Below are 54030 nucleotides of genomic sequence, written 5' to 3'. Positions count from 1 at the left end.
TTCGTGCTCGCCACGTCGTTGGCGGTCTCGTAGACGGGTACTTTGGATGTATCGACGCCAACCCGCGAAAGTTCCCGGAGATAGCCGGTGAGGCGGTCGCGCGTCCCTGCATAAGTTGCCGCCCGGACCTGTTCGGCCGAAACAAGGCCTGTCCTGTTGTCGGCGAAGGGCAGGGCCAGAACGGCGAAGCGGCGATGTCCGAGATCAGTGAGATGGCGGGCCGCCATGCCGGCGCCGGCGATGTTGTCGACACCGATCGCGGCGACCGACCCGTCCTCGGAATCGAGGTCGAGCGCGACGAAGGGAAGCTTGCGCTCGCGTGCCAACTCCACCAGGCGCGAGCCACCTTCGATGCAAAAGACGATGAAGCCGTCGACCAGCGCGCTCTGGATGTTCCAGGCAAGCTGCTCGTTGTTGGCGGCCGACACCAGGGAAATGCCGGCTCCGGTCGCATCGCAAGCTTGCGAGATGCCCGCCATCATGACGCGCGCAAACGGATCGTCGAAGAAATAGGAGAGGGGCTCGGCGGTGGCCACGCCAATGGCGTTGACCTTTCCGGCCCGCAGCAGCCTCCCCTTTGGATCGGGCCCGCCATAACCCATGGCCTCGGCCGCGGCGCGAACTCGTTCGCGGACTTCCTCGCGCACGATCTCGGGGCGGCTGAATACATTGGACGCTGTGCCGTGCGAAACACCGGCGGCCTTGGCGATGTCGGCCAGCCGTACGGGACGTCGATTGCCTGCGATGAGTGACGCCATTTGTGCGTGCCTCCTGACATCCATGTAGCACGTTCCTCCGCCGCATCTAGCACTTTCGTTGGATCGATTCAAATTTTGCTTGACCGGCGATAGCCGGGGTCATATGCTTGAATCGATCCAAATGGCAGACTTGGCCTGCTTGTTTAACCGGAGGGGAGGAGCGCCATGCATCCCGTCAACTATCTGTTCGACCATTTATCGCAACGACTGGAATATCAGGACAGTCGCTAACAAAGCCAGGCGCCGTGGTGAAGCCGGTCCATGGGTTCGCGACCTTCGCTTCTTCGTGGCCCGCAAGCGGGGCTGATCAGCCATCTTTTCGCACCCGTGGTTTGGATCGATTCAAAGACAAGGAGGATGAGTCATGCACCCCATCAGACATCTGTTTGAGGACATCTATCGCAACTACTGGGGCATCGCGCCGGCCACGGAGCGACCGGAGGCGCGGCGCCGGACAAAACCAGCCGCGCGCAATCGCGAACTTTGGGTCCGCCCGGAACGCCGCCGGGATTGACCTGGAGCAATCATTTCAGGGTCGTGGGTGCGCTACGGCCGAAATCGCTATCGCAAGCCAGCCTGCAATGAGCAGGGTGCCGCCGATCGGCGCCGACATCGGAAACAGCCTTGAGCCCCAGAAATCGCGGGCGAGAAGATCACCCGCGAAGAGCAGCAGCCCGGCGAGCAGAACGAGGCTTGCGATGCGCAGCCAGCGGTTTGCTCCGATAAGGCCAATAGCGAGAAAGACCGGCGCATGCATCAGGAGGAATGACGCGGCCGTGCCGGTGAAGGCGCCGCCGCGATGCGCCGCAGCTGCCGAAAGCGCCACCCCCGCCGCGCCGACGAGACCGCCGGCAAGCACGAGGGGCCGGCTGCCGTTTGGATTGGCGAGGTTCATGGTCGGCGTGCTCCTTCTTTTGCAGGCCAGGCAAGCTCAGGGCTTGCCCGCTTCCAGCGCCATATGCCGCGTCCGCCGCGACTGGACGATCCAGTTGTAGGCGGCACCGAGCGCCATCAGCACCGACGTGCCAAGAAACACTGCCGGCATTCCGAAATGGCCGCCGACGAAACCGCCGGCCAGCGGCCCCGCGACCTGCCCGACATACTGTGCCGAGATCGCAAGGCCAAGCACGTTGCCGCCGACGCCGTCGGGGATGTTGTGCCTGATGACACTGGTGATGCAGGGCAGGAGGCCGCCCAGCGCCAGGCCCATCAGGAAACGCAGGCCGATAAGCTGCCAGCTGTTGGTGACAAAAGCCTGCGGGATGAGCAACAGCGCCGAGACAGCCAGCGCTCCCACGACAACGTTCCAGTGCCCGATCCGGTCTGCGAGCTTGCCGAGCCAGGACGCCGACAAGATGGTGCCGAGGGCGGCCGCCGACATTACCACGCCGGCGACGAGCGTCACCCGGTTCTGGTCCTCGATGAGCTGCTGCACATAGACGGTGATGATCGGCTCGATCGACATCGTGGCGAAGGCGAGCAGCATGCCGGTGGTCAGCATGGCCACGACCGGGCGCTTGTCCGGGATCTGCGACCAGCCGCTTTTCGGTTTTGTCGCCGACGCGGCTTTGGCAGCCCTCGGGCTCGGGCGCGGACTCTCCTTGATGAGGAAGGTCGTCGCCAGGAGGGCGAGGAAGATCACCCCGCCCGACAAGAGGAAGGTGGCGCGAATCCCGATCACCGGCGGCAGCACGCCGCCGAGCAGCGGGCCGACCAGCGAGCCCGCCGTGATGCCCGCCGACAGGACGCCAAGCGCCCAGCCGGAGCGCTCCTTCGGCGTCTGCATGGCCACCAATATGGTTGAACCCGAGGAATAGCCGCCGGCGAAGCCGATCAGCAGGCGCAGCAGCACCAACTGCCAGACCGTCTCGACCATGCCCGTCAGCGACATGCAGATCGCCATGCCGAAGGAGGCGCGCACCAGCATCACCTTGCGGCCGTAGCGGTCGCCCAGGCGTCCCCACAACGGCGCGACCATCGCCGCGGCGAAGAAGGTGGCGCCATAGGCGATGCCGGACCATTGTACGATGGCGGCATGACCCTGTGCGCCGAGCTGTTCGACGTAGAGCGGCAAGAAGGGCAGGAGCAGGGTCATGGCGATGAGTGTGCTGAACGACCCCGCGAAACAGACGGCGAGATTGCGCCGCCAATGGATGTTGTAGCCGCTTTGCCGCGTGTCTTTCTGCGTCATGTCCTGCCTGCCCGGTATCAGTGCTTGTTGCGGATACCATTTTGGGATACCAATCTGGTATCCGTCATGAACTTCAAGCCGGTCGCTGTCAATGCGGCTTCGGAAAGGGTGCGCGATGTCGCAGATGCAGAATGTCGAACGGCAGCTTCGCGAGATGATCCTGGCGCTCGAGATCGGGCCGGGAGAGCGGCTGACCGAACGCTGGATCGAAGGCCGTTTCGGCGCCTCGCGCACGCCGGTCAGGGCGGCACTTCTGCGGCTGGAGACCGAGGGGCTGGTCGGCAGGGACGGGCGCGGCTGGACGGTCTCGCCAATCAACCTGGCCGAGCTCGAGCAGATTGCGGTCTATCGCGAGGCGGTCGAGGTCGCGGCGCTGCGGCTGACATGCGGGCAAGCGGACAAGAGCGCCATCGATGTCATCGAGGCGATGCTCGATTCCTGCGACGAAAACACCCCGCGCGAGGAATGGCATCGTATCGGCATGGATTTTCACATCGAACTGGCGCGGCTCTCCGGCAACGAATTCCTGTTCCGGGCGGTTCGTGACGCCATGACGCGCCTGTCGCGCGCCCGCTGGCTGGAAGTGCGTGACGAAACGGCCCTTGGCCGTGCCTGGCTCGAGCATCGCGCCATCCTAGCCGCTACACGCCTTGCTCAGGCCGATGAAGCCGCGCGGCTCCTGTCGGCCCACATCGTCGGCAGCCGCGACCGGCTGGTGACGTCGCTTGCCAACGACCGACGTGGCCTTCGCGCGAGGGGATTTGCCGTCGTCGCCGCTTAGTACGGCCTATGCGCGGCAGCCCGCTCGCCGGAAAACGGGCGGCATCCGACGCGAAGCGCACTTTCAGCCTCGCTTCATGCAAGCCGATGGCGTAAGAGCGGCGATGGAAAACAATCGCTTTGAAACACCCGTGACCGTCAAATCCGTCACGGCGGGAAGCACTCAGCTCTTGCGTTCGGCAAGGGAGGCTTCCGATTACCTCCTCAACAGTTGGCCGGGCAAGCGCAGCGCCAAGCATCGTGCGGCGCTGCAGGCCTGCCACGACGCACTCGCCGGCGACAAGCCGGCGATGAATGCCCGACGCGCTTTCATCGCCGCGGCGCGGGAGGTGGATGTTTTCATCAGCGACAAGGCGCCAGCCTGACATAGGCTGATACCGACAATTCGGATTGAGGCACGGCCCGCATTCGCGGGCCGCATGCCGTTATTCCTCGGTTTCGTTCTCCGTCTCGGTCTCAGGCTTCGAACGCTCGCGCGCGGCAACCTTGGCCGCCAGTTTTTCAGCCTTCTTGGCCGCCTTCTGGCGGTCGCGCTCCTTGCGTTCCTGATCGTAGTTTGGTGCTCGCGCCATATCGGCTCCTTTTGTCACTGCCTTGCGGCCCTGGACCTGCCTAGGAGCATTAGCCGTCAAACACAACAGCCGAAGCGACAATGCGTGGACGCTGGTGTCGAAGAGATGCGGGGCTTGCCAGATGGGCGCCACAATGATGTAGGAAACCCGGGGCGCCAATGAATTGAGAGCTGCCTGTTTGTTTTGATCAAGTGACCGATGGCCACAATTTCGCGGACCGCAGCAAAAGTTTTTTATTATGCGCGAAACGTCGCGCGCGACGTGGCTCCGCAAGCGCTGTTTCGCGCCAGGCTGGCCGGCCGTCTCGAAAGGGCCCGGCTTTCCGGTGGGGCGGCGCGCCAGCGGTTGAATTACTACAACAAGCTGCAGGAAGGTTTCGCGCCAAGCGCCAATGCCAAGCGCATCAGCAAGCTGCCCTTCACGCCGACCATGTACTATTATGACCTGAAGGAATTCGCCCGCTACTTCGATCCGGATTTGCTCATCGACCTGGAATACGGCGACGTCAGGCGTGTGCCGAAGGTGCCGACGATCGTCAAGGATCGGCCGATTCGTGACGACGACAAGAATGCGATCATCATGAAGCTGGACAAGTTTCGCCACTTCCACATGCCGGCTGACGCCATCTCGTTCGCCGACAAGCTGCCGGCCGTGGTCTGGCGCGGCGATCTCAACAATCCGATCAGGACAAGATTCCTGAAAGCGGTGCGCGACCTGCCGTTCTGTGATGTCGGTTCGCACAAGCCGAACGCGCCTGCGGAATACGCCAAGCCTTTTCTCAGCATCAGCCAGCACCAGCGCTATCGCTACATCGTCTCGCTCGAGGGTAATGATGTGGCGACCAACCTCAAATGGATCATGAACTCGAAGTCGCTTTGCCTGATGCCGCCGCCAACCTACGAGACATGGTTTGCCGAACGACAGCTCGAAGCCAATGTCCACTATGTGCCGCTAGAGGCAGACTTCTCCAATCTTGCCGAAAACGTCGCCTATTTCGAGCGGCACCCGGCCAAGGCAGAGCGCATCATCGCCGCCGCGAACGCCTATTGCCGGACATTCGACGAGGAGCGGACCGAACAGGCGATCTCCCTGCTGGTACTCTACAAATACTTCGTGCTCTCTGGCCAGATCAAACCTGATGCCGAGGTGTGGCGCTACATAACGGGCTAATGCATGTCGCCCGGAAGTGTCCTCGGTTCCGGGATAACGACATGCATAAAATCAGAAGCTTACAGCAGGTCGGGCGAATCCTATTCGCCGCGACATGCTGTAGTTGCCGCGGCATCCCCGGCGCGTCTCGTCGAGGCCGGCCATCACGTGTCCGGGCACTGCCGGAATGCGTGCACTAACGATGCGCAACGCTGCGGGAATCATCCCGGCTGTTGTCTGTTTAGTGGCGCTTGTTTTAGACTACGAGAGCGATGGCCACCATACAACGGACGACGGCAAGGGTCTTCTACTACGCGCGAAACGTCATGCGCGATATCGCACCCCAGGCGATCTTCGACGACGGTTGGCGGGCCGCCTGGAACAGGCCAGGCTCTCGAATGAAGCCGTGCGCCGACGGCTGAATCACTACAACAAGCTGCAGAACGATTTTACGCCAAGCCCGGATGCCGTGCGCATCGACAAGATGCCTTTTGAACCGAGCATGTATTATTACGACCTGAAGGAATTTGCCCGCTATTTCGATCCGTCATTGCTCATCGACCTGAAGTTCGGCGACGTCAAAGGCGTGCCCAAGCTGCCGACGCTCGTCAAGGATCGGCCGATCAGCGTCGACAACGGCAACGCTGTCGTTATGAAGTTCAACAAGTTTCGCCACTTCCACATGCCCGTCGACACCGTCGCCTTCGCCGACAAACGCCCGGTCGTGGTCTGGCGCGGCGACCTCAACAAATCCGATCAGGACACGGTTCCTGGATGTCGCGCGCGGCTTGCCGTTCTGCGACGTCGGTTCGCACAAGCGCAGTGCACCGGCTGAGTACAGCAAGCCTTTCCTCAGCATCAGCCAGCATCTGCGCTATCGCTACATCGTCTCGTTGGAGGGCAATGACGTGGCGACCAACCTCAAATGGATCATGAATTCCAACTCGCTCTGTCTGATGCCGCCGCCGACCTACGAAACATGGTTTGGCGAGAGCCAGCTCGAGGCCGGTGTCCACTATGCGCCGCTCGACCCGGACTTCTCCGATCTCCGTGAAAAGATAGATTATTTCGAGCAGCATCCGGCCGCGGCGGAGCGCATCATCGCCGCGGCCAATGCCTATTGCCGCAAATTTTCCAATGAACGGGACGAGCAGGCGATCTCCCTGCTCGTCCTCTACAAATATTTCGTGCTCAGCGGCCAGATCGAACCCGATCCCGAGCTCTGGCGGTTCATCGGGACCTAGCTCTTGTGCTCGGCCCGACGCCGCTGATCAGATGTCGCTGCGGTCGAGAACCATGTCGGCGGGGCCGAAGCGATCCTTCGCCGTCAGTTGCTGGTGCCAGTAGGGGTAGAGCAGGGGCGGTCGGCTAACGGCGTCGAGGCGCTGGCGTTCCTCGGTGCCGAGCTCCAGGGCGGCGGCCGCGAGATTGTCCTTCAGCTGGACGTCGTTGCGGGCGCCGATCACCAGCGACGAGACGGCAGGGCGGCCGAGCAGCCAGGCAAGCGCCACCTGCGCCGCCGACACACCACGATCCTTGCCGATGTCGACCAGCAGATCGACGATCCGCCACAGCCGGTCCTCGTCGCGGATCGGCGGCTCGGACCAGCCGGCGAGCTGGCGGGCGGTCGGGCTGTCGCGGCGGTATTTGCCCGACAGCAGGCCGCCGGCGAGCGGGCTCCAGACCAGCACGCCCAGCCCCTGGTCGACCGAGATCGGCAGCAGCTCGTACTCGGCTTCGCGCGCTTCCAGCGTGTAGTGGATCTGCTGGGTGACGAAGCGTTGCTGGTGGCGGCTGTCGCTGATGGAAAGCGCCTTCATCACCTGCCAGCCGGAATAGTTGGAGCAGCCGATGTAGCGCACCTTGCCCTGGCTGACCAAAGTGTCGAGCGCGGCAACGGTTTCCTCGAGCGGGGTGAGGCCGTCCCACTGGTGGACGAAATAGATGTCGATGACATCGGTCTTCAACCGCTTCAGGCTTCTCTCGCATTCGCGGATAAGATGGTGGCGCGACAGGCCTTCGTCGTTCGGGCCCTTGCCGATCCGCATCCGCGCCTTGGACGCGATCAGCACATCGTTCTTGCGCTTGCCGCCGAGCGCTTCGCCTATGATCTCTTCAGACAGGCCGTTCGAATAGACGTTGGCGGTATCGATGAGATTGATGCCGGCGTCAATGCACATATCGATCATCCGCTTGGCTTCGGCGAGATCGCTGTTGCCGACCGCGGCGAAGGGCCCGGAGCCGCCGAAGGTCATGGTGCCAAGCGTCAGTGTCGAAACCTTCAGGCCCGAACGGCCAAGGGTGCGGTATTCCATGTCAGATCCTCACGATTTTGTTGAAGAGGCGTGCCGCCAAGGGGCAGGCCTGGAACGCGACCGCGGATTTGTAGGACAATTCGGTCGGCTTGTCGCCGTAGAATGACATTGGATCGATCACACATCGCCGAATCCGCCGTGGCAGCAATCGCGCCCGGGCTGCAATAAAACCGTCACCGCCGGCCTATATTGAAGTCGGCTCAGGTGTTTCCATTCTTGGCCGCTGGCCAGAAATTGGGGCGCCAGTGGTAACCGACAGGGCTTGCAAGCGGAGCAGCTGATATGACCGAGCTAAAAAAGAATTCCCCTGCCAAGGACTGGCTCGAAGCCGAGCTCGCCGACACGCTTGACGAAGATTATGAGCTCGAAATGTCGGAGCCGGCGCTATCGATGGAGATCGCCAAGATCTACAAGAACTCGCATCCGCCTTCGATCGATCGCATGCAATATTTTCGCGACCTGATCAGCTTGCAGTCCGAATTGATCAAGCTGCAATCCTGGGTCGCCTATCACAAGAAGAAACTGGTGGTGATTTTCGAGGGCCGTGACTCCGCCGGCAAGGGCGGCGTCATCAAGCGCATCACCCAGCGGCTCAACCCCCGCATCTGCCGCGTCGTGGCGCTTCCGGCGCCGACTGAACGCGAGAAGTCGCAATGGTATTTCCAGCGCTATGTCCCGCATTTGCCGGCAGGCGGCGAGATCGTGTTGCTCGACCGCTCCTGGTACAACCGCTCCGGCGTCGAACGGGTAATGGGTTTTGCCAACCCCGAGCAGGTGGAGGAGTTCTTCCATGACGTGCCGGAGTTCGAGCGCATGCTGGTGCGCTCGGGCATCACCGTGGTCAAATACTGGTTCTCGATCACCGACGAAGAACAGCAGATGCGCTTCCTGATGCGCATCCATGATCCGATGAAGCAGTGGAAGCTGTCGCCGATGGACCTGCAGTCACGTGTGCGCTGGGAACAGTACACCAAGGCCAAGGAGGAGACTTTCGCCCGCACCAACATCCCCGAAGCGCCCTGGTTCATCGTCGAGGGCAACGACAAGAAGCGCGCGCGCCTGAACTGCATCGATCATCTGCTGAAGCAGCTGCCGTACGAAGACGTGCCGCACGAGGAGATCACGCTGCCGGAGCGCGTCTTCAACCCCGAATACGAACGCCAGGTCCTGCCGCGCGAACTTTACGTGCCGGAGAAATATTGAGAAACCTTTCCTTCTCCCCGTTTCACGGGGAGAAGGTGCCCGAAGGGCGGATGAGAGGGGCGCAGGGCTAACTGGTTAGACCGCCGTTCGCAGGACCACGCCAGCATCATCTTCGTTCGGCAGCACCGCCCCTCATTGTCCTGCCGGACCTTTCTCCTGGTATAGTGACGGGGAGAAAGGAGCTGCGCCAAAAGGGCTCGGCCTAAGTCCTGTTGATGACCACGTGTGTGGCAAGTGCCGTTGCCGCCTGTTCGGTGCACTGATAACCAAGGTTGGGCATGTCGAGGCCGGCAAAAAGGTTTTCGCCCTTGCCCAGCAGCACCGGTGAGATTGCCAGGTGCATCTCGTCGATCAGCCGCTCCTGGAGATATTGCCGGATGGTGGAGACGCCGCCGCCGACCCGCACGTCCTTGCCGCTGGCCGCTGATTTTGCCTGCTCTAGCGCCGAATGGATCCCGCCGGTGACGAAATGGAAAATCGTTCCGCCTTCCATCGTGATGGGCGCCCGCTCGTGGTGGGTCAGCACGAACACCGGCACATGATAGGGCGGATTGTCGCCCCACCAGCCCTTCCACTTGTCGTCAGGCCATTCACCCCGGATCGGGCCGAACATATTGCGGCCGAGGATCCAGGCGCCGAGGTTCTCGAAGCTGCGCGCCGCAAAGTCCTCGTCGACGCCTGTCTCGCCGCCTTCCTCGCCAAACATCTTGCGGAAGGTGCGGGTGCTGAAAGCCCATTTATGCAGGGCCATTCCGCCGACGCCGAGCGGATTTTCCAGACTCTGATCAGGCCCGGCGCCGTAGCCGTCGAGGGACAGGCTGAAAGCATTGACGCGAAGCTTGGACATGAAGACCTCCTCGGAAACCAGTTGTATTTTGCAAGTGGTTTTCTTCTAGCAAACTGATTGTGAATTGCAAGCGGTATTTTTCGGATCGAAAGACATCTATCCAGACCTTTGCACCAAGCGATGTCCAGACTGTTGTGTAGCGGTCGGCACGGACGGCCAGTGGCGGCCGTCGAGTCAGCCGCGATATCAACTCATTCGCCTGTAAATTTCATGAAACGGATGTGGTGCCCGCATTGACGAGGCCCGACCCCGACAGGGAACCGGGTCATGGAGGCGTTAGCCATACCTCTTGGCCGAGGTGCGGGCTGCCGGCCGCCTCCGGCCGCGCGGTTATTTTAGCTGCAGCTGCCGGTTTTTATCAGCGGGAATTCGAAGGAACCGCCGACCGCTCGAAAGAGTGGTGACATCTACTGAAAGGCCTTGCCCGGGACCTTGAGACTACCCTTTCAGCATTTCCGCCACTTCGGGAGCGAAATAGGTCAGGATGCCGTCGCAGCCGGCACGCTTGAAGGCGAGCAGCGATTCCAGCATCGCCTTCTCGCCGTCGATCCAGCCATTAGCGCCGGCCGCCTTGATCATCGAATATTCGCCCGACACCTGATAGGCGAAGGTCGGCATCTGGAATTCGTCCTTCAGCCGGCGGATGATGTCGAGATAGGGCAGGCCGGGCTTCACCATCAGCATGTCGGCGCCCTCGGCGATGTCCTGTTCGGCCTCGCGCACCGCCTCGTCCGAATTGGCGTGGTCGATATAATAGGTCTTCTTGTCGCCCTTGAGCAGGCCGGCGGTGCCGACTGCTTCGCGATAGGGGCCGTAGAAGGCCGAGGCGAATTTGGTGGCGTAGGACATGATCGCCACGTCCTGAAAACCGTTGGCGTCGAGCGCGTCGCGGATGGCACCGACACGGCCGTCCATCATGTCTGATGGCGCGATGATGTCGGCGCCGGCAGCCGCCTGGATGACGGCCGCCGCCGCGACCTGTTCCACGGTTTCGTCATTGACGATGATGCCGTCGCGCAGAATGCCGTCATGGCCATGGCTGGTGAACGGATCGAGCGCCGCGTCTGTGATGATGCCGATCTCGGGCACCGCCTCCTTTATCGCGCGGGTGGCGCGGTTGATGATGTTTTCCGGGTCGAGGATGTGCGAGCCGGTCTGGTCGCGCAGGCCGAGATCGATATTGGGGAAGGTGGCAAGAGCCGGGATGCCGAGCTTGGCCGCGCGTTCGGCCTCCTTGACGGCAAGGTCGACCGACAGGCGGAAGACGCCGGGCATGGCAGCGATCGGTTCGCGGACATTCCTACCCTCGACGACGAAGATTGGCCAGATCAGGTCGTCGACCGAAAGCCTGTTCTCCTGCACGAGCCGGCGCGACCAGTCGGCCTTGCGCATGCGGCGCAGGCGGCGGCTGCCGGTGACGTCGTCGACGCTGCGCGCGCCGGCAGGTTTTGCTGGGGTGAATTTGTTCATGGCCAAAACTCCGGATCGGCGGCTTTTAGCACGAGCCCTTGGTGCTGACCAATGCGACACGTTTGTGCCAGGGGTCAAAGCTGCCACGGCGCTGTCCCACCGCGCTGTCTCACCACGCCTATTGGTCAGGCTGCCCATTGCCCGAAAGGATCTGTGCCGCGCCTCCGATTGCCACGCGAAACGCCTCGTCGAAGCTGACACCGCGCACCTGCCAACGACAGGTCTTGCCCTGATCGGCCAGTCGCCAATCGGCGATCCAGCCTAGCTCCTCATCGCTCCATACGATGCTGCCGGCGAGCGCTCGGTCGCCACCTGCCTGTTTGGCCAGCCGATCCAACTTTGCCATGTCAGCCGCGCGCAACGCTTCTTCGCCCAGGTCGCCAAGCTCCGCAGCCTTCGGAAAGACGACATGTATCAGCGTTGGACCGGCGGCATTGATGAAGGATTCGCGCATCGTTTCGCCGTGGCCTTCCTCAGCGCTCAGCACGAAATGCCGAGTGCCCTGTTCAGTCGTGAGGAAGACGGCGAGTGTCGGCCGCTCGCCAAGCCAGGGCCTGCTGCCAAGCGATGCCAGCACCTTGTCGATCACATCAGGCTTGTAGAGGCAGGTGAGGTCATGCGGCCGGTCATGCGTGCCTTGCTCGTCATGGATCGGAATACCCTCCAGCCGGTCATGGTAGCGAAAGCTGTCGACAAAGCTGCCGGCCTTGTCGCGCAACGCGTCCATTTCGCGTCTGGCAAGCAGCCGCTGATCGCCCGAAACACGGACGAGGACCTTGTCGAGGCAAGTCTTGAAGCCGAGCTGGCGGTTTTCTTCACCCTGGCCGGTGACGATGGTCTGCGATTGGTAAAGATCGCCAAGGTCGGTTGCCCTGGCGGGAACATTGGTTGCCCACAACGCAGACAGGCAACTCAGAACAAGGACAAGGCGCAAAAACTGCGGCATGGCTCACTATCCGGCTCTTGGCCTGCCGTAATGGCCGCCAAGGTCTAGCATCGGCCGCCACTTGCCGCCAAGACCGCGGCGGACAGACTGCTGCCATTGACGCACCCATGCGCCGCCTTTAGCACTTCAGTCCCGCAGGCGCGGGGAAGGATTCTCTGGCGATGGATTTTGGTGGAGGCGACGAAATTCGCTTCGAAAGGTTGGGCAGGGCCGGCGTCGTCACCCTGACGCGGCCGCAGGCGCTCAATGCCGTCACCCATCGCATGGTCAAGGCGCTGGGCGAGGCCCTGCGCTCCTGGGAGCGGGACGACGGCGTGGATGTCGTCGTGGTCAAGGCAGAGGGCAGGGCGTTTTCGGCCGGCGGGGATATCCTGCACATCTATGAAGCCGGCCGGGCTGGAAAGCCGCCGGTCGAGTTCTTCGCCGACGAGTATCGGCTCAACGCCTACATCGCCCGTTTCAAGAAACCTTATGTGGCGCTCATCGACGGCATCGTCATGGGCGGTGGGGTCGGCATTTCCTTCCACGGTTCACACCGGGTGATGACCGAGAATGCCCAGTTCGCCATGCCGGAGGTCGGCATCGGCTTTTTCCCCGATGTCGGCGCCAGTCATCTGCTGCCCGACCTTGGCGGTTCATTCGGCATGTACCTGGCGCTGACCGGTAACCGCATCCGCTATGGCGATGCGCTGTGGTCGGGGCTGGCCACCCACACCATCAAGGCCGAGGACCAGCCGAGCTTCCTCGACCGGCTGGCGCTGACGGGCGATCCGGAATCGGTGCTGCGCGGTTTCTTTGTTCCGGCCAAGCGGGAGACCGACAGGCCTATCCTGGAGGCGATCTCCCGCCATTTCGCCCAACCCTCGCTGCCGGACCTCATCGACAGCCTGGATCGCGCGGGCAAGGACGAATTCGCGGCCAAGACGCTGGCGACGATCCGCATGCGCTCGCCGACCAGCCTTCGCGTCGCCTGGCGGCAGATCAGCGCCGGGCAGACATTGTCGATGGACGACTGCATGAGGATGGAGTTCCGCATCCTGAACCGCATGCTGGCTGGCCACGATTTCTACGAGGGCATCCGCGCCGCTATCATCGACAAGGGCTCCAAGCCGCAATGGCGGCCGGCAAAGATCGATGCCGTCAGCGAGGCGGAAGTCGAGGCCTATTTCGCTCCGCTCGGCGATCGGGAGCTTGGGCTGTGAGCGAAGTGACATCGAGACGCGTCGTCCTGCAGCCCTCGACGGTCGAGGTGATCTTCGCCTGGTTCCAGCGCGTCATCGCGGGCTACTGCCTGATGTTCGGCATCCTGTACTGGATCAAGCTGATCGGATTCTATCCGGGCTCGCTGTGGCGCTTCGACCTTATGCCGGTGCATTGGCAGGTGGCGGCGGTGATGCTCGCCGTGTTCTTTCCCTTCGCCGCGGCCGGGCTGTGGATGCTGGCGTCCTGGGGCCCGGTGATCTGGTTCATATGCGCGGTCACCGAGACGGTCATGTATGCTGGTTTTCCCGAGCTTTTCGGCCATCGTCTCCTGATCGTCGTCTCGCATGCCTGCGTGGCGCTGCTCTACATCGTCTTTCGCGTCGTCATCTACCTGCAGAAACGACCGGCACGGCACTAAGCCCTTGTACGGGTTGACGACCTGGCGACCGCTCGAATCCGCCCCGGCGATCATTGCCTAAATCTTTAGGTTAATCATCCTTGCCCGGGTGACCGTTCGTTAAGCGTCTTCCGAAACCTCTTACCGGTAAGCTCTTGTTAGCCCTAGCGTTTAAGTCGAATTTTATGAGTATTCGATAGTGTCGCGATCAAGGTGAAAGACAAAAAATCACCAGGGCGACAAACGAGAGGCAAAGACAATGATCAATTCGCGTCCGGCGGCCAAGACCGCCAACGTTTCCGACGATCGCCGCGAGGCTATCCGTTCCCTGTACATGGAATCGCTGCAGCTGGTCGAGCGTCTGCACCGCCGTCTGCTTGATGTGATCAAGGACGAATTCGACCGCAACGGCCGTTCCGACATCAATGCCATCCAGGCGCTGCTGCTCTTCAACATCGGCAATTCCGAACTGACCGCCGGCGAGCTGCGTTCGCGTGGCTACTATCTCGGCTCGAACGTCTCCTACAATCTGAAGAAGCTGGTCGATCTCGGCTTCATCAACCACCAGCGCTCACGCATCGATCGCCGTTCGGTCCGCGTCTCGCTGACGCCGAAAGGCAATGAAGTGGCTGATGTGGTCGCCGGTCTCTATGAGCGTCATGTCGGCTCGATCGAACAGGTCGGAGGCATCAACACCGACGAGTTCAAGCAGATGAACCGCGCCCTGCAGCGGCTCGACCGCTTCTGGAACGACACCATCGCCTACCGGATGTAAGACCATCCAGGAAACGGAGCCGCGCCGCAGAAGCGTGGCCATAACAGCGACCTCCAGTCAGGGCCGGTGCCGAAAAGCACCGGTCTTTTCTTTCTTGCGTCCGGCCAAAGCAAATTACGGGCCAAGGCCACGTTGCCGCCATATTCCAGTGGAACCGAGAGTGGCAGTGATGCTGTGGTGAAGACCATGCGTCCATCCGCAGCCGCATCGCGCCTCTTGCTTTTGTCGCCAATGTAATACGGACCATGGTTGGCTAATTGTTAAGATTGCCGATTTTAGAGTGCGGGCGAGATCGCGCGATAATCGACGCAGCAAAGTGATCGAACGCTACAAGAATGTCTGGAACGTCCATGAGAACCAGCCGCCGCTTTTTCCTTTCCGGAGCCTCCGCGCTCGCCGCCGCCATGGTGGCCGGCCGTGCCAGTGCGCAGGATGTGATCGGGGATATCCTGAAATCCTCGGCCCGCGGCAATTGGGATGATCAGTTCGATGCCCGCGCCAGCGAAGGCGGCAAGGTGGCCTCGACGCTGCCGATCTTCAGCCTGCAGACCGTTGCCTTCACTGAGCAGGCGGTCGCGCAGTATCAGAACATCGTCTCCCAGGGCGGCTGGACGGACGTTCCCGCGACCAAGAAACTGCAACTCGGCGTCGATGACCCGGACGTGGTGCCGTTGCGCAAGCGCCTGATGATGGCGGGCGACCTGTCGCAGAGCGCCGGCATTTCGACGGCTTTCGATTCCTATGTCGACTCGGCGGTCAAGCGCTTTCAGTTGCGCCATGGTCTGCCGGCTGACGGCTCGATGGGCAAGTATACCTACGCCGCGATGAACGTTTCGGCGCAAATTCGGCTCGGCCAGCTGCAGACCAATCTGCAGCGGCTGAAAGACAAGGCCGGCACGCTGGGCAGCCGCTATGTGCTGGTCGATATTCCTGCCGCACAGATCGAAGCGGTCGAGAACGACCGCGTCGTGCTTCGCCACACCGCGATCGTCGGCAAGATCGATCGCCAGACGCCGATCGTCAATTCCAAGATCAACGAGATCATCGTCAATCCGTACTGGAACGCACCGGTCTCGATCGTGCGCAAGGACATCATTCCGCTGATGCGGAAGGATCCCGATTATCTCAAGAACAGCCATATCCGCCTGTTCGCGCCCGATGGCAGCGAAGTCGACCCGATGAATGTGGACTGGTCGACCGACGATGCCGCCAAGTACCGTTTCCGTCAGGATCCCGGTTCGGAAAACGCCATGGCGTCGGTCAAGATCAATTTCCCGAGCCCTGACGGCGTCTACATGCACGACACGCCGCAGCAGAGCCTGTTCGGCAAGATGATGCGCTTCGATTCCTCGGGCTGCGTGCGCGTCCAGAACGTGCGTGATCTCGTCACGTGGATCCTGCGCGACACGCCCGGCTGGGATCGCCAGCATTTCGAGGCGGCTATCAAGACCGGCCAGAACACGCCGATCCAGGTCACCAACCCGGTGCCGGTGCATTTCCTCTATCTCTCGGCGTGGTCGACAGGACCCGGCGTCGTCCAGTTCCGCGACGACGTCTACGCGCTCGACGGTGCCAGCGAACTGCAGATCACGTCTTCGCTATAACGAGCTGATATTTTTGCAAAAAAGCCGCTCTCAGGGCGGCTTTTTTATTGCGGACGCCGCCATTTCCAGCCGCTCGACCGGCTGGACGAAGCTCCGGCTATTGCGCATGGTCGGCAGACAGCCGGAATCGTGCCATGGACGTCGCCATCTTCATTCTCGTTGTGCTCGTCTTCGTGGCGCTGTCCGGCGCGCTCGTCCGGCTGGTTCGGGTGCCGTTGCCGGTGCTGCAGATCGCCATCGGCGCGGCCCTGGCCTGGCCCGCCGGGGGCCTGCATGTCGAGATCGATCCGGAACTTTTCCTGCTGGTGTTCATCCCGCCGCTTCTGTTCGGTGACGCCTTCGCGGCGCCCAAGCGCGAACTCGTCGCCTTGCGCGGACCCATACTCGATCTTGCCATCGGCCTGGTCTTCTTCACCATTGTCGGCTTCGGCTATGCCTTGCACTGGCTGGTGCCGAGCATTCCGCTCGTCGTCGCTTTCGCGCTGGCCGCCGTGCTGTCGCCGACCGACGCCGTGGCGGTGTCCTCGATCGTCGACAGGAATATGGTTCCGGCCCGGCTGATGCACATATTGGAGGGCGAGTCGTTGCTCAACGACGCGTCGGGCCTAGTCATGTTCCGCTTTGCGGTGGCGGCGGCATTGACCGGCAGCTTCTCTTTCGCGGGAGCTTCGCTCAGCTTCCTCTACGCCGTCGCCGCTGGCATCCTGGCCGGTGTCGCGGCCCTGTACATCGCCGCCAAGGCGCTGCAACTGCTCAGCCGCATCGGCGGCGTGCCGGCCGAGGCGCAGGTTCTCGTGATGATCCTGCTGCCTTTCATCGCCTATCTCGGCGCCGAACATGTCGGAGCCTCGGGCATCCTGGCGGCGGTCACCGCCGGTCTGCTGACCGGGGTCAGCGGCATGTACCGTTTCCTCGGCGTGTCGGCGCGCATGCAGATTCTGTCGCTCTGGGCGACTCTCACTTTCGTCTTCAATGGCGCTCTGTTCATTCTGCTCGGCCTGCAGCTTCCCGACATCATCCGCAAGGTCCCGCCAGAGTTGTCCAGCCGGCATTGGCTGATCGAGCCGGTGGCGACGGTGCTGATCCTGACGCTCTGCCTGATCGGGCTGCGCTTCCTGTGGATCTGGGTCGGGGACATCGCCCAAGCGATCGCGGCGCGTGTGGGCAAGCGCAAGGCCGAGCCGTTCGGATTTCGCGTCCGGCTTGCCGGCTCCGTGGCCGGCGTGCGCGGCGCCATCACATTGGCGGGCATCCTGTCATTGCCGCTGGCTTTGCAGGATGGCTCGCCCTTTCCGGCACGCGATGTCGTGATCTTCCTCGCCGCCGGCGTCATCATCTGCTCGCTCGTCATTGCCAGCTTTGCCTTGCCCAGGATCGCGCGGGGACTGGTCGAGCCGGGCGAGAATCCGGCCGCAGCGGAGGAGCGCCGGGCGCGCGTCGGCGCCGCCAGTGCGGCGATCGTCAGGATCGAGAGCATCGCCAACGAGGCAGGCGAGGGCGAGGCGGTCGAGGCCCGGCTGGCCGTCGCCGACAGCATCGTGGCCGGCTACCGGCGGCGCATAGCGGCTTCCGACGAAGCCGACGAGGCCCGCGCCGAGGCCCGTGAGGCCGGCAGGCTGGAGCTCGAACTCAGGGCGGCGGGCATCGAAGCCGAGCGATCCGCGCTACGCGACATGTTCCGCAGCCAAGAGATCAATGATCACACGATGCGCGCCCTGTTTTCCGAAATCACATTGACCGAGGCCTTGCTGAAGCAGCGGCGGGACAGGAAATAGCGGTCCGCCCGATCCTTTGCCGCAAACCGGCCAGCAAATTTCGCGCCGCAAACGTGGCGAGCCCAAAACAACTGTGTTAATGGCCGGCGAACGCATGCATGTCGCCCAGAACCGCCAAGTGGTTTGGGACGACTGCATCCACGAATTTGCCCTTCCAACCCCCGGGGAACTCAGGCCATGGCAACAGCAGCGGCGGCGTCCAACAAGCTCGAATCCTTTTTCGAAACCACTTTGGAAGATGCCGATCCGGAGATATTCGGCGCCATCCGCAACGAACTCGGTCGCCAGCGTCACGAGATCGAGCTGATCGCCTCGGAGAACATCGTCTCCCGCGCCGTGCTCGAGGCGCAGGGGTCGATCATGACCAACAAATATGCCGAGGGCTATCCGGGCAAGCGCTACTATGGCGGCTGTCAGTTCGTCGACGTGGCCGAGGAACTGGCCATCGAGCGCGCGAAAAAGCTGTTCGGCTGCAACTTCGCCAACGTCCAGCCGAATTCCGGCAGCCAGATGAACCAGGCGGTGTTCCTGGCGCTGCTGCAGCCCGGCGACACCTTCATGGGTCTCGACCTCAATTCCGGCGGCCATCTCACCCACGGCTCGCCGGTCAACATGAGCGGCAAATGGTTCAAGGTCGTCTCCTATGGCGTACGCAAGGACGACCACCTGCTGGACATGGACGCCATCGAGAAGACCGCGCACGAGACTAAGCCGAAGCTGATCCTGGCCGGCGGCACAGCCTATTCGCGCATCTGGGACTGGAAGCGCTTTCGCGAGATCGCGGACGCGGTCGGCGCCTATCTGATGGTCGACATGGCGCACATTGCTGGCCTCGTTGCTGGCGGCGTGCATCCCTCGCCCTTGCCGCACGCCCATGTGGTGACGACCACCACCCACAAGTCGCTGCGCGGCCCGCGCGGCGGCATGATCCTGTGCAATGACGAGGACATCGCCAAGAAGATGAACTCGGCGGTGTTCCCCGGCCTGCAGGGCGGTCCGCTGATGCATGTCATTGCCGCCAAGGCAGTGGCCTTCGGCGAAGCGCTGAAGCCGAGCTTCAAGGTCTATGCCGAAAGCGTTGCCGCCAACGCCAAGGCGCTGGCTTCCAGCCTCAAGGAAACGGGCCTCGACATCGTCTCCGGCGGCACTGACAACCACCTGATGCTGGTCGACCTCAGGCCCAAGAACGCCACCGGCAAACGCGCCGAAGCGGCCCTTGGCCGCGCCAACATCACCTGCAACAAGAACGGCATCCCCTTCGACCCGGAAAAGCCCTTCGTCACTTCGGGCGTGCGGCTGGGCACGCCGGCCGGCACCACGCGCGGCTTCGGCCAGGCCGAATTCCGTGAGATCGGCAAGCTGATCGCCGAGGTGCTGGATGGGCTTAAGGTCGCCAATTCCGACGAAGGCAATGCCGCCGTCGAGGCGGCGGTCAAGGCCAAGGTCGTTGCATTGACCGATCGATTCCCGCTCTATCCCTATCTCGGTTGACCATCCTTATCCCGGTTGACCATCCTATCTCGGTTGACCGGGCGCGACGCGTCATCTTTTATCCACCGGCGGTGCGTCACCCCTGATCGGGTGACGCATGGAACTGGAGAATTGATGATGCGCGATTTTTGTCTTGCCTCACTTGGCGCCTTCGGTTGGCTGGCTGCTTGCGGGTCCGTTTTGGCGCAGACGCAGCCCGCTCCGGACATGCCCGCCACCAGCAGTTTCGGCCGATGGACGACCATGGTCGATACGCTCGACACCGGCCAGGATGCGCACAAGACCTGCGCGGCCTCCACGGCGTTCTTCGACGCGGGTGGCAATTCGGGCACGCTGACATTGTCGATCTCGACCGGCGACGTCATGCCGCCCGATGCTTATCCGGCCATCATGATCACCATCGACAACCGGACCCTGCCGGCCGACAAGAAGATCGCGGCCATCTTCGGCGATCCGGGCGTCAAGGTTTCCGCGACGGTTTACTCCAACGATGCCGTCAATGGCCGTCCCAGCTGGACGATCGACAACCAGGCCAAGACAAGTCTGGCGTTGCTGCGGGCCATGCGAAAAGTCACATCGCTCGACGTCACCTTCGGCAAGCAGGCCGTCGCCAGCATTCCGATGGACGGTTTCACAAAGGCCTATCGCAATCTCGGCACATCTTGCGGCTTCCCAACCAAGGATGTTGCGCCTTAACGGCTTGGCTGGAGCAAGGGGGGCCATGGACATTCTCTGGAAAGGCGTGGTCGGCGGGCTGGTGACAGCCCTGATCGTCTGGGCGTCCAAGCGGGGCAATGTCTTGCCCGGGATCCTGCCGCTGGCGCCGACCTTTGCCGTCATCGCGTTGCTCGCTGTCGGCGCCAAGGGCGATCCAGGCGGATTCCGCGATGTCTGCCTTGCCGGAATGAAGACGATTCCGGCCTATCTCGCCTTCCTCGGCGCCTGCTGGCTGTTCATCGACAAGGTCGACTATCGCTTGGCTGTTGCCGGCGGCATCGCAGTCTGGCTGCTTGCCGCGCTGGCAATCTTCCTCGCGCCTCGCTATCTCTGAGGCGCGGCAGGCCGTCGAAGAAACGGAACTGCTTCAATCCGGACCGGAAAGGCTCTAAGCCTTTTCACCTCACCAGATTCGCGAACCCAAGGCTCTCCATGCGCTGTCCCTATTGCCAGTCCGAAGATACGCAGGTGAAGGATTCGCGCCCCGCCGAGGACGGCGCGGCGATCCGCCGGCGGCGTGTCTGCCCCGATTGCGGCGGCCGTTTCACCACGTTCGAACGCGTGCAGTTGCGCGACCTCGTCGTGGTCAAGAAATCAGGGCGAAAAGTGCCGTTCGACCGCGACAAGCTGTTGCGCTCGGTCGAGATCGCGGTGCGCAAGCGCAACGTTGACCCCGAGCGCATCGATCGCGCCGTGACCGGCATTGTCCGCCAACTCGAAAGTTCCGGCGAAACGGAAGTGGCTTCCGGCGAGGTCGGCCGGCTGGTCATGGATGCACTGAAGTCGCTCGACGATGTCGCCTATGTGCGCTTCGCCTCGGTCTATCGCAATTTCCGCGAGGCCAAGGATTTCCACGAACTGCTCGGCGAGCTGAAGGGGGACGACGAAAAGAGCGAAGAGGACGCCGGCTGAGCATGGCAGCACCGCAACGCAACGAGGCCGAGCAAGCGGCCCTGGACCGCCGTTTCATGGCCGCTGCCTTGCGGCTGTCGCGCAAGAACGCCGGTCGCACCTCGACCAATCCATCCGTCGGCACCATCATCGTGCGTGACGACGGCTCAGGCCCGATGATCGTGGGTACCGGCGTCACCGCGATTGGGGGCCGGCCGCACGCCGAGACCGAGGCGCTGGCGGAGGCCGGCGAACTCGCGCGGGGCGCCACCGCCTATGTCACGCTCGAGCCTTGCGCCCATCACGGCCGCACGCCGCCTTGCGCCAACGCGCTGGTCAACGCCGGCATCGCGCGTGTCGTGGGCGCTGCCAGCGATCCGGATCCGCGGGTCTCCGGCAAGGGCTATGCCATCCTGCGTGACGCCGGTGTCCAAGTGGTGGAAAAGGTCTTGGCCACCGAAGCTGCCGAACAGATGGCGGGCTATTTGATTCGCTCTCTGAGAAAACGCCCGGAAGTTATCCTGAAGCTTGCGCTTTCCAGCGACGGCAAGATCGGCATGGAAGGCGCCGGCCAGGTCGCGATAACAGGCGACATGGCGCGCCGCGAAGTCTACCTGATGCGCGCCGAGGCGGACGCCATCCTGGTTGGCATCGGCACGGCGCTGGAAGATGATCCGGCGCTGACGGTGCGTTTGCCCGGGCTGGAGAACCGTTCACCCGCACGCATCGTGCTCGACCGCCAGGCTAGGCTGCCGGAGGGCTCGAAGCTGGTGTCCGGTGTCGATCGCGTACCGCTTTATGTCGCGGCTTGCCTGGAGGCCGATCCGCAGCGCCGGGCGGCACTCGAACGCGCCGGCGTGCGCTTCATCGGCACGGAGACGCACGAGGGCGGCGTCGCATTACCCGAACTGCTCGAGGATCTGGCGGCGCTCGGCATGGCAAGTGTGCTGGTCGAGGGCGGTGCCAAGGTGGCGAGCGCTTTCCTAGCCGACGGGCTGGTCGACCGCATCGTGCTTTTCCAGGGACCGGAAGCGATCGGCGAAGACGGCATTGCATCGCCTGTCGATGCCGACCATATCCCGGCGGGTTTTCGCAAGCTGCGCGAGATGCGGTTCGGCGAAGACGGTTACGCCGAATGGATCAGGGATTTTCAGGGATAGCGATCGATGTTTACCGGGATTGTCACCGATATCGGCACCGTGGCCGCCGTCAAGCCGCTGCGGGAAGGGGTGGGGCTGCGCATCGACACAGCCTATGATCCCGGGACCATCGCCATTGGCGCCTCGATCTCCTGCGGCGGCGTCTGCCTGACGGTCACGGCGTTGCCCGACAGCGGCTCGAATGCGCGCTGGTTCGAGGTCGAGGCCTGGGAGGAGGCGCTCAGGCTGACGACGGCGGCGGGTTGGAAATCAGGCACCAGGATCAATCTGGAGCGGGCGCTGAAGATCGGCGACGAGCTCGGCGGCCACATCGTTTCGGGCCATGTCGACGGCACCGCCGAGATCGTCGAGCGCAGGGATGAGGGCGATGCGGTGCGCTTCACGCTGGACGCGCCGCGCCATCTGGCGAAATTCATCGCGCCGAAAGGCTCCGTCGCGCTCGACGGCACCTCGCTCACCGTCAACAGCGTCTCGGGCACTCGCTTCGACGTGCTGTTGATCCATCATTCGCTGACCGTCACTACCTGGGGCGGGCGCAAGGCCGGCGATCGCGTCAATCTCGAGATCGACACCATGGCGCGCTACGCGGCGCGGCTGGCGGAGGCGGCGAAAGAGGGGCTTTGATAGCCTGCGGAACAGGCCGGCCCACGGCAATCTGATACGCCTCGGGCAATCTTCCGCTTGCGATCAAACCGGCTTCGGCCTAAGTCACCGGCGACCCCGGAGACATCTATGGCTGGCACATCCCAACACGGCAAGGCGTTCATTCGTCCCAAGACGAAGGCCCACCTTCTTGTTATTGAGGCGCGCTTTCACGACGACCTTGCCGACGCGCTGCTCGACGGCGCGACAAGCGCGCTCGATGAAGCGGGCGCGACTTACGACGTCGTCACTGTTCCCGGTTCGCTCGAAATTCCCGCGGTGATCACCTTCGCGCTCGACGGCATGGCCGAAGGCGGGACCGGCTATGACGGTTTTGTCGCGCTCGGCACCATTATCCGTGGCGACACCTATCATTTCGACATCGTCGCCAATGAATCCAGCCGTGCGCTCATGGACCTGTCCGTGCAGGACTCGGTCTGCATCGGCAACGGCATCCTGACCACCGAGAACGATGCACAGGCGTGGACGCGGGCCAAACGCTCGGAAGGCGACAAGGGCGGCTTTGCCGCGCGTGCGGCGCTGACCATGATCGCGCTGAAGGAACAATTGGGAGCGCGATCGTGAGCGAACCCGCTTCGCCAGGACAGCCCGCGGTGCGCCACGCCAACAAGCGCGGTGCTGCCCGTCTAGCCGCCGTGCAGGCGCTCTACCAGATGGATGTCGCCGGCAGTGGCGTGTTCGAGATCACCGCCGAGTACGAGGCGTTCCGCCTCGGCAAGGAAGTCGACGGCGCGCTCTATCGCGAGGCGGACGCGCAATGGTTTCGCGCTATCCTGACAGGCGTCGTAGAGAACCAGAAGACCATTGATCCAATTATCCGCCAGGCGCTGACCGACGACTGGCCGCTGTCGCGCCTCGATTCCACGCTGCGTGCCATTCTGCGCGCGGGCGTCTATGAGCTGATGAAGCGCGAGGACGTGCCTGTCGCGGTCATCGTCACCGAATATGTCGATATCGCCAAGGCCTTCTACGAGGAGGACGAGCCGAAGCTGGTCAACGCCGTGCTCGACCGTGTGTCGCGCCGTGTGCGTGGCGAGGGCCGCGGCAAGGACGCATCATGACGGCCATTGCCGTCGAGGCGGGCAAGGAGGCGCGGCGCACCGCGCTTATCCTAGCTGCCTCGCAGGCGATCATCGGTTCGGCCGCCCCCATCGCCATTTCCATGGGCGCGCTGGCCGGGCAATATCTGCTCGGCGCCGACAAATCCCTGGCGACGGCGCCGATCACCGGCTTCAATCTCGGCGTGGCGCTCGGCGCCTTGCCCGCGGCGGCCATCATCCGATGGCTCGGCCAGCGGGGCGGCTTCATGATCGGAACCGTCGTCACCGCGCTCGGCGGGCTGGTCGCCACCCTGGCATTGTTCCACGGCAGCTTCTGGCTGTTCGCGTTCGCGCTGCTTGTCATCGGCGTCGGCGGCGCCTTCGTCCAGCAGTTCCGCTTTGCCGCGGCCGACAACGCGCCGCCGGCGTTCAAGGCGCGCGCCATCTCCTTCGTGCTCGCCGGTGGCATCATCACCGCCATTCTCGGGCCGCAGATCGTCATCTTCACCCGCGAATTGTTTGCGCCTGTCATGTTTGCCGGTTCTTTCGCCTCGATCCTGCCGCTGGCGGCGGTCGGCGCCATCGTCCTTTCGTTCCTGCGCTTGCCGGCGAGGACCGCGAGCAAGGTGGACGTTGCCGACGGCGATGCCAGACCCCTTTTCGAAATCGTCACAAAGCCGCGTTTCGTAGCGGCGCTCTTCTGCGCCGTCGGCAGTTACGCGCTGATGAGCTTCGTCATGACCGGCGCGCCGCTCGCCATGGTTGGCTGCGGCCTGTCCGAGGACGATGCGACGCTGGGCATCTCCTGGCATGTCATGGCGATGTTCGGGCCAAGCTTCTTCACCGGCTCGCTGATCCATCGCTTCGGCGCCGAGCGCGTTGTCGCCACCGGCCTGCTGTTGCTGACCGGCTGTGCCGTCGTTGCCTTGTCGGGCCTGGCGCTGTGGCAATTCTGGACGGCGCTGATCCTGCTCGGCCTCGGCTGGAATTTCGCTTTCATCGGCGCCACCGCCATGGTGGCGGCCAGCTACAACCCGTCCGAAAAGGGCAAGGTGCAGGGCTTCCACGACTTTGTCCTGTTCGGCTCCGTCGCCTGCGCGTCGCTGATGTCGGGCATGGTCTACAACGCCTGGGGCTGGACGATGCTCAACTGGATGATCTTTCCTGTCGCCGCACTTTGCTTCGTGGCACTCGGCGCGCTGAAGATAACGAGCTTGCGGCCGGCCTGACGCCAATTTGAAAGTTATGCGTCCGGCGGCAGGACCTGAAGCACCCGCGCTATGAACATATGGAACTCAGCCATATAATTGCGCAGGAAGTCTTTGGTGGATTCAACCGTCACCTCGCCCTCATCCGTGATCAGCCCCGGCGTGAACTGGATATAGGCTTCGGGCGCATTCATCTGCGGCGAGTTGCAGAAACTCAGAACGCTGCGCAGGCTCTGTTGGGCGACGGCGGTCGCGATGGCGCCCGGCGATGTTCCGATGACGGCGGACGGTTTGCGCGCGAATGAATTCTTGCCGTAGGGGCGACTGGCCCAGTCGATTGCGTTCTTCAGTCCGCCGGGGATCGAGCGGTTGTACTCCGGGGTGACGAACAGCACGGCCTGGACGGAGGCGATCGCCTTTTTGAAAGCCTGGGCGGCCGGTGGGAAATTGGCGTCGTAATCGTAACTGTAGAGCGGCAGATCCTTGAAGCCGATTTCCGTCATTTCGAGCTCGGGAGGGGCAAGTTGAACGAGCGCCTTCGCGAGCTTGCGGTTGATGGATTCCCGGGCAAGGCTGCCGATGAGATAACCGACCTTGTGTATGGCCATGACACGCTCTCCCTGTTTGCCGCCCACCCCTCGCGGCATTATTCACCGGAAGGCGGCCGATCGCCAGCCCGCCGTTGCCGCCGCGCCGAAATCGGCGCGTTTGGAACAAAAATATTGCGCTGATCCGCCTTCTTATGAAACCGTATGCCCCGACTGGCCGTTGAAGCCATGCTCATATGCGCCCGCCGCATTCCGGTTCACAGCAAGGGGTTTTCACAATGTTTTCAGTCAAGGTTCTGGCCAGCGCGGCAATGGCGCTCGCCATCACGGTGGCTTCCGCGAGCGCTCAGGTCGTCGTCTCCTCGAAGATCGACACCGAGGGTGGCGTGCTCGGCAACATTATCCAGCTCGTCCTCAACACCAACAACATCAAGACCACGGATCGCATCCAGCTCGGCGGCACGCCGGTGGTGCGCAAGGCGATCACCGCCGGCGAGATCGACATCTATCCCGAATACACCGGCAATGCCGCCTTCTTCTTCGAGAAGGCCGATGATCCCGTGTGGAAGGACGCCGCCAAGGCTTATGAGACGGCCAAGAAGCTCGACTACGACGCCAACAAGATCGTCTGGCTGTCACCGGCGCCGGCCAACAACACCTGGGCGATCGCCCTGCGCAAGGAAGTGACTGACGAGAACAAGCTCGTCACGCTGTCGGACTTCGGCAAATACGTCTCCGGCGGCGGCAAGGTGGTGCTGGCGGCCTCCGCCGAGTTCGTCAATTCGGCGGCAGCCCTTCCGGCCTTCCAGACCACCTATGGCTTCACGCTGAAGCCTGACCAGCTGATCACCCTCTCGGGTGGCGACACGGCAGCGACCATCGCGGCGGCCGCCAACCAGACCAGCGGCGCCAATGCCGCCATGGTCTACGGCACCGATGGCGGCATCGCGCCATCGGGCCTCGTCGTGTTGACCGACGACAAGGGCGTGCAGCCCGTCTACCAGCCGGCGCCGATCATCCGCGAATCCGTGCTGAAGGAGCACCCGGAGATCGAGACGCTGCTGAAGCCGGTGTTCGCCAAGCTCGATCTCGTCACGCTGCAGGAGCTCAATGGACGCGTGCAGGTCGGCGGCGAGCCGGTCAAGGGCGTTGCCGAGGACTTTTTGAAGAAGAACGGGTTCTTGAAATAGCTTTGCGTCGATAAGTGACGTCAGTGCGAGGCGCGTCATGACCATCCGCTTCGACAAACTCGGCGTGGTCATCGCCGCGCTCGCTGCTTACGCCGTGTTTCTCGCACCATTCGCCACCTTCCGCGCCAACCGCATCGTTCCCGGTCAGGCGCGCTCGATTCTCGAAGCTCTGCCGGCAATGACCGGTCCGCTGCTTTCGGCGATCCTCGTACTGGCCGCCCTTGTCGCCCTGTTCAGGACGCCGCTCATCTTGCGCCTTGCAGCCAGCGTCGTGGCGCTTGCCGCGCTGACGCTGCTCATCGGTGTCGCCGGCACATTCCTCACTCCGGCCGGCAATACCTTTGCCCGGGTCTCGCCGGCCTCCGGCTTCTGGATTCTCATCTTCGCCTTCACGCTTTTGCTCGCCGACGTGCTGACCAGGCTCAACCTGTCGCCCTGGCCGCGCGTCGGCGTGCTTGTCGTCGCGGCGCTGGCCATCGGTTTGCTGCTGATTTCGGGACGCTGGGACAGCCTCTCGATCCTCAAGGAGTATTCCAACCGCGCCGACAGCTTTTGGGCCGAAGGCTCCAAACATGTGACCCTGGCGCTCGGCTCATTGCTTGCCGCCGTGATCGTCGGCCTGCCGCTCGGCATCCTGTGCCATCGTGTCGAAAGCCTGCGGGCCGGCGTCCTCAACGTCTTGAACATCATCCAGACCATTCCTTCGATCGCGCTGTTCGGCCTGCTGATCGCGCCGCTTGGCTGGGTCGCAACCCATGTGCCGGGAGCCGCCGCGCTCGGCATCAGGGGCATCGGCACGGCACCCGCCTTCGTCGCGCTGTTTCTCTATTCGCTGCTGCCAGTGGTGGCCAACACCGTGGTCGGCCTTGCCGGCGTGCCGCGTGCCGCCAACGACGCGGCGCGGGGCATGGGCATGACCGATCGCCAGCGCCTGTTCGGTGTCGAGTTTCCGCTGGCCTTTCCGGTGATCCTGACGGGCATCCGCATTGTCCTGGTGCAGAACATCGGCCTTGCCACCATCGCCGCGTTGATCGGCGGCGGCGGTTTTGGCGTGTTCGTGTTCCAGGGCGTCGGCCAGACGGCGATGGACCTGGTGCTGCTCGGCGCGGTGCCGACCGTGGCGCTCGCCTTCGCCGCCGCCATCATCCTCGACGCGGTAATCGAAATGACCGCCACCAAGCGCAGGGTTGAAACGGCATGATCGAGATCGAAGGCATCACCAAGCGCTATGACGCGACGACAGTCGTCGACAACGTCTCGATGGTCATCGAGCCGCGCACGGTTTGCGTCATTGTCGGCACTTCGGGTTCCGGCAAGACGACGCTGCTGCGCATGATCAACCGGCTGGTCGAACCAACCGCCGGCGTCGTCAAGCTCGACGGCGCCGACAATCGATCGGTGCCCGGTTACGAACTGCGGCGCAGCATCGGCTACGCAATCCAGGGCCACGGCCTGTTTCCGCATCGTACCGTGGCGCAGAACATCGCCACCGTGCCGGTGCTACTTGGCTGGGACAAGGCCCGCATCAAGGCCCGCGTCGATGAACTGATGACGCTCTACCAGCTTGACCCCCGGGAATTCGGGCCGCGCTATCCGCACGAACTGTCCGGGGGCCAGCAGCAGCGCGTCGGCGTGGCCCGCGCGCTTGCCGCCGAGCCCAACGTTCTTTTGATGGATGAGCCGTTCGGCGCGCTCGACCCGATCATCCGCACCAAGGCGCAAGAGGATTTGCTGGCGATCCAGAAGCGCTTCGGCACCACCATCATCCTCGTTACCCATGACATGGAAGAGGCCGTGCACATGGGCGACAGGATCGCGGTCATGGATGCCGGCAAGCTCGTGCAATATGCAGGGCCGGCGGAGATCCTGGCGAAGCCGGCCAACGCTTTTGTCGAGACGCTGGTCGGCGCCAGCGAAAGGCCATTCAGGCTGCTGTCGCTGGGCCGGGTGCGCGATGCGGTGGAGCAGGGCGCCGCCGAAGGCGAGGCGATCCCCGGCGACGCCAGCCAGCGTGACGCGCTCGCGGAACTTCTCTGGTCCGGCAGACCGGCGCTGCCGGTAAAGGGCACCGACGGCAAGCCGATCGGCCGCGTCACCGTGGATGGCCTGGTCAAGCGGGCGGCGAGGCCGTCATGAAAGCCTGGCTGCCTCTGCTGCTCAGGCTTGCGCTTGTGGTGTTGCTTGTTGCCTTCACCACCAGCCCGGGTTGGTTCGAGCCGTTGCTGAAGCCGCTGACCGAAAACAACGCTCCCGTCATCTACAATCAAGGCAGCCTGCTGACGCTGACGCTGCTGCATCTGCGCACCGTGTTGATCGCGACCGTCGCGGCCACCATCGTCGCTGTGGCGCTCGCTATCCTGGTCACCCGGCCCGCCGGCGCCGAATTCCTGCCGCTGTCGCGCAGCCTGGTCAACATCGGCCAGACCTTTCCGCCGGTGGCGGTGCTGGCGCTCGCCGTGCCGGCGGTGGGCTTCGGCGAGAAGCCGACGCTGATCGCGCTGTTTCTCTATGGTCTGCTGCCGATCTTCGAGAACGCGCTCACCGGACTGACGACGTTGCCGGCCAATGTCGTCGAGGCTGCGCGTGGCGCCGGCATGACCGGCTGGCAAAGGCTCACCAAGGTCGAACTGCCGCTCAGCGCGCCGATCATCCTTGGCGGTATCAGGCTGTCGGTGGTGATCAGCCTGGCCACGGCCACCATCGGCTCGACGGTGGCGGCCAGGACGCTCGGCGAGGTGATCATCGCCGGCTTGCTGTCGAACAATCTGGCCTTCATCCTGCAGGGCGGTCTGATCGTGGCGGCGCTTGCCGTGCTGATCTATGACGGACTGTCGGCCGTCGAGCGCTACGCGGCGCGGCGCATGGGCAGAGAGGCGGACTGACCCGTGCCCGATGGTCGGGACGATTTCAATCGATCTAACCGCCGAGAGATCGCGACGGACACTCGCCAGCATCGACTTTTGGGCGAAAGCCGGGCAAAAATCGAACCATATCTTGACGTTCGCAGCCCTGTTTCGCATACACCGATGCGAAGAGGGGGATTCCATGCACGGGATTCCGTCTTTGTCTCAACGGCCCAGGGAGGGGTTCTTTTGGGCCAACAATCGAGGAAAACCCGGCAATGACCATAATTTCCGCCGTCATCGCCTGCGGCTTGCTTTCTGTCCTTTACGCCATATGGGCGACACGTTCGGTCCTTGCGGCCGATCAGGGCAATGCACGCATGCAGGAAATTTCCGCAGCCATTCGCGAAGGCGCGCAAGCCTATCTGGCACGCCAGTACACCACCATCGCCATCGTCGGCGTCGTCGTGCTCCTCCTCGCCTGGTGGCTGCTGTCGATCACCGCCGCCATCGGCTTCCTGATCGGTGCCGTTCTGTCGGGCGCCGCCGGCTTCATCGGCATGCATGTTTCGGTGCGGGCCAATGTGCGTACCGCGCAAGCGGCTTCCAACAGCCTTGCCGCCGGTCTCGACATCGCCTTCAAGTCGGGCGCCATCACCGGCATGCTGGTTGCGGGCCTGGCCCTGCTTGGCGTTTCGATCTACTACCTCATCCTCACCCATTTCCTCGGCCTCCAGCCCAATGACCGCATCGTCATCGACTCGCTGGTCTCGCTCGGCTTCGGCGCTTCGCTGATCTCGATCTTCGCCCGTCTCGGCGGCGGCATTTTCACCAAGGGCGCCGATGTCGGCGGCGATCTGGTCGGCAAGGTCGAAGCCGGTATTCCGGAGGATGATCCGCGCAATCCGGCCACCATCGCCGACAATGTCGGCGACAATGTCGGCGACTGCGCCGGCATGGCCGCCGACCTGTTCGAGACCTATGCGGTGACGGTCGTCGCCACCATGGTTCTCGCCGCCATCTTCTTCGGCGGCACCGCTGTCCTCGGTGCGACAATGCTGTATCCGCTCGCCATCTGCGGCGCCTGCATCCTCACCTCGATCGTCGGCACCTTCTTCGTCAAGCTCGGCTCCAACGGCTCGATCATGGGCGCGCTCTACAAGGGCTTGATCGTGACCGGCCTTCTATCGGTCGTTGGCCTCGGCGTCGCCACCTCGGCCACGCTCGGCTGGGGCGAGGTCGGCACCGTTGCCGGCATGACCATCACCGGCAAGAACCTGTTCATCTGCGGCCTCATCGGCCTTGTGGTGACCGGGTTGATCGTGGTGATCACCGAATACTACACCGGCACCAACAAGCGCCCGGTCAACTCGATCGCCCAGGCATCGGTGACCGGCCACGGCACCAACGTCATCCAGGGGCTGGCAGTCTCGCTGGAAGCGACGGCGCTTCCGGCAATCGTCATCGTCGGCGGCATCATCGCCACCTACCAGCTCGGCGGTTTGTTCGGCACCGCGATTGCCGTCACCACCATGCTCGGCCTCGCCGGCATGATCGTGGCGCTCGACGCCTTCGGCCCGGTCACCGACAATGCCGGCGGCATTGCCGAAATGGCCGGCCTGCCCAAGGAAGTGCGTCACTCCACCGACGCGCTCGACGCGGTCGGCAACACCACCAAGGCGGTGACCAAGGGCTACGCCATCGGTTCGGCCGGTCTCGGCGCGCTGGTGCTGTTCGCGGCCTATTCGAACGACCTGAAGTTCTTTGCCGCCAATGGCGACAAATATCCCTACTTCCAGGGCATGGGCGAAATCTCCTTCGATCTCTCCAATCCTTACGTGGTCGCCGGCCTGATCTTCGGCGGCCTCATTCCCTACCTGTTCGGCGGTATCGCCATGACGGCGGTCGGCCGCGCGGCGGGCGCCATCGTCGAGGAGGTGCGCAAGCAGTTCCGCGAGGATCCGGGCATCATGGCCGGCACCTCGAAGCCGAACTACGCGCGTGCGGTCGATCTCCTGACCAAGGCGGCGATCCGGGAGATGATCATCCCGTCGCTGCTGCCGGTGCTGGCGCCGCTCGTCGTCTATTTCGGCGTGCTGTTGATCTCGGGCTCGAAGGCGTCCGCCTTCGCCGCGCTCGGCGCCTCGCTCCTTGGCGTCATCGTCAATGGCCTGTTCGTCGCGATCTCGATGACTTCGGGCGGTGGCGCCTGGGACAACGCAAAGAAGTCGTTCGAGGACGGTTTCACCGACAAGAACGGCGTCAAGCACCTGAAGGGTTCCGAGGCGCACAAGGCTTCGGTGACCGGCGATACAGTCGGCGATCCCTACAAGGACACCGCCGGCCCTGCGGTCAACCCGGCGATCAAGATCACCAACATCGTGGCACTCTTGCTGCTGGCCGTGCTCGCGCACGGCTGAACGGCAACGATTGAATCTGAAAATCCGCGGGAGCGATCCCGCGGATTTTTCATTTGATGGGTTGCTGCGACCAGGAACGGGATTTCGTGTCTCGCCGGTTGTCACAAAATTTCAGCATTTCATCCTGTCACGGTCTGCCGGTCGGGTGTCCCCGTCGTCGTCCAGCCATCCGGCATCGCACGGTCGTCACTGCTCATGTCCAAGCTCCCCAGCTTGGCGGTTTGATACGGGTTTACCCCACCACTGGCGAGCCGGACCGGCCAAACAAAAACCCGTGGGATCGCTCCCACGGGTTTTCGGTCGCCTGAGACATTTCTGTTCCCCAAAGTCAGGGAAGCAGGATCTAGGGAAGCAGGAATCTAAGGATCAGGGGGTGCCGCCGGGAATGCTGGGCGCCAGCTTGCTCGCGCCGTTGATGATCTGGCTGAGGAAGTTCTGGTCCTTGCCGCCGGTCGGCGTGGTGCGCGAAATGAAGTCGAAAATCTTACCGTCCTTCAAGCCGTATTTGGCGATCTGGGTGACGCGGCTGTCCGGGCCGAAATAGACCGCCAGCACCTTCTGGTCGACCAGCCTCGGCTTGTCGAAGGCGACGTAGCGCTTGCGCGTCTGCGAGATATAGTAAAACGCCTCGTTGTCGAAAGTCGCCGTGGTTGACGGCGTGCCGAGCGCCAGAAGCACCTGCTCGCGGCTGGAACCGACCGGCACAGAATCGATCGCCTGCTGATCGAGGACGTAGCCTTGCGTGAACGTCTCGCTCGGACTGAGGTCGCCGATCATCTTATTGGTGTGGCATGCAGACAGCGCCGCTACGATAGCCAGCAGCGAGATCGCACCGGCAGGCCTGAAAGTGAAAGTCGACTTGAAATTCAGCGCGCGCAACAACAATTCTCCATTCCATCGCCGCAACTTGCGCTGGGCCGCAAAACCGGTAAACCAGCTTGCTTGCCGATGCAACAAGGCCAATTCAACAAACGGTCCCCGGAGACCATCCCCATGTTCCAGCGCCTTTTTGGCCGCGAACGCCACGCCAACCGCACCATCACCGACGCGCTCTACGCACAAATCGTGGCGGCGGCGCGGCAGACTGTTTTTTATTCCCACTGGAATGTGCCTGACACGCCGCTTGGCCGTTTCGAGATGCTTTCGCTGCACATGTTCCTGGTCCAGCACCGCTTGCGCGGCGAGGACGGCGTGGCGCAGGAGATCGCGCAGGTGCTGATCGACGAGTTCTTCCTCGACGTCGATCATTCGCTGCGGGAACTGGGCATTGGCGACGTCGGCGTGCCAAAACGCATGAAGAAACTGGCGAAGATGTTCTATGGCCGCACCGCCGCCTATGATGATGCGCTGGAACGAAACGATCATGATAGTCTGACCGCGGCACTTACCCGTAATGTCCGTCCCGACGCCGGCGCTTGGCCGGAAGCGTCGCGTTTGGCCGGGTATGTCGCCGACGCCAGCCGGCAGCTGAGTGCGCAGCCGACCGAATCGATCGTTGGCGGCACTGTGGCATTTCCAGGGGCCAACGGAGGCTAATCGATGAAACACGCGGATATGCAGAGTCCGGTATCCTTTTTCGCCAATGTCGCCCGGCTGCCGCAAAAGGGGCTGCCCGTGGTGATCGAGGCCGACCCCGCGCAGCGCGCCGCACTCGCCGAGGCGCACGGGCTGCTGTCGGTCGAAGCCTATCGCGCCGAACTGCTCGTTACGTCGTGGAAGCGCAATGGCGTTAAGGTCAGCGGCCGTGTCGAGGCAGACATCACCCAGGCCTGCATCGTCACGCTCGACCCCGTCCAGGCGCGTATCGACGAACCGGTCGAGGCTCTGCTCTTGCCTGAGGACTCCAAGCTCGGACGGCAGGGATTCGAAAGCGCCGGCGAGATTCTGCTCGACGCCGACGGGCCCGACAGTCCCGAGACATTTTCAGGCGACACCATCGATGTCGGGGCGCTTGCCGAACAGTTCTTCGGATTGGCGATCGACCCCTATCCGCGCAAGCCCGGCGCCTCGCTTGGTGCCGGTGACGACACCGGATCGGCCGAGAATGAATTTCAGCAAAAACTGCGATCCTTGCTGGGAAAATCCTGAAAACCTCGCCCGCGACGGAAAAGTCGGTTGTGCGGCAGCCTAAAACCGCTATTTTCGCCGAACCTTTGCGACCGCTAAAGCGACTTGCCGCCTAACCGTGAGATGAATACCGCGTGATCAGGATTTCCATCGATGCCATGGGCGGCGATCACGGACCAACCGTGGTCATTCCAGCGCTCATGACGGTCGCGACCCGCCGTCCCGACATCCGCTTCGTCATCTATGGACGTGAGGAACTGGTGCGCCCGGAACTCGCCAAGTTTCCCAAATTGGCTGAGGTCAGCGAGTTCTTCCACTGCGAGATCGCGGTCAGGATGGACGACAAACCGAGCCAGGCGCTGCGCCATGGCCGCTGGAAATCGTCTATGTGGAAAGCGGTCGAGGCCGTCAAGTCGGGCGCCGCGGATGCATGCATCTCCGCCGGCAATACCGGCGCGCTGATGGCGATGTCGAAATTCTGCCTGCGCACCATGGCCACCATCGAACGTCCGGCGATTGCGGCATTGTGGCCGACATTGCGTGGCGAGAGCGTGGTTCTGGACGTGGGCGCCACCATTGGGGCCGACGCGCACCAGCTCATCGATTTTGCCATTCTCGGCACCGGCATGGCGCGTTGCGTATTCGGCGTCGCCAGGCCCACGGTCGGGCTGCTCAATGTCGGCGTGGAAGAGATCAAGGGCCAGGAGGAGGTCAAGGAAGCGGGGCGCATGTTGCGCGAAGCCAACATGGCCTCGATGAACTACCATGGCTTTGTCGAAGGCGACGACATCGGCAAGGGCACGGTCGACGTTGTGGTGACGGAAGGCTTCGCCGGCAACATCGCGCTGAAGACGGCGGAAGGCACCGCGCGCCAGATAGGTGGCTATCTGCGCGCCGCGATGAGCCGCACCCTGATGGCCAAGATCGGCTATGTCTTCGCCAAGGGCGCCTTCGACCGCCTGCGCGAAAAGATGGATGTCGGCCGCTCGAATGGCGGCGTGTTCCTGGGGCTGAACGGCATCGTCGTCAAAAGCCATGGCGGCGCCGATTCGGACGGTTTCGCCGCGGCGATCGAACTCGGCTACGACATGGTGCGCAACAATCTGCTCGACCGCATCGAGGCCGACCTCGATCTGTTTCATGCGCGCAACCCGCATGCCCTGACATCTAGGAAATCCGACGTCGTTACCGACGCAAAGGAATAGGAAAGAATTTTGATCAGATCAGTTGTGCGCGGCACGGGCGCCGCGCTGCCCCGCCGCATCATGAAGAATGCCGATTTTGAAGGCATGGTCGAGACGTCCGACGAGTGGATCGCCCAGCGCACCGGCATCCGCCAGCGCCATATCGCGGCTGACGACGAGACGACGGCTTCCCTTGGCGAGGCCGCGGCGCGCGCCGCGCTTGCCGATGCCGGATTGACCCCGGACGATATCGATCTGATCGTGCTGGCGACCTCGACGCCCAACAACACGTTCCCCGCCACCGCCGTCGAGATCCAGAACCGGCTCGGCATGCAGCACGGTTTTGCCTTCGACATGCAGGCGGTATGTTCAGGCTTCGTCTATGCGGTGACGACAGCCGACCTCTATATCCGCGGCGGCTTGGCAAAGCGCGTGCTGGTGATCGGCTCGGAAACCTTTTCGCGCATCCTCGACTGGAGCGATCGCTCGACCTGTGTGCTGTTTGGCGACGGCGCCGGTGCGGTCGTTCTGGAGGCAGGCGAGGGGGCCGGCACGATCGCCGACCGGGGCGTCCTGGCGGCCAGCCTGCGTTCCGACGGCGCGCACAAGGAGAAGCTTTTCGTCGACGGCGGGCCGTCGACGACGGGAACAGTCGGCCATCTGCGCATGGAAGGCCGCGAGGTCTTCAAGCACGCGGTCGGCATGATCACCGATGTCATTGAGACGACCTTCTCGGCCGCTGGTATTACCGCCGACGATCTTGACTGGTTCGTGCCCCACCAAGCCAATAAACGGATTATTGACGCTTCAGCAAAAAAGCTTGGGATAGCCGAGCAAAAGGTGGTGGTCACCGTCGATTTGCACGGTAACACCTCGGCTGCTTCCGTACCGCTGGCGCTGTCGGTGGCCGTCGCCGACGGCCGCATCAAGAAGGGTGACCTGGTGCTCCTGGAGGCGATGGGCGGCGGCTTCACCTGGGGCGCCGTTCTGGTTCGCTGGTAAGTGGAGAACGGTCCGGTTTCGGTCCTTGACCTTGCCGGATCAATTACTTAGGCTCTGCCGTTGTTGTGCCGATTTTACGCTTGAACTGATGGGACGGTCGCATGGGGGGAAAAACACTTACGCGCGCCGACCTGGCCGAGGCCGTCTACCGGAAGGTCGGTTTGTCGCGCACTGAATCCGCCGAACTCGTCGAGGCGGTACTGGACGAAATATGTGAAGCGATCGTGCGCGGCGAGACGGTTAAGCTGTCGTCCTTCGCGACGTTTCATGTCCGCTCCAAGAATGAGCGCATCGGGCGCAATCCAAAGACCGGCGAGGAAGTACCGATCCTGCCGCGCCGGGTGATGACCTTCAAATCGTCCAACGTGTTGAAGAACCGCATTTTGCGTTCTCACCAGAACAGCAAGGCCAAGGGCGGTAAATAGCCTCCATTGCACGGTTGAAAAACCGACCCGCCGAAACAGCGGGCTTGAATATTGCTTCACAAACCGCTGAAATAAGGCCCGATTCGGCAGCATGGCCGGATTGGTGTTCTGGCGTATGATCGATTCCGCGCTGGCGGAACAAGCTCTTCCTCGTTGAGCGTGATCTCGTCTGAAGACCGTTCCGGGCCACGCTCCAGCGTGAGGATTTCGCCCATGGACAAGAGCCCTGACGCCTTCCGCACCATCAGCGAGGTCGCGGAAGACCTCGACCTGCCGCAGCATGTGCTGCGTTTCTGGGAGACGCGCTTCAACCAGATCAAGCCGATGAAGCGCGGCGGCGGCCGTCGCTATTACCGGCCGCAGGATGTCGAACTGATCAAGGGCATCCGCCATATGCTGTATGACCAGGGCTACACCATCAAGGGCGTGCAGAAGCTGCTGCGCGAAAACGGCAATCATTTCCTGGTCGCTATCGGCAATGGCGACATGGCCGCCGTCGAGGCGATTTCGCAACGCAAGCAGGCCGACCAGGTGCCGCTGACGCCGGCATCCCAGCCGCGCGGCGGAGATGACGAACTGGTTGGCCAGCCAAGGGTCAAGCCCAGCCGCCGCTTTTTCGGCCTGGGCAAGAGCGACGAGGAAGGTCCGGTTGCGCCGGACGCGTCGAAACTCTCGCGTGACAATCGCGCGCTGCTGCAGGAGGCGTTGTTCGACCTCCTGGAATGCAAGCGCCTGCTTGACCAGGTGCGCTGACCGGGGGGCCAGTGCCTTCGACGCCTCGAAAACCGGAACCGGCGGTCGGGTGAGGCGTTAAGTTTCCTTCTGCAAGACAAGGAAACGCATGATGGCATCATATTCAACCCTGTCGGACATCGACCTCGAAAAGCAGGTCGCGGCTCTCTCGAGGGAACTCGCGGCGTTGCGCAAGGCAGTGTCAAAGCGGGGTGGCGCTTATTATGAAGACGGCCGTGATGCTGCTCTTAATACATATTCGGATCTTGCGGAGCGCCTGCGCGATGCCATGCCGGCAATCCGCAAACAGGGCAGAGTGATTGAGAAATCGGCACGCGACCATCCGGCGGCCGCCGTCGCGGTCGGCCTTGTCGTGCTCGGCCTGGCCGCCAGCCTGCTGTTCAGCCGGCGCTGACTGCTACCCCGGCACAAGGGGAACTCGCCTATCCACGGATGCCATTCCCTTGTTGTCGCTAGCTGGACTGGCGCTGCTCCGGCGAGAGTTCGAGTACCGGTCGTCCGGCTCGGCATTGCTGACCAGGAGAAGACCAGCCTTGAACAAGAACCAAGGCCGGTCTTCTCGTTGGCGGTCTGCTTAGGCCTTGTTGCCCATCTTCTTCATGTGGTGATGGTGATAGCGGTGATGGTAACGATGATGGTAGTGGTGACGATGGTGATGATGCTTTGCCATTGGGGCCGCGTCCGCGCTCGTCGCGCCGACTACCGGCACCGCGAAAGCGATTGCTGCTGCAAGCCCGAGGGCCGAGAGGAGGGACTTCTTCATTGGATCGTTTCCTTTTTTCGCAGGCAGGTATCAATCGGGCCGATATCCCGACCGCCGCGAATGGAATTACGCTCCTGAATTTTTTCCTCAGTATTTCCCGATTGTAGAATCTTTTTTCTGGACTGTTTCCAAGGAAACCGGCTTCCTGCTCGATAATCGCCAGGGCCGAAAGCCGGCTGTTTTGGCCTACATCGGCGGGATCACACCATTGTTGCCCACCACGACGCGGCTGGCGCTGAGCGTGCCGTCAGCCTCGCGCTGCCCGGTAACGAAAACGGTCGCGCTTGGCTTGAGATCGGTCGGCGCGGCCGGCGCGAAGGTCACGACAGGCGTGCCGTCGGGTATGGAGATATTCTTCGTCCGCCCATTGTCGTAGGTTAGCGTCACGGCCCGCCCGTTTATGTCGGTGACGTCGGCGACGGTTCCGTTTGTCATGCGGCTGTTCGGCTCCAGGTCCCAGGGGCGGTCACCCTCGCCAGTGCTTTTCAAGGCCGCGGGAAAGACCACCACTTCGAGCGCGCCGCTGCCGCCGTCAGCCTTGGAGACAGAGGCGATGCCGAGGAAATCGCCCTGCTTGATGTCCTTTACCGATGCGCTTGCGACGCCTGAAAGCTTCCAGCCGTCTTTCAGTTTAATGGCGGAAGTATCGCCCTGACGAGTTTTCACGGTCAGCAGCGACGGCTCGAAGCTGACCACGGTGCCGCGCACGCGCAATGTGTCCGCGGCCTGCGCGCTGGGCACAGCGACGCCGGAAAGCATCGAAATCGTGCCGAGCACGAGGAGGGGTGTCTTGAGGTTCATGGGTGTCCTTTTGGCAAAGACTGGCTGGAAAGGGATGGTTTCACGCCAGCGACATCGAGATAACGAACGGGTGGGGCGAAACTGCCGGGCAAAAGCCGCTCGGGCGTTCAAAACAACTTGATCGGGACAGGGCTAGGCAGCGCTTGGCAAATCGCCGGCGAGAGGGCATCTTCCTGCTCGTCTCAGGCAACATCCATTTTGATCAAACGCTTTCAGCCAACGGAGTTGCCAATGCCCAAAAATGCAAAAAGCCACGCCCTCTCCGAACCATTAGCAAACGAGATCGGGCCAGATTACAACACCCTCAGGGCAATGCGGGAAACGCGCGGATACAGCCTCGAAGCGCTTTCGCTGACCTGCGGCCTCTCGGTCGACGAGATCGAGGACATCGAGAGCGGCCGGGCGGCCGACCCGGCGAAGCTGCGTCGTATCGCGTCCGCGCTTCGTTTGCCCCAGGACGCTTCCCTTGCTTCCGCCGCACCGACGCTGGCCGCACAAGGCCGGCCTCAGGCATAGATCGGCGACCGGCATGCGCAAGAAACCCGCCAAGGCCTGCTTGGCGGGTTTCTTGTTGACGCCATGGCGTTCTCCGGCAGGCCGGGCTTGCCGATTTGCAAGTCACGCGTGTTTTATACGTTCGGCATCCAAATTCGCGCCGATCGCATCTGCGTTGCATCGGGTCTGAACCGTGAGTTTTTCGATATGAGCCTGGACTCCGTTGGTGCTTTCTTCGCGGCTCACGCGCCTGATATCGAGGTCATTGTCACGCAATCGAGTTCGGCGACGGTGACGATGGCGGCGGAAGCGCATGGCGTCCTGCCGGCGCAGATCGCCAAAACGATCTGCCTTCGCGTCGGCGAGCGTACCATGCTGATCGTGACCAGCGGCATCGCCAGGCTGGATAATCGCAAGTTCAAGGACCAGTTCGGCGGCAAGCCACGCATGCTGGACGCACAAGAGGTTGTCGCGGCCACGAGCCATCCGGTGGGCGGTGTCTGCCCATTCGGCCTGCCGGCGCCGCTGCCGGTCTATTGCGACGTCTCGCTGCGCGAATTCGCTGAGGTCGTACCCGCCGCCGGCGCCACCAACGCGGCGGTGCGCATTGGGCCACAGCGCATGGTTGAGCTCGTCGGCGCGGAGTGGGTGGATGTGTGCCAGGCCTAGCGCCGGATCCAATCCAGAGCTGAGCCGCGCAGAATGGGCAGTTCGAGAATGAGGGGATGCGGCAGAGGCGGACTTTTGGGGGCAAGTCCTGCTTTAAAATGGTCGGAGTGGCCGGATTCGAACCGACGACCCCTTGACCCCCAGTCAAGTGCGCTACCGGGCTGCGCTACACTCCGGACCGGTCGCGATGTATCTTGATAACCCGGCTCGGGTCAACCGATTTCCGCGATAATTATCTTGCCGCGATCGCGGGCTCGAATGAGACCTACGATACCGGGCGTAACAGCCGCTGATGGCGGTATTCCAGGGTGATGGCGCCCCTGACTAGGCCGAGCGGCAGATACATATGGCGCCAATGGTCGATGTCGATGAAGGTGCCGGGCCCGATATTGCCGATGAAGGCGACATAGGCGCATAGCAGGTAGGCTGCCACGGCCGGTCGCGCAGCAGGATGCGGAATCCGGCCGCCGTAAGCGAAATCCTCAGGCCGAACAGAGCCCAGATGGCGATCAACCGGCCATGTAGATTTGGTAAGGCGCCGGCTCGCCGAGTGACGAAGCCCGACAGAAGAGGAGGGTCAGCGCACGCGGCGGATCATGGCTGATCGCGCTCAATAGGCGTTTTCCGTATTGAGCAGGCGGATCGGTGTCAGGAACAGGATCCGCAGATCGAACAGCAGCGACCAGTTCTCGATGTAATAGAGGTCGTATTCGGTCCGCATGCGGATCTTCTCATTGGTGTCCATCTCGCCGCGCCAGCCATTGATCTGCGCCCAGCCGGTGACCCCTGGCTTGACCTTGTGGCGCGCGAAATAGCCATCGACCACCTCGTTGTAGAGAAGGTTGTGCGACTGCGCGGCAATGGCGTGCGGGCGCGGACCGATGAGCGACAGCGAGCCGAGCAGAGAGTTGAAGAACTGCGGCAGCTCGTCGATCGAGGTCTTGCGGATGAAGCGGCCGACACGGGTGACGCGCGGATCGTTCTTGGTCACCGTCTGCTTGGCGGTCGGATCCGACCGGTCGGTATACATGGAGCGGAACTTGTAGACCTCGATGATCTCGTTGTTGAAGCCATGCCGCTTCTGCTTGAACAGCACCGGTCCCTTGCTGTCGAGCTTGATGGCGATCGCCGTGGTCAGCATCACAGGCGAGAACGCGACGATGCCAATGACGCTGAAGATGATGTCGAAAGCGCGCTTGGCGACCGAGTCCCAGTCGTTGATCGGCTTGTCGAAAATGTCGAGCATCGGCACCGAGCCGATGTAGGAATAGGCGCGCGGACGGAACTGCAGCGCATTGGAATGGGCCGACAGTCGGATGTCGACCGGCAGCACCCAAAGTTTCTTCAGCAATTGCAGGACGCGCGATTCGGCGGTCAGCGGCAACGACACGATCAACATGTCGATCCGGGCGATGCGGGCGAATTCGATCAGTTCCGAAATGGTGCCGAGCTTGGGATAGCCGGCGACGAGGGCTGGCGAACGCTTGTCGTTGCGATCATCGAAGATGCCGCAGATGCGGATGTCGTTGTAGGGCTGCTTTTCCACCGAGCGGATGAGCACTTCCGCCGCCTTGCCGCCACCGACGATGACGGCGCGCCGTTCCATACTGCCATCGCGCGCCCAGCGCCGGATCAGCTTCGACATCATCAGCCTGAGACCGAAAAGGCAGACGAAGGCAACGACGAACCACGTGCCGAACAGCAGGCGCGAATAGTCTTGTGACATCTTCATGGTGAACGCCGTCAACGCCATCAGGGCGAAGGTGCCGGCCCAGACCAGCAGGATGCGCCCAAAATTGGTGATCGGCCGCATCAGGGACACCACCTGGTAGCAATCGGTGACATCGAGCAGCACCACTGCGAGGAACGACGCGGCGGCTATCGTCAGCGGATATTGCCAGGCGAGGTAATTGAAGAAACCGACATAGTAGAAATAGACGCAGAGCCCCGAGAGCAGCAGCACCGCGAATTCGACCATGCGCAACACGCCGCTGACCATGATCGGCGACATCGTGTCGCGCCGGTATTGCGACGCGACCTGCCGGGCAACGTCGTTCATGCCGCCGGGCTTGTCGCCATCGGCAGGGCCGTCGAATTGACGCACCGCTTCTGATGAAAAGCGATGCGCGGGGTCGATCTCGTTCATGGAACAGTCCGCAAGCTTCCCAAGAGTGATTAGCAAAAGAGAGCTAAGAAACCCTTGAAACAACCTGTGGCTTTGGATGAGCCTGAACTACCTTTCGAGCGCGGCGAAGTCATTGGCCTCGCCGCGGCAAGTATCTCCAGCACGGCGACGACCCGCGCTTCCGTCAGGCCGCGCACGTGCCGGAAAATTGCTCCGACGGGTGAGCGAAAGCGGTGGACGATCCTGAGTTGCCCGTCACGCTGTTCAGAACAGGCGTTCGCGGACGTACACGGTATCGCCCGGCAGCAGCGGATCGGAGGTGACCACGCGGCCCGTTATCACCTTGCCGTTGATGTCGCGGGTGATGTCGACGCTCTCCTGGTTGGCGCGTGGCGTGAAGCCTCCGGCGATGGCGATGGCCTTCTGCACAGTCAGGCCGGGCACATAGGAATACTGGCCGGCGGCGCCCACCTCACCCATGACGAAGATCGGCCGGTAACGATCGATCTCCACCGAGACGTCAGGGTCGCGCAGGTAGCCCTGCCGCAGTTTATCGGCGATCTCCTTTTCCATCTGCTGCGCGGTGTGGCCACGTGCCGGTATGGCGCCGACGAGCGGGAAGGAGATGTAGCCGGACTGGTCGACGCTGTAGCTATTGGTCAGGCCCTCCTGCTCGAACACGGTGACGCGGACGCGATCGCCGGCGCCGAGGCGATAGGGCTGGTCGAGGACCTCGTGAAAGGCGGCCGGCGTCGGCCGGTAGCTGGAGCAGCCCGCGAGCAATGATACGGCAAGCAGTGCGCGAAAAAGGGAAGCAGTGCTTTGCATGGCCGGACAGGTACCTTCGACTGGCCGCTGCGGCGTCGCAGCAAACATCTGGGATCGGGTCCGTTATCATCCTGTTAGGGTTAATGGCCGGTAAAGGAGCGCGCCAATGGCGATCAAGCAGACAAGGTTTTGCGATTTTATCGATTTTTTGCCGTCGCCCGCCGGTAAATCTAATGAAGCTTACCGTGATCTTAACGGCTGAGTTACCATAGTTATTTACGGTGCATCCGACCAGTTTCGGAGTAGGGATGCATGTCCGTTCAATCCGCGGCCGCAGACGTCGATGTTGATCTCAGGCAGTCCTTCGCTAGCCTGGGCCGGAACTGGCTGCGGATTCTGGTCTTCGTTCTCGTGGTAACGGGACTTGCCTTCGCGGCCGTGTCGTTCGCGACCCGGCATTACAAGGCCCAGACGCAGGTGGAGATCGCCCCGCGCGGATCGGACTACACGCGGCCCGCCAGCAGCAACCCGGACAGCGACAAGCCGATCCTCGACGAGCAAGGCATTGCCACCCAGGTCCAGATAATTTCGTCCAACGAAATCCTCAAACAGGTCGCCCAGAAACTCGGCCTGTCGCGATTGCACGAATTCGACGAGACGATCGACATGTCGGCATTGAACCGGCTGCTGGTCCTGGTCGGGTTGAAGAACGACCCCATGGATGTTCCTGCCGATGAACGTGTTCTGAAGAAAATGCGCGAGAAGCTCAACGTCTACCGCGTTGAAAAGAACGGCATAATTGCCATCGAGTTCTCTTCGGAGGATCCGAAGCTTGCCGCCGCCATCCCCGATGCCATTGCCGCCGCCTATATTGCGGGGCAGGGCGCGGCCAAGAGCGAATCGAACACCGCCGCTGCGGACTTCCTGGCACCCGAGATCGCCGACCTGTCCAAGCAGGTCAGGGATGCCGAAGCCAAGGTCGCGGCTTACCGCGCCCAGTCGGACCTCCTGATGGGCGGCAACAATTCCACGCTGGCCACCCAGCAATTGGCCGAGCTGTCGACCGAGTTGTCGCGAGTGCGGGCCAGCCGCGCCTCGGCCGAAGGCACAGCCGAGAGCGTGCGCAAGGCACTGCAGAGCGGCGGATCGCTGGATTCACTGCCGGAAGTGCTGTCTTCCGACCTGATCCAGCATTTGCGCGGGCGGCAGGTCGAATTGCGCGCCAACATCGCCGATCTGTCGACGACGCTGCTCGACAATCATCCGCGTATTCGCGCGGCCAAATCACAACTGGCCGATCTCGACGCCCAGATCCGCAGCGAAGCCCAGAAGATCATGAAGGGCCTGGCGATGCAGGCCGATGCCGCCAAGGCGCGCGAAAACCAGCTCGTCGCCGACGTCGACACGCTCAAAGCTGCTTCGGCACAGGCCGGCGAGCAGCAGGTCGGTCTCGACGCGCTACAGCGCGATGCCGCCGCCAAGCGCCAGCAGCTCGAACTTTACCTGACCAATTATCGCGAGGCGGCGTCGCGTCGGGATCGCAACTATGTTCCGGTCGACGCTCGCGTCGCGTCGCCGGCTTTGGTTCCCTCCGAGCCCTACTTCCCCAAGGTCTGGCCGATCGTTGGCGTAGCCGCCGCGGCTTCCCTTCTGCTGGCGGCGGTGTTCACGCTGCTGCGGGAGATATTCTTCGGCCGGGCCATGCGCCCGGCAAGGGGTGCCCGGCTTGAACCGATCGACGAGGTGGCGATGCCGCCAGCCGCTTATCAGGACCCATCCACCCGCTCGGAGCCGGCAGTCGCCCACGAGTTCGCCAATCGCGCGGTCGAGGCATCATGGCCCGAAACGGTCACGGAAACACCGGCGCAGCCGCGGCCCGCCGCCGAGGTCGAGACCGTGGAGGTCCGGCGGCTGCGCTCCGTGCTCGGCGAGATCGACGTCGAAAAGGCCGCCGAGAAGCTCATCGCCAGCGGCGCCGCGCGCGCCATATTCGTTTCCCCCGAGGGCGACGAGGCGGCGGCGTCGGCGGTCCTGGTGGCGCGCGAGGTTTCCGACGCCGGGTTGCGTGTCCTGCTGCTCGACCTCACGGCCTCGGGAGCTGCGTCGCGGCCGATGCTGGACAGCGGGCTTTTCCCCGGCATCACCAATCTGCTGGCGTCGCAGGCGCAGTTCAGCGACGTGATCCATGCCGACCTCTATTCAGACTGCCATGTCATTCCCGTCGGCACCGCCGATCCGGTCCGTGCCATGCGCGCCGCCGACCGGCTGCCGATCATCATGCAGTCGCTGACGACAGCCTATGACCTGGTGGTGGTCGAATGCGGGCCGGCCGATGCGCAAGGTATCGGCCGTCTGGACGGCGAGGCCACCGAGGTGTTCCTGTCCATGCTGGAGCCTGACGACGAGGTGACGCAAGCCGCGGTCAAGCTGATCGAGAGCGGCTATCCCGATCTGACGCTGGTGACGCCGCTCGGGCACGAGCCGCCAGGCAATCCGGTGCCGGGGCGGCGTTCAGCGGCCTGAAACAGCCACTCAAAGGCACCTGGCCTATCCCAGTTCCAGCGTCGTCACGCCGAATATCCTGTTGGCGTCGAGCCTTGTTGGCGCGCCTTTGTACATGCGCGTGGTGGTGAAGGTCGGTGAGAAGCCTGCCGCCTCGAGCGCCGCGACCAAGTCCACCTTGCTGGCCGGAGCGTCGATGTGAAGGTCTCCTCCTTCGCAGGCGCCCGCCAGGTGTTCGAGCAGGTCCAGTGCGGTCCGCGTATCGTCGGCGAAGAGCGGGCCGATCTTGAAGCCGCTGCGGCAGGATCGCGCTACCGCATAGCCGGCCGCGCCCCGTGGCGTGATCGCTGCCAGCGCGCGATGCGGTGGCTGCAGCCACCGCTGCAGGAAAGAATGGCGGGACGCGGGAAAGCAGAGTGCGTCATATCTCATGATGTCGGGCACCAACTGCGTGGTCACCATGCATCGACCACATCGAGGCTGATCTCGATCTGCGCGTCAGGGCAGGCCCAGCACTCCGCGAGGCTCTCAAATTCTGACGGCTAGTGTTCGTCGTCGATGGAAAGGGGGCCGCCTGTCTGGCTGCCGCGAAGTGTGCTTTGCGCGCAACGCCGGCTATGCCTCCGCCGTGACCACCGCCATGGTGTGCTGCGCGCCGAACATGCCGGCTTCCTGCAGGCCTTGCTACATTTCGGTCAATGGCCGCTACCAGAGCCTGGCCCGCATACGCACCATGCTGTCGGGCGTGACGACGCCGCTCGCCAATGCCGGCAAGATGCTCGTCACTGTCTGACGTGCCGCCTGACCGGGCAGGGCTCAGCGCTTGGCCCGTGGCTCCAGCATCAGCCACTTGATGATGCCCATCGCCGGCAGCACCCAGAGCAGGCCGCTGAGCAGGAAGAACAGGAATTGCACCAGCGCGCCCGATTCCGACAGGCGGGCGACCGCGAAGATCGAGGCGACCAGTGCGTAGATGATGACCAGCGCTAATAGCAGGAACATTCCGATCAGTTTTTTCAGTCGAATGGGCATGGCTGGCCTCGTTGATGGCTATCGCTTAGGCCGAACGCGAGGCACGCGCAACCCGCGACACCGGGCGCGACGGCGTGCCGCGCTGCGCGGTCTTGCCAGCAGGAGTGCGATGGTTCACCAATCCGCGACATTCAAACTGCCGGGATATATCCATGGCCGCCATCACTGCCGCCGCGCCCTATCAGGCCCGCGACCGCGACCTCTATAACCGGGCACTCGTACGCGGCTGGCTGTACGTCGTGCTCCTGGTGCTGTTCGCGCTGGTGCTGGTTGGCGGCGCCACGCGGTTGACTGAATCCGGCCTGTCGATCACCGAATGGCAGCCGATCCATGGCGTCATCCCGCCGCTCAACGGCGCCGAGTGGCAGGAGGAATTCCAGCGCTATCAGCAGATCCCGCAATATACCGAGCTCAACAAGGGAATGACCGTCGAAGCGTTCAAGTCGATCTTCTGGTGGGAATGGGCACATCGCCTGCTGGCGCGCAGCGTCGGCCTGGTCTTCGCCCTGCCGCTGCTGGTCTTCTGGGCGGCGCGCCGTATCGAGCGCGGCCTTGGGCCGAAACTGGTCGGCATTCTGTTTCTCGGCGGGCTGCAGGGGGCCATCGGCTGGTGGATGGTGGCCTCCGGCCTTGTCGACCGGGTGTCGGTGAGCCAGTACAGGCTGGCGACGCATCTCACGCTGGCGGCACTGATCTTCACCGCGACCATGGTAGTCGCGCGTGGCCTGGCGCCGCATTCCGAGCCCGCGGCCGATCGCTCGACGCAGCGTCTGGCCGGCTTCATCGTGCTTCTGGCGCTGATCCAGATTTATCTCGGCGGCTTGGTCGCCGGTCTCGACGCCGGCATGAGCTACAACACGTGGCCGCTGATGGACGGCAGGATCATTCCAGGCGATCTGCTCGTCCTCGAGCCGGCGTGGCGCAACTTCTTCGAGAACCCGAAAACGGTGCAGTTCTTTCACCGGCTGGGTGCCTATACGGTCTTTGCCGTCGCGCTCTGGCACATGATCGCCACGCGTCGGCGGCTGCCCGGCTCAACGCATGCGCGACGCGCGACACTGTTGTTTGTTCTGGTGCTGGTCCAGGCTTCGATCGGTATCGGTACGCTGTTGATGCAGGTGCCCCTGCATATGGCCCTGACCCATCAGGCCTTTGCGCTCGTCGTGCTGGGCTTTGCCGCCGCGCATTGGCGCGGCACCAAGGGCGCTTATCCCTTGCCCAACGAGGTTGCCGTCGGACGCTGAGTGCGGCCAGTCACATCCAGAATTCATTCGACTGCGTCGCCCTGAGCATGACAAATCCTTGGTGAGGAGCCAGGACAGGTCCGTAACCGATCATGGTCAACAAGCGCTCGCTTCGGCTCTTCCCCGGGATCAGAAACGCGCCCGCACTGCCCGGATCGCCGCGGCGATCGACAGTTCGCGGTTCTCCTCGACCGCATTGTCGTCCTCATGATGCCAGGACGCGGACAGACAACCATAGGCGATGGCATGGTCCAGTATTGCCGCCGGTGATTGCCCCAGCGTCCGGGAAAAGACCTCGGCCATATGCGCGATCCGCTCCGGGGCGAGGCAAAGTGCATCGCGGTCGAGCGGATTGTAGAACATGTTGGCGGCGTCGAAACCGGGATCACCGAGCACGCCCTTCGGATCGATCACCAGCCAGCCGCGCGGTCCTCGCAGGATGTTTTCGTGATGCAGATCGCCATGCAGCGGCCTGATGTCATGCGGATTGGCCAGCAGTCGTTCCGCGATGGCGCCGGCCTCGACATAGAGGCTGTCACCACCGATGCCACGATCGGTTGCGGCTTTCTTGAAGAGGCTGGCGAACCGCTCCCTGAGCGGCTGAAGCTCGGACGGGTAGGGGTGATCAGATGGCGAAAACAATTTCGCCATCACATCCGCCGCGATGGCGGTCGCTGCATTGTCGCCTTGTTCGACGAGAACCTGCGACAGAAGTGTGTCCCCGCCATATTCGAGCAGCATGGAATGCCCGTCACGGCCGAGAAGCCGCACCGCGCCTTCGCCGCGCCGCCAGGTAAGGAAATGCTCGCCGCGCAACTCGTCGGCAACGTCGTCGAACGGCTTCAGTGCCTTCACAATGGCTGGTGAGCTGTCCTCGAGCCGCACCTTCCAGATGCGGCTCGAAAAGGTCTCGGCAATGAGTTCGGGTTCGCTGACTTTCCAGCGCGGTGGAAAGGCCGGCGCGTTCATCACAGACCGAGCATCAGGTCCATGTTCTGGACGGCTGCACCGGAAGCACCCTTGCCGAGATTGTCGTAGACCGCCAGCAGCAGCGCCTGAGCTCTGCTGTCGTTGGCAAAGACATAGACCTTCATGCGGTTGGTGCCGTTGTAGACCTCCGGATCGATGTCAGGCACGCGCTCCAGATGCGCATAGGGCGCCACCTCGACCACACCGCCCTTGATCGCGGCGAAATGGTCCGCAATGGCGGCGTGAAGTTCGGCACCCGTCGGTACGCGGTCGAGGCCACCGAGTTGCAACGGCACAACCGTGATCATGCCTTGCGCGAAATTGCCCACCGCCGGCTGCATGATCGGATCGTGCGACAGCTTCGCATAAGCCTTCAATTCCGGCACGTGCTTGTGCTGCAGGGTCAGGCCATAGGGCAGGTACTCCGAGGCGTCCTCGCCCTTGGCGACGTAGTCCTCGATCATCGGGCGCCCGCCGCCCGAATAACCCGTAATGCCGTTGACCGAGATCGGGAAATTGGCCGGCAGCAGGCCTGCCGTGACCAATGGCCTGAGCGTCGCGATCGGCCCCTGCGGCCAGCAGCCGGGATTGGCGACGCGCTTGGCCGTGGCGATCTTCTTCGCCTGCTCCTTGTCCAATTCGGCGAAGCCATATTCCCAGCCTTCGGCCACGCGATGCGCCGTCGACGCATCGATGACCTTGGTGGTGTCGTTGGCGATCAGCGAGACGCTTTCCTTGGCCGCATCGTCGGGCAAGCACAGGATCGCGATATCGGCGGCGTTGAGGAATTCGGCGCGCGCGGCCGTTTCCTTGCGGCGCTCGACCGGAATGGAAATGATCTCCAGATCGCCGCGCTCGGCAAGCAGCGCCCGGATCTGGAGGCCCGTGGTGCCGTGCTCGCCGTCGATGAAGATTTTCGGTTTCATTGCCTGATCAAATTCCCTGATATCTCAAAACTATATGCCGTTGCCATGATTGACCGCGGCGCCATTGTGGTCGCCGCTGTTCAACTCATCGAGCCGGGCCTTTCGTTCCGCCAGCAGGCCGAGATACTGCATGGCCACCATCGAACCGGCGATCGCCGTTATATCGGCGTGATCATAGGCCGGCGCAACCTCCACGACATCGGCACCGACAATATCGACCTGGTTGAGCTGACGCAGCGTCGACAGGATCTTCGCTGACGACGGCCCCCCCGAAACCGGTGTGCCGGTTCCCGGCGCATAGGCCGGATCGAGGCAGTCGATGTCGAAGGTCAGATAGGTCTTCCTGCCCCCGGTGCGATCAACGATGGCATAGGCGATGTCGGAGGCGCGCATTTCCTCGATTTCATGACCGTGCAGGATCTTGATGCCGAACGTGTCGGGCGCATGGGTGCGGATGCCGATCTGGATCGAGCGGTCGGGATCGATGATGCCTTTCTTGACCGCGCGGCCGACGAAGGACCCATGATCGATGCGCTTGCCGTCATCGGGCCATGTGTCCTGGTGGGCGTCGAACTGCACCAAGGCGAGCGGCCCGTGGATGGCGGCGTGCGCCTTGAGCAGCGGCCAGGTGACGAAATGGTCGCCGCCGAGCGTCAGCAGGAAGGCGCCGGATTTCAGGATCTTGGCCGCCTCGCGCTCGATCGTGCCGGGCGTCTTCTGATGGTTTCCCGAGTCGAGCAGGCAGTCGCCATAATCGACCACGGCGAGGTGCTCGAACAGATCGCGTGAAAACGGGTATTGCGGGTCGTTATCGAGGATCGCCGAGGCGCGGCGGATCGCCTGCGGCCCGAACCGGGCGCCCGGCCGGTTGGTGACGGCGGCGTCGAAGGGAATGCCCCACACCACCGCATCCGCGCCCCTCACGTCCTTGGTGTATTTGCGCCGCATGAAAGACAGCGCGCCAGAATAGGTCGGCTCAAGGGCGCCACCCGTTTTGGAGCGGGTGGTGAAGGCATGGTCGATGTTCTTGGTCGCCATTACTGGTCCTCGTTTTCATCGGGGTGCAACAACTACAAAACCGGCATGGAAGATGCCAGTCACAGCTTGGGGAGACGAAACCGTGCCGCCCGGGTGCCACGGCAAGACAGGATTTGTATCATCATGACGCAGACCGCGTTTCTTAATCCGTCGGATGCCGTGGTGTCGACCCACGCCGGCACGATCGCCGGCGATCGCTTCCAGGTTCTCGATTCGTGGCGCGGCATCTGCGCGTTGTTGGTGACGCTGTTTCATTTCCCGACCGCCTCGGCGATCTCGCAGAGCGGCTTTGTCGGTTCGTCCTATCTTTTCGTCGATTTCTTCTTTGTCCTTTCCGGCTTTGTCATGGCCTCGAGCTATGCCAATCGGCTGGGCCGGCCGGGAGAGGTTATCCGCTTTGCGCTGGTCCGGTTCGGCCGCATCTACCCGCTGCATCTGGTCATGCTTGCCGCCTTTGCCGCCTTCGAGCTGTTGCGGCTGGTGCTGCCGCAATTGCATGGCACGGGGGCAGCTCCCTTCACCTGCGGCTTCGAGCTCAAGAGCTTGGCTGCCAATCTCCTTTTGCTGCAAGGTGTCGGCTTCGAGGATCGGTTGACGTGGAACGCGCCAAGCTGGAGCATTTCGGCCGGGTTTTTTGCCTGTCTCCTGTTTGCCGGCGTGGTCTTCGTCGCTGGCGCACGCGCCTGGATATGGTTTGTCGCCGCCGCCGTCGCCGCGCCGCTGTTCCTGCTCGGCTTCTCCACGCATCATATGGATGTGTCCTATGATTTCGGCTTCACCCGTTGCCTCTACGGCTTCTCGCCCGGCGCCCTGTTGGCCTGGTTTCAGCATGATTCCATTGCAGGGGCGCGACAGGTTTTGCTCGCAAACGGCCCGCGGATGAGCTGGACTCTTGCCGAAATCGTCATGGTGGCCGTTATCGTTCTCTTTGTCTCGCTGGCGGGCGACAACGACGCCGGCATTGCCGCGCCCCTGGTGTTCGCCCTGGCGCTGTTTCTCTTCGCCCATGAAGGCGGCTGGATCAGCGCGTTGCTCAGGACGCCGTTCATGCTGAAGCTCGGCGCGCTGTCCTATTCGATCTACATGGTCCACATCTTCGTCCAGGCGCGCCTGATCAATGTCGCCGGGCTCGTCGAGCGCAAACTCGGCCTCGGCTTGATTGGCGACATAGTACTGCGTGGCGAGCCCGCGACCGGCTTTGGCGCCGGATGGACAGCGACTGTGGCGATCGTCGTCATGCTCGCCGCCACCATCGCCGTGTCGTGGGTCACATGGCGCCTGGTCGAAATGCCTGCAATGGCTTGGTTCCGCCGGCTGTCGAAGCGCATCTGACCCACATCGCCGGCCAACCGCTACAGCATGTCGCCCAAAAGTGACTTTCGGTTTTGGGGAAGACGACATGCGTAAAGACAAACATCCAAAGCGTCGCCTGAATCCGTTTCGACGCGACGCGCTTTAGCCGGCTTCGTTCACCTGGATGTCACTGACGTCGCCTATCCCGGCTCGATCCGGCAAGGAGCGATTCTCGATGCGGACGATCTGGCTGAGCCTTCTGCTTTCCACCGCGCTGGCGGCCGCCTCCGGTCAGGCCTTGGCCGGCGAAACTCGCGCCAGGCAGATCCTCGACCGCTTCGAACATGCCAACCAGTGGCGCGACCATGTCATGGTGGCTGCCCATCGCGCCGGCAGCATGCAGGCCGGCAAGACGCTCTATGCGGAAAACTCGCTTGCCGCCGTGGAAGGCTCGATCGCGGTCGGCGCCGAAATTGTCGAGGTCGATATCCGGCGCTCGAAGGACGGCGAGTTCATCGTCATGCATGACAGCTGGCTGGACCGCACGACCACCTGCAAGGGCGAGGTCCTCAACTACACGCTGGCCGAACTGAAGAGATGCCGGCTGGTGATCGAGGGCACCCATGCCGTCACCAACGAGACCGTCTCGACGTTGCGCGAGATGCTGATGACGACAAGGGACAGGATCCTCATCAATCTCGACAACAAGCTCGAAGTCGGCGACCTCCCGGGCATGATCGCGGTGGCTCGGGATCTCGGCATGGCCGAACAAGTCATCGTCAAGGAAAACCTGTGGAACCAGAACAGGATCACCACGGTGAGGGCCGCCATGGCCGCGGCAGGCGATGGCTTCCAGTTCATGCCGATCATCGCCGATGACGCGGTGCATGATGCCGGCTTCGCCTCGACGGTCGACCATGCTTTCGCGCCGCGCGCGATCGAGCTGATCAACTGGCGGGCGGACGCCGAGACGTTGACCGAAACCGGCGGGTCGCTGTTCAGCACCCGCATGCGCGCCGAGGCGGTGAGGGGCGACTGGCATATCTGGGCCGACACCTACGCCATCGTCAACAAACCGGGCGGCTTCCTCGCTGGCGGCCGTGGTGATGAACTGGCGGTCCAGGCCAGCCTGCCGCGCGAAGCCTGGGGCTTCTGGGCCGACCGCGGCGCCACCATCATCCAGACCGACGAACCGAAAGCAGCGATCGGCTGGCTGGCTGCGAATGGTTGTCGCGTGCCTTATGCCGGCGAGAAGCCGACAGAACCGGCGCATACAGCCAGCATCAATTAGGAGTGGCGGCTGAAGCTGCCGCTCTCCCTCTCTCGTGAGAGTTGCCCGGCAGGTCGGAGGGGCGCTGTCCCACAATTTGTCGATCAATCAAATCTGTAGCCCAAAAGCAAAAAAGGCCGCCCGGAGGCGGCCTTTTTCGATATCGGAGTTCGAAACGCCTAGCGCTTCGAGAACTGGAAGGAGCGACGGGCCTTGGCCTTGCCGTACTTCTTGCGCTCGACGACGCGGCTGTCGCGGGTCAGGAAGCCGCCCTTCTTGAGCACGGCGCGCAGCGCCGGCTCATAGTAGGTCAGCGCCTTGGAGATGCCGTGACGCACGGCACCGGCCTGGCCGGACAAGCCGCCGCCGACGACGGTGGCGACGATGTCGTACTGGCCCGAACGGTTGGAGGCGATGATCGGCTGGTTGAGGATCATCTGCAGGACCGGACGCGCGAAATAGGTCGCGAATTCCTTGTCATTGACGACGATCTTGCCGGAACCCGGCTTCACCCAGACGCGCGCGATGGCGTTCTTGCGCTTGCCGGT

Annotated in this window: 58 protein-coding genes, 1 tRNA gene and 3 pseudogenes (2 of these 62 only partly in view); 39 read left to right on the top strand and 23 right to left on the bottom strand. The window is 62.9% G+C overall.

Translation table 11 applies throughout. From position 1 onward, the window contains the following. Positions 1-758 carry the 5' portion of a substrate-binding domain-containing protein gene (locus tag FJ434_RS03135; RefSeq protein WP_140749476.1) on the bottom strand. 319 nt of this gene lie to the left of the window's left edge, so 758 of the gene's 1077 nt are visible here — the first part of the coding sequence; the start codon lies at positions 756-758; the stop codon falls past the left edge of the window. Positions 759-1122: 364 nt separating this feature from the next. Between FJ434_RS03135 and FJ434_RS29655 the strand changes: the two genes are divergently transcribed. Next, entirely contained in the window at positions 1123-1272 is a 150-nt protein-coding gene (locus FJ434_RS29655; RefSeq protein ID WP_181165977.1) for a hypothetical protein, read from the top strand. A gap of 15 nt (positions 1273-1287) precedes the next feature. On the opposite strand, the gene FJ434_RS03130 is transcribed toward FJ434_RS29655, so the two are convergent. Together FJ434_RS03130 and FJ434_RS03125 are read right to left on the bottom strand one after the other, a co-directional pair. Next, on the bottom strand, positions 1288-1653 hold the full coding sequence (locus FJ434_RS03130; protein WP_140749479.1) for a DUF423 domain-containing protein: 366 nt from the start codon (positions 1651-1653) through the stop codon (positions 1288-1290). Between the two features lie 36 nt (positions 1654-1689). Continuing rightward, a complete protein-coding gene (locus FJ434_RS03125; RefSeq protein ID WP_140749482.1) occupies positions 1690-2949 on the bottom strand; it encodes a multidrug efflux MFS transporter in 1260 nt (419 codons plus the stop codon). Between the two features lie 115 nt (positions 2950-3064). On the opposite strand from FJ434_RS03125, the gene FJ434_RS03120 reads away from it, so the two are divergent. Next, positions 3065-3730: a GntR family transcriptional regulator gene (locus FJ434_RS03120; RefSeq protein ID WP_140749484.1), complete on the top strand. Its 666-nt coding sequence runs from the start codon at positions 3065-3067 to the stop codon at positions 3728-3730. Positions 3731-3833: 103 nt separating this feature from the next. Next, the gene (locus tag FJ434_RS30560; protein WP_027146689.1) at positions 3834-4094 is read left to right on the top strand and encodes a DUF982 domain-containing protein; all 261 of its coding nucleotides are present in this window, start codon (positions 3834-3836) and stop codon (positions 4092-4094) included. A gap of 60 nt (positions 4095-4154) precedes the next feature. Here the strand turns inward: FJ434_RS30560 and FJ434_RS03110 are convergent, their stop codons facing one another. After that, positions 4155-4301, bottom strand: a complete 147-nt coding sequence (locus FJ434_RS03110) for a hypothetical protein (RefSeq protein ID WP_140506538.1) — start codon at positions 4299-4301, stop codon at positions 4155-4157. A gap of 198 nt (positions 4302-4499) precedes the next feature. Here FJ434_RS03110 and FJ434_RS03105 point away from each other — a divergent pair, with 198 nt between their 5' ends. Together FJ434_RS03105 and FJ434_RS03100 are read left to right on the top strand one after the other, a co-directional pair. Beyond that, the gene (locus FJ434_RS03105; RefSeq protein ID WP_140749487.1) at positions 4500-5471 is read left to right on the top strand and encodes a glycosyl transferase family 90; all 972 of its coding nucleotides are present in this window, start codon (positions 4500-4502) and stop codon (positions 5469-5471) included. 251 nt (positions 5472-5722) lie between these two features. Next, positions 5723-6694, top strand: a pseudogene (locus tag FJ434_RS03100) (glycosyl transferase family 90). A gap of 27 nt (positions 6695-6721) precedes the next feature. Here the strand turns inward: FJ434_RS03100 and FJ434_RS03095 are convergent. Then, positions 6722-7765, bottom strand: a complete 1044-nt coding sequence (locus FJ434_RS03095; RefSeq protein ID WP_140749490.1) for an aldo/keto reductase — start codon at positions 7763-7765, stop codon at positions 6722-6724. Positions 7766-8047: 282 nt separating this feature from the next. Here FJ434_RS03095 and ppk2 point away from each other — a divergent pair, with 282 nt between their 5' ends. After that, positions 8048-8968: a polyphosphate kinase 2 gene (gene ppk2 / locus FJ434_RS03090; protein ID WP_140506533.1), complete on the top strand. Its 921-nt coding sequence runs from the start codon at positions 8048-8050 to the stop codon at positions 8966-8968. Between the two features lie 202 nt (positions 8969-9170). On the opposite strand, the gene FJ434_RS03085 is transcribed toward ppk2, so the two are convergent. The 3 genes from FJ434_RS03085 to FJ434_RS03075 all read right to left on the bottom strand — a co-directional run bounded on the left by FJ434_RS03085 (position 9171) and on the right by FJ434_RS03075 (position 12231). Next, on the bottom strand, positions 9171-9815 hold the full coding sequence (locus tag FJ434_RS03085) for a dihydrofolate reductase family protein (protein ID WP_140749493.1): 645 nt from the start codon (positions 9813-9815) through the stop codon (positions 9171-9173). Positions 9816-10253: 438 nt separating this feature from the next. Then, positions 10254-11285 (bottom strand): porphobilinogen synthase, encoded by a 1032-nt coding sequence (hemB, locus tag FJ434_RS03080; RefSeq protein WP_140749496.1) that lies wholly within the window; start codon positions 11283-11285, stop codon positions 10254-10256. 118 nt (positions 11286-11403) lie between these two features. Beyond that, positions 11404-12231, bottom strand: coding sequence for a DUF2066 domain-containing protein (locus FJ434_RS03075; protein ID WP_140749499.1), 828 nt, complete (start codon positions 12229-12231; stop codon positions 11404-11406). Positions 12232-12392: 161 nt separating this feature from the next. On the opposite strand from FJ434_RS03075, the gene FJ434_RS03070 reads away from it, so the two are divergent. The 14 genes from FJ434_RS03070 to FJ434_RS03005 all read left to right on the top strand — a co-directional run bounded on the left by FJ434_RS03070 (position 12393) and on the right by FJ434_RS03005 (position 25176). Beyond that, positions 12393-13433 (top strand): enoyl-CoA hydratase/isomerase family protein, encoded by a 1041-nt coding sequence (locus FJ434_RS03070; RefSeq protein ID WP_140506525.1) that lies wholly within the window; start codon positions 12393-12395, stop codon positions 13431-13433. Further along, entirely contained in the window at positions 13430-13852 is a 423-nt protein-coding gene (locus tag FJ434_RS03065) for a DUF6163 family protein (RefSeq protein ID WP_140749502.1), read from the top strand. The genes FJ434_RS03070 and FJ434_RS03065 overlap by 4 nt, the downstream gene beginning before the upstream one ends. Positions 13853-14090: 238 nt before the next feature. After that, complete coding sequence (locus FJ434_RS03060; protein ID WP_013896002.1) at positions 14091-14606, top strand: winged helix DNA-binding protein; 516 nt, start codon at positions 14091-14093, stop codon at positions 14604-14606. 350 nt (positions 14607-14956) lie between these two features. After that, entirely contained in the window at positions 14957-16210 is a 1254-nt protein-coding gene (locus FJ434_RS03055; protein WP_140749505.1) for a L,D-transpeptidase family protein, read from the top strand. A 134-nt stretch (positions 16211-16344) separates the two neighbouring features. Then, positions 16345-17985: a Na+/H+ antiporter gene (locus FJ434_RS03050; protein ID WP_140749508.1), complete on the top strand. Its 1641-nt coding sequence runs from the start codon at positions 16345-16347 to the stop codon at positions 17983-17985. Positions 17986-18162: 177 nt separating this feature from the next. Next, the gene (gene glyA / locus FJ434_RS03045) at positions 18163-19476 is read left to right on the top strand and encodes a serine hydroxymethyltransferase (RefSeq protein ID WP_140749511.1); all 1314 of its coding nucleotides are present in this window, start codon (positions 18163-18165) and stop codon (positions 19474-19476) included. Positions 19477-19590: 114 nt separating this feature from the next. After that, a complete protein-coding gene (locus FJ434_RS03040; RefSeq protein WP_246678311.1) occupies positions 19591-20172 on the top strand; it encodes a hypothetical protein in 582 nt (193 codons plus the stop codon). Positions 20173-20197: 25 nt separating this feature from the next. Beyond that, positions 20198-20527, top strand: coding sequence for a GlpM family protein (locus FJ434_RS03035; protein WP_140749517.1), 330 nt, complete (start codon positions 20198-20200; stop codon positions 20525-20527). A gap of 98 nt (positions 20528-20625) precedes the next feature. Beyond that, entirely contained in the window at positions 20626-21105 is a 480-nt protein-coding gene (gene nrdR / locus FJ434_RS03030; protein WP_140715215.1) for a transcriptional regulator NrdR, read from the top strand. Between the two features lie 2 nt (positions 21106-21107). Next, complete coding sequence (ribD, locus tag FJ434_RS03025) at positions 21108-22244, top strand: bifunctional diaminohydroxyphosphoribosylaminopyrimidine deaminase/5-amino-6-(5-phosphoribosylamino)uracil reductase RibD (protein WP_140749520.1); 1137 nt, start codon at positions 21108-21110, stop codon at positions 22242-22244. Positions 22245-22250: 6 nt separating this feature from the next. Continuing rightward, entirely contained in the window at positions 22251-22868 is a 618-nt protein-coding gene (locus tag FJ434_RS03020) for a riboflavin synthase (protein ID WP_140749523.1), read from the top strand. Between the two features lie 108 nt (positions 22869-22976). Next, positions 22977-23471, top strand: a complete 495-nt coding sequence (gene ribH, locus FJ434_RS03015; protein ID WP_140506511.1) for a 6,7-dimethyl-8-ribityllumazine synthase — start codon at positions 22977-22979, stop codon at positions 23469-23471. Further along, positions 23468-23968, top strand: a complete 501-nt coding sequence (nusB, locus tag FJ434_RS03010) for a transcription antitermination factor NusB (RefSeq protein WP_015318243.1) — start codon at positions 23468-23470, stop codon at positions 23966-23968. Before ribH ends, nusB begins: the two co-directional genes overlap by 4 nt. After that, positions 23965-25176, top strand: coding sequence for an MFS transporter (locus FJ434_RS03005; RefSeq protein ID WP_140749526.1), 1212 nt, complete (start codon positions 23965-23967; stop codon positions 25174-25176). The genes nusB and FJ434_RS03005 overlap by 4 nt, the downstream gene beginning before the upstream one ends. Positions 25177-25190: 14 nt before the next feature. Here the strand turns inward: FJ434_RS03005 and FJ434_RS03000 are convergent, their stop codons facing one another. Continuing rightward, a complete protein-coding gene (locus tag FJ434_RS03000) occupies positions 25191-25763 on the bottom strand; it encodes an NADPH-dependent FMN reductase (RefSeq protein ID WP_140506581.1) in 573 nt (190 codons plus the stop codon). A 218-nt stretch (positions 25764-25981) separates the two neighbouring features. Here FJ434_RS03000 and FJ434_RS02995 point away from each other — a divergent pair, with 218 nt between their 5' ends. The 5 genes from FJ434_RS02995 to FJ434_RS02975 all read left to right on the top strand — a co-directional run bounded on the left by FJ434_RS02995 (position 25982) and on the right by FJ434_RS02975 (position 32156). Continuing rightward, on the top strand, positions 25982-26893 hold the full coding sequence (locus FJ434_RS02995) for an ABC transporter substrate-binding protein (RefSeq protein WP_140749529.1): 912 nt from the start codon (positions 25982-25984) through the stop codon (positions 26891-26893). Between the two features lie 37 nt (positions 26894-26930). Then, positions 26931-28094, top strand: coding sequence for an ABC transporter permease (locus FJ434_RS02990; RefSeq protein ID WP_140749532.1), 1164 nt, complete (start codon positions 26931-26933; stop codon positions 28092-28094). Beyond that, positions 28091-29029: an ABC transporter ATP-binding protein gene (locus FJ434_RS02985; protein WP_140506503.1), complete on the top strand. Its 939-nt coding sequence runs from the start codon at positions 28091-28093 to the stop codon at positions 29027-29029. The genes FJ434_RS02990 and FJ434_RS02985 overlap by 4 nt, the downstream gene beginning before the upstream one ends. Continuing rightward, on the top strand, positions 29026-29775 hold the full coding sequence (locus FJ434_RS02980; RefSeq protein WP_140506501.1) for an ABC transporter permease: 750 nt from the start codon (positions 29026-29028) through the stop codon (positions 29773-29775). The genes FJ434_RS02985 and FJ434_RS02980 overlap by 4 nt, the downstream gene beginning before the upstream one ends. 239 nt (positions 29776-30014) lie before the next feature. Beyond that, a complete protein-coding gene (locus tag FJ434_RS02975; protein WP_140749535.1) occupies positions 30015-32156 on the top strand; it encodes a sodium-translocating pyrophosphatase in 2142 nt (713 codons plus the stop codon). A 366-nt stretch (positions 32157-32522) separates the two neighbouring features. Here FJ434_RS02975 and FJ434_RS02965 read toward each other — a convergent pair whose 3' ends face one another. Further along, positions 32523-33035, bottom strand: coding sequence for an outer membrane protein assembly factor BamE (locus FJ434_RS02965; protein WP_140506497.1), 513 nt, complete (start codon positions 33033-33035; stop codon positions 32523-32525). Positions 33036-33149: 114 nt separating this feature from the next. On the opposite strand from FJ434_RS02965, the gene FJ434_RS02960 reads away from it, so the two are divergent. The 7 genes from FJ434_RS02960 (at position 33150) to FJ434_RS02930 (ending at position 37981) form a co-directional block, all read left to right on the top strand. Beyond that, positions 33150-33692, top strand: a complete 543-nt coding sequence (locus FJ434_RS02960) for a ubiquinol-cytochrome C chaperone family protein (RefSeq protein WP_140715198.1) — start codon at positions 33150-33152, stop codon at positions 33690-33692. Between the two features lie 3 nt (positions 33693-33695). Next, positions 33696-34244: a DUF177 domain-containing protein gene (locus tag FJ434_RS02955; RefSeq protein ID WP_140749538.1), complete on the top strand. Its 549-nt coding sequence runs from the start codon at positions 33696-33698 to the stop codon at positions 34242-34244. A 113-nt stretch (positions 34245-34357) separates the two neighbouring features. Continuing rightward, the gene (gene plsX, locus FJ434_RS02950) at positions 34358-35428 is read left to right on the top strand and encodes a phosphate acyltransferase PlsX (protein WP_140506491.1); all 1071 of its coding nucleotides are present in this window, start codon (positions 34358-34360) and stop codon (positions 35426-35428) included. A gap of 9 nt (positions 35429-35437) precedes the next feature. Next, positions 35438-36409: a beta-ketoacyl-ACP synthase III gene (locus tag FJ434_RS02945; protein WP_140715196.1), complete on the top strand. Its 972-nt coding sequence runs from the start codon at positions 35438-35440 to the stop codon at positions 36407-36409. A gap of 101 nt (positions 36410-36510) precedes the next feature. Beyond that, positions 36511-36834 (top strand): integration host factor subunit alpha, encoded by a 324-nt coding sequence (locus tag FJ434_RS02940; protein WP_010915609.1) that lies wholly within the window; start codon positions 36511-36513, stop codon positions 36832-36834. Between the two features lie 213 nt (positions 36835-37047). Continuing rightward, complete coding sequence (locus tag FJ434_RS02935; RefSeq protein ID WP_027143593.1) at positions 37048-37587, top strand: MerR family transcriptional regulator; 540 nt, start codon at positions 37048-37050, stop codon at positions 37585-37587. Positions 37588-37678: 91 nt separating this feature from the next. After that, entirely contained in the window at positions 37679-37981 is a 303-nt protein-coding gene (locus FJ434_RS02930) for a hypothetical protein (RefSeq protein ID WP_140749541.1), read from the top strand. 180 nt (positions 37982-38161) lie between these two features. Here the strand turns inward: FJ434_RS02930 and FJ434_RS02925 are convergent, their stop codons facing one another. Both FJ434_RS02925 and FJ434_RS02920 read right to left on the bottom strand, forming a co-directional pair. Continuing rightward, positions 38162-38350, bottom strand: a complete 189-nt coding sequence (locus FJ434_RS02925) for a hypothetical protein (RefSeq protein WP_140749544.1) — start codon at positions 38348-38350, stop codon at positions 38162-38164. Between the two features lie 186 nt (positions 38351-38536). Then, positions 38537-39151: a hypothetical protein gene (locus FJ434_RS02920; protein ID WP_140749547.1), complete on the bottom strand. Its 615-nt coding sequence runs from the start codon at positions 39149-39151 to the stop codon at positions 38537-38539. 231 nt (positions 39152-39382) lie between these two features. Between FJ434_RS02920 and FJ434_RS02915 the strand changes: the two genes are divergently transcribed. Beyond that, entirely contained in the window at positions 39383-39667 is a 285-nt protein-coding gene (locus tag FJ434_RS02915; protein WP_140506483.1) for a helix-turn-helix transcriptional regulator, read from the top strand. A gap of 186 nt (positions 39668-39853) precedes the next feature. Beyond that, positions 39854-40315, top strand: coding sequence for a YbaK/EbsC family protein (locus FJ434_RS02910; protein WP_140749744.1), 462 nt, complete (start codon positions 39854-39856; stop codon positions 40313-40315). A 99-nt stretch (positions 40316-40414) separates the two neighbouring features. Here the strand turns inward: FJ434_RS02910 and FJ434_RS02905 are convergent. The 5 genes and pseudogenes from FJ434_RS02905 to FJ434_RS02885 all read right to left on the bottom strand — a co-directional run bounded on the left by FJ434_RS02905 (position 40415) and on the right by FJ434_RS02885 (position 43268). Continuing rightward, positions 40415-40491: transfer RNA gene (locus FJ434_RS02905), tRNA-Pro, on the bottom strand. Positions 40492-40580: 89 nt separating this feature from the next. Beyond that, positions 40581-40783 (bottom strand): annotated as a pseudogene (locus FJ434_RS02900) (hypothetical protein); the annotation flags it as partial. 142 nt (positions 40784-40925) lie between these two features. Next, the gene (locus tag FJ434_RS02895; RefSeq protein ID WP_140749550.1) at positions 40926-42461 is read right to left on the bottom strand and encodes an undecaprenyl-phosphate glucose phosphotransferase; all 1536 of its coding nucleotides are present in this window, start codon (positions 42459-42461) and stop codon (positions 40926-40928) included. A gap of 143 nt (positions 42462-42604) precedes the next feature. After that, positions 42605-42736: pseudogene (locus FJ434_RS30040) on the bottom strand (glycosyltransferase family 1 protein); the annotation flags it as partial. Continuing rightward, positions 42705-43268 carry a polysaccharide biosynthesis/export family protein gene (locus tag FJ434_RS02885; protein ID WP_027143601.1) on the bottom strand — a complete coding sequence of 188 codons (564 nt, stop codon included), beginning with the start codon at positions 43266-43268 and terminating at the stop codon, positions 42705-42707. The pseudogene FJ434_RS30040 and the gene FJ434_RS02885, both read right to left, overlap by 32 nt. A 252-nt stretch (positions 43269-43520) precedes the next feature. On the opposite strand from FJ434_RS02885, the gene FJ434_RS02880 reads away from it, so the two are divergent. Beyond that, entirely contained in the window at positions 43521-45731 is a 2211-nt protein-coding gene (locus FJ434_RS02880; RefSeq protein ID WP_140749552.1) for an exopolysaccharide transport family protein, read from the top strand. A 24-nt stretch (positions 45732-45755) separates the two neighbouring features. Here FJ434_RS02880 and FJ434_RS02875 read toward each other — a convergent pair whose 3' ends face one another. Beyond that, positions 45756-46172 (bottom strand): hypothetical protein, encoded by a 417-nt coding sequence (locus FJ434_RS02875; RefSeq protein WP_246678312.1) that lies wholly within the window; start codon positions 46170-46172, stop codon positions 45756-45758. Positions 46173-46302: 130 nt separating this feature from the next. Between FJ434_RS02875 and FJ434_RS02865 the strand changes: the two genes are divergently transcribed. Then, complete coding sequence (locus tag FJ434_RS02865; RefSeq protein ID WP_246678313.1) at positions 46303-46503, top strand: hypothetical protein; 201 nt, start codon at positions 46303-46305, stop codon at positions 46501-46503. A 23-nt stretch (positions 46504-46526) separates the two neighbouring features. Here the strand turns inward: FJ434_RS02865 and FJ434_RS02860 are convergent, their stop codons facing one another. Beyond that, positions 46527-46742 (bottom strand): DUF2842 domain-containing protein, encoded by a 216-nt coding sequence (locus tag FJ434_RS02860; protein WP_027143610.1) that lies wholly within the window; start codon positions 46740-46742, stop codon positions 46527-46529. A gap of 152 nt (positions 46743-46894) precedes the next feature. Between FJ434_RS02860 and FJ434_RS02855 the strand changes: the two genes are divergently transcribed. After that, complete coding sequence (locus FJ434_RS02855) at positions 46895-47986, top strand: COX15/CtaA family protein (RefSeq protein WP_140715171.1); 1092 nt, start codon at positions 46895-46897, stop codon at positions 47984-47986. Between the two features lie 129 nt (positions 47987-48115). On the opposite strand, the gene FJ434_RS02850 is transcribed toward FJ434_RS02855, so the two are convergent. Genes FJ434_RS02850 through speB form a run of 3 tightly spaced genes read right to left on the bottom strand, consistent with a single transcriptional unit; the run spans position 48116 to position 50919 of the window. After that, positions 48116-48958: an aminoglycoside phosphotransferase family protein gene (locus FJ434_RS02850; RefSeq protein WP_210242179.1), complete on the bottom strand. Its 843-nt coding sequence runs from the start codon at positions 48956-48958 to the stop codon at positions 48116-48118. Beyond that, on the bottom strand, positions 48955-49881 hold the full coding sequence (gene argC / locus FJ434_RS02845) for an N-acetyl-gamma-glutamyl-phosphate reductase (RefSeq protein ID WP_140749555.1): 927 nt from the start codon (positions 49879-49881) through the stop codon (positions 48955-48957). Before argC ends, FJ434_RS02850 begins: the two co-directional genes overlap by 4 nt. Before the next feature lie 30 nt (positions 49882-49911). Then, positions 49912-50919 (bottom strand): agmatinase, encoded by a 1008-nt coding sequence (gene speB, locus FJ434_RS02840; protein WP_140749558.1) that lies wholly within the window; start codon positions 50917-50919, stop codon positions 49912-49914. 123 nt (positions 50920-51042) lie between these two features. On the opposite strand from speB, the gene FJ434_RS02835 reads away from it, so the two are divergent. Together FJ434_RS02835 and FJ434_RS02830 are read left to right on the top strand one after the other, a co-directional pair. Then, on the top strand, positions 51043-52251 hold the full coding sequence (locus tag FJ434_RS02835) for an acyltransferase (protein ID WP_140749561.1): 1209 nt from the start codon (positions 51043-51045) through the stop codon (positions 52249-52251). A 196-nt stretch (positions 52252-52447) separates the two neighbouring features. Then, positions 52448-53503: a glycerophosphodiester phosphodiesterase family protein gene (locus FJ434_RS02830; protein ID WP_140749564.1), complete on the top strand. Its 1056-nt coding sequence runs from the start codon at positions 52448-52450 to the stop codon at positions 53501-53503. Positions 53504-53661: 158 nt separating this feature from the next. Here the strand turns inward: FJ434_RS02830 and rpsI are convergent, their stop codons facing one another. Then, positions 53662-54030 carry the 3' portion of a 30S ribosomal protein S9 gene (rpsI, locus tag FJ434_RS02825; protein WP_010915637.1) on the bottom strand. Its footprint extends 114 nt past the window's final position, so only the last 369 of its 483 coding nucleotides appear in the window; its start codon lies beyond the right edge, outside the window; it ends in the stop codon at positions 53662-53664.

It is taken from the genome of Mesorhizobium sp. B2-5-13 (genome assembly GCF_006440535.1).
Taxonomy (GTDB): Bacteria; Pseudomonadota; Alphaproteobacteria; order Rhizobiales; family Rhizobiaceae; genus Mesorhizobium; species Mesorhizobium salmacidum.
This window is presented reverse-complemented; position numbering and strand designations above follow the sequence as displayed.

Excerpts from the sequence above, each read along its gene's own strand:
- FJ434_RS29655 (WP_181165977.1), top strand. The coding sequence starts at position 1,123 with ATGCACCCCATCAGACATCTGTTTGAGGACATCTATCGCAACTACTGG.
- FJ434_RS03130 (WP_140749479.1), bottom strand. The coding sequence starts at position 1,653 with ATGAACCTCGCCAATCCAAACGGCAGCCGGCCCCTCGTGCTTGCCGGC.
- FJ434_RS03125 (WP_140749482.1), bottom strand. The coding sequence starts at position 2,949 with ATGACGCAGAAAGACACGCGGCAAAGCGGCTACAACATCCATTGGCGG.
- FJ434_RS03120 (WP_140749484.1), top strand. The coding sequence starts at position 3,065 with ATGTCGCAGATGCAGAATGTCGAACGGCAGCTTCGCGAGATGATCCTG.
- FJ434_RS30560 (WP_027146689.1), top strand. The coding sequence starts at position 3,834 with ATGGAAAACAATCGCTTTGAAACACCCGTGACCGTCAAATCCGTCACG.
- FJ434_RS03110 (WP_140506538.1), bottom strand. The coding sequence starts at position 4,301 with ATGGCGCGAGCACCAAACTACGATCAGGAACGCAAGGAGCGCGACCGC.
- FJ434_RS03105 (WP_140749487.1), top strand. The coding sequence starts at position 4,500 with ATGGCCACAATTTCGCGGACCGCAGCAAAAGTTTTTTATTATGCGCGA.
- FJ434_RS03095 (WP_140749490.1), bottom strand. The coding sequence starts at position 7,765 with ATGGAATACCGCACCCTTGGCCGTTCGGGCCTGAAGGTTTCGACACTG.
- ppk2 (WP_140506533.1), top strand. The coding sequence starts at position 8,048 with ATGACCGAGCTAAAAAAGAATTCCCCTGCCAAGGACTGGCTCGAAGCC.
- FJ434_RS03085 (WP_140749493.1), bottom strand. The coding sequence starts at position 9,815 with ATGTCCAAGCTTCGCGTCAATGCTTTCAGCCTGTCCCTCGACGGCTAC.
- hemB (WP_140749496.1), bottom strand. The coding sequence starts at position 11,285 with ATGAACAAATTCACCCCAGCAAAACCTGCCGGCGCGCGCAGCGTCGAC.
- FJ434_RS03075 (WP_140749499.1), bottom strand. The coding sequence starts at position 12,231 with ATGCCGCAGTTTTTGCGCCTTGTCCTTGTTCTGAGTTGCCTGTCTGCG.
- FJ434_RS03070 (WP_140506525.1), top strand. The coding sequence starts at position 12,393 with ATGGATTTTGGTGGAGGCGACGAAATTCGCTTCGAAAGGTTGGGCAGG.
- FJ434_RS03060 (WP_013896002.1), top strand. The coding sequence starts at position 14,091 with ATGATCAATTCGCGTCCGGCGGCCAAGACCGCCAACGTTTCCGACGAT.
- FJ434_RS03055 (WP_140749505.1), top strand. The coding sequence starts at position 14,957 with ATGAGAACCAGCCGCCGCTTTTTCCTTTCCGGAGCCTCCGCGCTCGCC.
- FJ434_RS03050 (WP_140749508.1), top strand. The coding sequence starts at position 16,345 with ATGGACGTCGCCATCTTCATTCTCGTTGTGCTCGTCTTCGTGGCGCTG.
- glyA (WP_140749511.1), top strand. The coding sequence starts at position 18,163 with ATGGCAACAGCAGCGGCGGCGTCCAACAAGCTCGAATCCTTTTTCGAA.
- FJ434_RS03040 (WP_246678311.1), top strand. The coding sequence starts at position 19,591 with ATGATGCGCGATTTTTGTCTTGCCTCACTTGGCGCCTTCGGTTGGCTG.
- FJ434_RS03035 (WP_140749517.1), top strand. The coding sequence starts at position 20,198 with ATGGACATTCTCTGGAAAGGCGTGGTCGGCGGGCTGGTGACAGCCCTG.
- nrdR (WP_140715215.1), top strand. The coding sequence starts at position 20,626 with ATGCGCTGTCCCTATTGCCAGTCCGAAGATACGCAGGTGAAGGATTCG.
- ribD (WP_140749520.1), top strand. The coding sequence starts at position 21,108 with ATGGCAGCACCGCAACGCAACGAGGCCGAGCAAGCGGCCCTGGACCGC.
- FJ434_RS03020 (WP_140749523.1), top strand. The coding sequence starts at position 22,251 with ATGTTTACCGGGATTGTCACCGATATCGGCACCGTGGCCGCCGTCAAG.
- ribH (WP_140506511.1), top strand. The coding sequence starts at position 22,977 with ATGGCTGGCACATCCCAACACGGCAAGGCGTTCATTCGTCCCAAGACG.
- FJ434_RS03005 (WP_140749526.1), top strand. The coding sequence starts at position 23,965 with ATGACGGCCATTGCCGTCGAGGCGGGCAAGGAGGCGCGGCGCACCGCG.
- FJ434_RS03000 (WP_140506581.1), bottom strand. The coding sequence starts at position 25,763 with ATGGCCATACACAAGGTCGGTTATCTCATCGGCAGCCTTGCCCGGGAA.
- FJ434_RS02995 (WP_140749529.1), top strand. The coding sequence starts at position 25,982 with ATGTTTTCAGTCAAGGTTCTGGCCAGCGCGGCAATGGCGCTCGCCATC.
- FJ434_RS02990 (WP_140749532.1), top strand. The coding sequence starts at position 26,931 with ATGACCATCCGCTTCGACAAACTCGGCGTGGTCATCGCCGCGCTCGCT.
- FJ434_RS02985 (WP_140506503.1), top strand. The coding sequence starts at position 28,091 with ATGATCGAGATCGAAGGCATCACCAAGCGCTATGACGCGACGACAGTC.
- FJ434_RS02980 (WP_140506501.1), top strand. The coding sequence starts at position 29,026 with ATGAAAGCCTGGCTGCCTCTGCTGCTCAGGCTTGCGCTTGTGGTGTTG.
- FJ434_RS02975 (WP_140749535.1), top strand. The coding sequence starts at position 30,015 with ATGACCATAATTTCCGCCGTCATCGCCTGCGGCTTGCTTTCTGTCCTT.
- FJ434_RS02960 (WP_140715198.1), top strand. The coding sequence starts at position 33,150 with ATGTTCCAGCGCCTTTTTGGCCGCGAACGCCACGCCAACCGCACCATC.
- FJ434_RS02955 (WP_140749538.1), top strand. The coding sequence starts at position 33,696 with ATGAAACACGCGGATATGCAGAGTCCGGTATCCTTTTTCGCCAATGTC.
- FJ434_RS02940 (WP_010915609.1), top strand. The coding sequence starts at position 36,511 with ATGGGGGGAAAAACACTTACGCGCGCCGACCTGGCCGAGGCCGTCTAC.
- FJ434_RS02935 (WP_027143593.1), top strand. The coding sequence starts at position 37,048 with ATGGACAAGAGCCCTGACGCCTTCCGCACCATCAGCGAGGTCGCGGAA.
- FJ434_RS02930 (WP_140749541.1), top strand. The coding sequence starts at position 37,679 with ATGGCATCATATTCAACCCTGTCGGACATCGACCTCGAAAAGCAGGTC.
- FJ434_RS02925 (WP_140749544.1), bottom strand. The coding sequence starts at position 38,350 with ATGAAGAAGTCCCTCCTCTCGGCCCTCGGGCTTGCAGCAGCAATCGCT.
- FJ434_RS02920 (WP_140749547.1), bottom strand. The coding sequence starts at position 39,151 with ATGAACCTCAAGACACCCCTCCTCGTGCTCGGCACGATTTCGATGCTT.
- FJ434_RS02915 (WP_140506483.1), top strand. The coding sequence starts at position 39,383 with ATGCCCAAAAATGCAAAAAGCCACGCCCTCTCCGAACCATTAGCAAAC.
- FJ434_RS02910 (WP_140749744.1), top strand. The coding sequence starts at position 39,854 with ATGAGCCTGGACTCCGTTGGTGCTTTCTTCGCGGCTCACGCGCCTGAT.
- FJ434_RS02895 (WP_140749550.1), bottom strand. The coding sequence starts at position 42,461 with ATGAACGAGATCGACCCCGCGCATCGCTTTTCATCAGAAGCGGTGCGT.
- FJ434_RS02885 (WP_027143601.1), bottom strand. The coding sequence starts at position 43,268 with ATGCAAAGCACTGCTTCCCTTTTTCGCGCACTGCTTGCCGTATCATTG.
- FJ434_RS02880 (WP_140749552.1), top strand. The coding sequence starts at position 43,521 with ATGTCCGTTCAATCCGCGGCCGCAGACGTCGATGTTGATCTCAGGCAG.
- FJ434_RS02875 (WP_246678312.1), bottom strand. The coding sequence starts at position 46,172 with ATGGTGACCACGCAGTTGGTGCCCGACATCATGAGATATGACGCACTC.
- FJ434_RS02860 (WP_027143610.1), bottom strand. The coding sequence starts at position 46,742 with ATGCCCATTCGACTGAAAAAACTGATCGGAATGTTCCTGCTATTAGCG.
- FJ434_RS02855 (WP_140715171.1), top strand. The coding sequence starts at position 46,895 with ATGGCCGCCATCACTGCCGCCGCGCCCTATCAGGCCCGCGACCGCGAC.
- argC (WP_140749555.1), bottom strand. The coding sequence starts at position 49,881 with ATGAAACCGAAAATCTTCATCGACGGCGAGCACGGCACCACGGGCCTC.
- speB (WP_140749558.1), bottom strand. The coding sequence starts at position 50,919 with ATGGCGACCAAGAACATCGACCATGCCTTCACCACCCGCTCCAAAACG.
- FJ434_RS02835 (WP_140749561.1), top strand. The coding sequence starts at position 51,043 with ATGACGCAGACCGCGTTTCTTAATCCGTCGGATGCCGTGGTGTCGACC.
- FJ434_RS02830 (WP_140749564.1), top strand. The coding sequence starts at position 52,448 with ATGCGGACGATCTGGCTGAGCCTTCTGCTTTCCACCGCGCTGGCGGCC.